The organism is Streptomyces sp. NPDC045968, assembly GCF_056430475.1.
The window spans coordinates 308463-364230 of sequence record NZ_JBWKLF010000007.1; the positions used below are offsets into that span (position 1 = coordinate 308463).

The following is a 55768-nucleotide window of genomic DNA, read 5'->3' on the forward strand; positions in this document are numbered from 1 at the left end:
GCGCTCCCCGGCCACCCGCTCGCGGACGACATGGAGCCGATGGCCCGGCTGCCGAAGAAGCTCCCGCTGCCCGGCATCGCCAACCCCCAGGCGGTCGCGCACCGGCTGCTGATCGACGGCGGTACGCCGGGTCCGCGGATGGCGGCCGACACGGCCAGGCACCTGGCCACCCACTACGGCTCGCTGTCCTTCGACATCGCGCGGCTCGCCAACGAGAACCCGGCCCTCGCCGAGCGCATCCACCCCGATGCCCCGGAGATCTGGGCGCAGGTCGTCTACGCCCGGGACCACGAGTGGGCCGAGACGGCGGACGACGTGCTGCGCCGCCGTACGACGCTGACGATCCGCGGGCTGGCGACGGACGGCATCCGGACCCAGGTGGAGGGTCTGCTCGCCGAGAGGGACTGACGCACGGCGTGCGCGGGGGCGGCTTCCGGACGGAAGCCGCCCCCGTCCGTATGTCCGCATCCGTCGGCCTTTCCCTGTGGTCAGCGGCACAACCTGCGGCGGGAGGCTGCTCGACGGGGTGCGCGGACCCTCATAATGGGCGGAGACATCGGATGTCTGATTCCAGTCCGAAATCCAGGAGGACCGTCATGGCTGTCACCGACGAGGCGATCGAGAAGATCAAGGAGATGATCGTCTCCGGTGCCCTGAGGCCCGGCGACCGGCTCCCCAAGGAGAGCGAGCTCGCCGCGGAGCTCGGACTGTCCCGCAACTCGCTCCGCGAGGCGGTACGCGCCCTGTCGCTGATCCGCATCCTCGACGTACGGCAGGGCGACGGCACGTACGTCACCAGCCTGGACCCCCAACTGCTCCTGGAAGCGATGAGTTTCGTGGTGGACTTCCACCGCGACGACACCGTGCTGGAGTTCCTCGCCGTGCGCCGCATCCTGGAGCCGGCCGCCACCGCGATGGCCGCCGCGCGGATCAGCGAGGCCCAGCTGGATCTGCTCGGGGCGCAGCTGGACGCCCTGGGCGGCGAGCCGTCGGTGGAGCAACTGGTCGCCGCCGACCTGGAGTTCCACCGGGGGATCGTGCAGTCGTCCGGCAATTCGGTGCTCTGCTCCCTGCTCGACGGACTCTCCGGGCCGACGACGAGGGCGAGGGTGTGGCGCGGCCTGACCCAGGAGGACGCCGTCAGCCGCACCCTCCACGAGCACCGGGCGATCCTCTCCGCGCTGCGGGACAGGGACGCGGAGGCGGCGCGGGCCTGGGCGACCGTCCATGTGGCGAGCGTGGAGCAGTGGCTGCGCTCGACCCTGTGACCTGCGTACGGGCCGGGGCGCGACGTGTCGCCCCCGGCCCGTCACGGTGCCCGCTCAGTCCTGCTTCTCCCCGCTCGCGAAGCGCGAGATGACCAGGGCGACGATGATGATCGCGCCGTTGAGGAACTGGTTCCACAGGGCCGGGACACCGCCGAGGGTCATCACGTTGACCACCAGCTGGAGCGTCAGTACGCCGGTGAGCGCCCCGAACAGCGTGCCGCGCCCGCCCTTGAGGCTGATGCCGCCGATGACGGCGGCGGCGAACACCTGGAAGATCCAGCCGTTGCCCTGGGTAGCCGCGACCGACCCGTAGTGGCCCGTGTAGAGGATGCCCGCGAAGGCGGCCAGCAGCCCGCCGACGGCCAGCACGATCCAGGTGATCCGGTCGACCCGGATACCGGCCGCCCGTGCCGCCTCCGGGTTGCCGCCGATGGCGTACAGCGAGCGTCCGTGCCGCAGCCACGCCAGCGCCGCGCCGCCGGCCGCGAACAGCGCCAGGCAGATCCAAACGGCGGCCGGAGCGCCGAGCCACTCGCTCTTGCCGAGGTAGCGGAAGGACTCCGGGACGTCCGTGATCGACTTGCCCTCGGTGATGCCGATGTGGAGTCCGCGCAGCATGGTGAGCATGCCGAGGGTCGCGATGAAGCCGTTGACCCGCAGCTTCAGGATCAGGAAGCCGTTGATCACGCCGACGAGCAGTCCGACCAGCAGACAGAGCGGGATCGCGGACCAGGCCGGGAAGAGTTCGAGACCCGCGAACCGGCCGCCGTCCGCGGGCAGGACCAGCCACATGGCGACCACCGGCGCGATGCCGATCGTCGACTCCAGGGACAGGTCCATCCGGCCGCAGATGAGGATCAGCGCCTGGCCGAGTACGAGCAGGCTGAGTTCGGAGGACTGCTGGACGACGCTGATCAGGTTGTTGGAGGTGAGGAAGACCGGCGAGACGATGAAGCCGATCACCATCAGGACCAGGATCACCGGCACCAGCGAGAAGTCGCTCCACCGGATCAGCTGGAGCCTGCTGCGCGGGTTCCCTTCCTTCGCCCCGCTCAGGATGTCGTCGGCCGTGGCCGGCCGTATGGTCCCGGTCATTCCTTCTCCCCCACACCTTCCATGGCGGCGACGAGTTCCCCGTCGTTCCACCCGCTGGCGAATGTCGCGACGACCCGCCCGTGGAACAGGGCGAGCACCCGGTCGCAGATCCGCAGATCGTCCAGCTCGTCCGAGATGATCACTGCGGCGTTTCCTTCGTCGGCGACCCGCCTGACCACTCCGAGCAGCGAGTCCTTGGACTTGACGTCCACGCCTGCGGTGGGCCGGACCGCGACCAGCGCGCTGGGATTGCGCGCCAGCGCGCGGGCGACGACCACCTTCTGCTGGTTGCCGCCGGAGAGTCCGGAGACGGGCTGCTCGGGCCCCTGGGTCTTGATGTCCAGCGAGGCGATCATCGACTGGGCGAAGCGGCGGGTGCGGGAGGGCAGCACGGTCCCCCACGGTCCCAGCTGGTCGGTGACCGTGAGGGTGGCGTTCTCGGCGACGCTCCGGTCCAGCACCAGGCCCTGGTCGTGCCGGTCCTCGGGGATGTACCCGATGCCGGCGTCCAGGGCGTGCGGGACGCTTCCGGGCCGAACGGCCTTTCCGTGTACGGAGACGGTGCCGCCGCTCGCCCTGCGCATCCCCGCCAGCGTCTCGCCGAGCGCGGTGTTGCCACTGGCGGCCGATCCCGCGAGGCCGAGGACCTCACCGGGCCGCACCTGGAGGTCCAGTGGCTCGAAGTGGCCCTCCAGGTGGAGTTGTTCGGTACGCAGGACCGGTACGGCCGACTCGTCCCGTACCCGCTCCCCCGCTCCGGCGGCGTGCCAGGCGGCCACGCCGCCGCCCTGCTCACCGGTCATCGCCGCCACCAGTTCCGCCTTGCCGATGCCCTCGACCGGCGCGGTCAGGACATGGCGGGCGTCGCGGTAGACGGTGACGGCCGTGCAGAGTTCGTACACCTCCTGCAGATGGTGGGAGATGAACAGGAACGCCACTCCCTGGCTCTGCAGTTCGCGCAGTCTGCCGAAGAGCCGGCCGATGCCGCGGGCGTCGAGCTGGGCGGTCGGCTCGTCGAGGATGATCAGCCGGGCGCCGAAGGAGAGGGCCCGGGCGATCTCGACGAACTGCCGCTGTTCGACGGCCAGGTCCCTGGCCCGTGTGGCGGGGTCGACCTGTACCCCGTACTCGGCGAGCAGTTGCCCGGCGCGCCTGCGGAGCTTGCTCCAGCTGATCCAGCGGGCGTCCTCGTCGAAGCGGTTGAGGAAGAGGTTCTCGGCGACGGTCAGATCCGGCACGACCATGGACTTCTGGTAGACGCAGGCGACCTTGGACTGCCAGGCCATGGTGTCCCCGAAGGCGGGCGCGGGCTCTCCGCCGAACCGGACCGTGCCCGCGTCCGCCTTGTGGAGTCCGGTGAGGACGCTGACGAGGGTGGACTTGCCCGCCCCGTTGCGGCCGACGAGCGCGAGCGACTCACCGGGCCGCACGGCGAGTTCCACGCCGTCGAGCGCCACGGTGGGGCCGAAGCGTTTGACGTTGCCTGCCGCCTGTACGGCCGGTGGAGGTGCGTGTTCCATGGCTAGCTCTTCTTCTCCAGCTGGTTGGCCCAGAGCGCCGGGTCGTCGACGTTCTCCTTGGTCACCAGGGGCGCCGGCAGCTGGTCCTCGAGGCCGCCGGGGATCTTGATGATCGTGGAGTCGTGGTCGGTCGGACCTTCCTCGAAGGTCTTTCCGGCCAGGGCCGCCCCGGCGTAGAACAGCGCGTACTTGGCGTAGAGATCCGCGGGCTGGGAGATGGTGGCGTCGATCTTCCCGGACCTGATCGCGTCGAACTCCTCCGGGATGCCGTCGTTGGAGATGATCGTGATGTGCCCGGGAGCGCCGACCGGCTTCAGGAGCTTCTTCTGCTCCAGCAGCGCGAGGGTTGGCTGGAGGAACACACCGCCGGCCTGCATGTAGATGCCGTTGATGTCGGGGTGCGCGGCCAGCGTCGACTGGAGTTTGGCGGAGGCCACATCGCCCTTCCAGTCGGTGGCCAGCTCGAAGACCTCGATGCCGGGGAAGTCCTTGTCCATGCACGACTTGAACGCCTCGGAGCGGTCGCGGCCGTTGATCGAGGACAGGTCGCCCTGGAATTCGACGACCTTGCCCTTGCCCTTCAGCCGCTCACCGAGGTACGTGCAGGCGTTGGTCCCGTACGCCTTGTTGTCGGCCCGGACGACCATGTAGATGTCGCCCTTGTCGGGGCGGGTGTCGACGCTGATGGCCGGGATCTTCTTCTCGTTCAGCGTGTTCAGCGACTCGGCTATCGCGCCGGTGTCCTGCGGAGCCATCACGACGGCCTTGGCGCCCTGGTCGGTGAACGTCTGGACGTTGGCGACGAGCTTGCCGATGTCGTTCTGCGAGTTGGTCAGCGGCAGGGCGTCGATCTCCCCCGCCTTGACGCCCTTCTCGACGTACTGCTGGTAGGAGTTCCAGAAGTCGCTGTCGCTGCGCGGCAGATCGATGCCGACCTTTCCACCGCCGTTCCCGCTGTCGGCGGACTCGCGGTTGCAGCCCGCCAGGGCGGTCACGGCCAGCAGTACGGCGCAGGCCGCCGCACTCGTCGTACGCACTCTCATAAGGGGTCCCGTCCTTCGTGGAGTACCGGCTCGTCGTGCTGCCGGCCCGGCATGGTGTGTGCTGCGGCTCAGCTGGGGATGGTGAGGATTCAGTCGGTCGCGGGGCGCAGTCTCAGGCCCTGCATGCCGCCGTCGACGGCGAGTGCGGTGCCGGTGACGGAGGCGGCGGACGGCCCGGCGAGGTAGACGACCGCCGCCGCCACCTCGTCCGCCGACACCAGCCGTCCCAGGGGCTGGCGGGCGTTGAGTGCGGCGCGTTCGGCGGCCGGGTCGTCGGCCCGGTCGAGGAGTCTGCCGACCCACGGGGTGTCCGCGGTGCCGGGGTTGACACAGTTGACCCGGATGCCTTCGCGGACGTGGTCGGCGGCCATGGCGAGGGTCAGGGAGAGGACCGCCCCCTTGCTCGCGCTGTAGAGCGCGCGCTGCGGCAGGCCCGCCGTGGCGGCTATGGAGCAGGTGTGGGTGATCGAGACGGCACCGGCTCGGGCCGCGGCGGCGCGGCGCAGGTGCGGCAGTGCGTGCCGGGCGGTGCGGACCATGCCGAGGACGTTGATGTCCAGGACCCTCGTCCACTCCTCGTCCGTGTTGTCCTCGACCGTACCGATGGAGCCGATGCCCGCGTTGGAGACGAGGGTGTGCAGGCCGCCCATCTCGTCGGCGGCCCGGTCGACCGCTTCCCGTACGGCCGCGTCGTCGGTGACGTCGGCCTTGAGCGCGAGTACGCCGGCGGGCGCCCCCGCGGTCTCCCGGTCGAGCACGGCGACCTTCGCGCCGCGCTCCAGGAGCAGGGTGGCCACGGCGGCCCCGATCCCGGAAGCGCCGCCCGTCACGAGGGCGGACATGCCGTCGAATTCCAGTGCACCGGTCATCGGGCGTTCTCCTCGGGAGTGCGGCGGGCCTGCCAGACGGGGCCCTCGGGATAGCGGTGCCCGGCGATCGACGCGGGAAGCATCCGGGCGGAGAACCCCGGCGTGCGCGGCGCCATGTACCGGCCGTTCTCGATCACGGTGGGGTCGGCGAAGTGCTCGTGGAGATGGTCGACGTACTCGATCACCCGGTCCTCCCAGGTCCCGGAGACCGCCACGTAGTCGAACATCGAGAGGTGCTGCACCAGTTCGCAGAGCCCGACACCTCCGGCGTGCGGGCAGACCGGGACGCCGTACTTCGCGGCGAGCAGCAGGATCGCCAGGTTCTCGTTGACGCCCGCGACCCGTGCGGCGTCGATCTGCACGAAGTCGACGGCGCCGGCCTGGAGCAGCTGTTTGAACACGACACGGTTGGCCACGTGTTCGCCGGTGGCGACCTTGACAGGCTGCCCGGCGCGCACGGCCGCGTGGCCGAGTACGTCGTCGGGGCTGGTGGGTTCCTCGATCCAGTGCGGGTCGTACGGGGCGAGGGCCTTCATCCACTCCACCGCGTCGGCCACGTCCCAGCGCTGGTTGGCGTCGACCGCGATCCGGATGTCGGGGCCGACTGCCTCCCGGGCGAGCGACATCCTGCGGACGTCGTCGCCGAGATCGGCGCCGACCTTCAGCTTGATCTGGGCGAAGCCGTCGGCCACGGCCTCCTTGGAGAGCCGTATCAGCTTGTCGTCCTCATACCCCAGCCAGCCGGGGGAGGTCGTGTACGCGGGATAGCCCTGGGCGAGCAGGATCTCCGTGCGCTCGGCGCGGCCCGGTTCCGCGGCCCGCAGGATCGTGAGTGCCTCCTCGGGCGTGAGCGCGTCGCTGAGGTAGCGGAAGTCGACGAGGGAGACGAGCTCCTCCGGTGTCATTCCGGCGAGGAACTGCCAGACGGGACGGCCCGCACCGGTCGCCGCGAGGTCCCAGGCGGCGTTGACGACCGCGCCGACCGCCATGTGCATCACGCCCTTCTCGGGCCCGAGCCAGCGCAGTTGGGAGTCGTGCGTGAGCTCCCGGTACAGCGCCCCGAGGTCGGCCGCGGTACGCGGGGCCGGGCGGCCGACCACGTACGGGCGCAGCGCCTCGATGGCGGCGGCCATGATCTCGTTGCCGCGCCCGATGGTGAAGCAGAAGCCGTGGCCCTCGGTACGGGCGCCGGGGTGGCCGGTGCGCAGGACGACGTAGGCGGCGGAGTAGTCGGGGTCGGGGTTCATGGCGTCCGAGCCGTCCAGCTGTTCCGAGGTGGGAAACCGGATGTCGTGAACCTCGAAATCCGTGACGGTCTGACTCATGTGCGCCCCCAGGGGAATAACATCGGACCTCTTGCGTGTCATCCGATGTATAGCGCCGCGCTTGGCCCGAAGTCCAGCGTTCGAACGGAATTCGGTCAGCACAGCTCGGATGAATCGCGGAGCTGATGCCCTGTTGTGACCAGTGATGCACCCCGACGGCCAAGGTTCACCCGCCCGTGCCCGGGTACTGCGGTGGGACAGCCCGGAAGCCGTAAGGTTGGTGCGTACACAAGGGAACTTCGGAAGGGGGTCTGGGTGATCGAGCTCGAGGGGGTACCCGAGCTGGTCGACCCGGTCATGGTGGCCGCGTTCGAGGGCTGGAACGACGCCGGTGACGCCGCCTCCACAGCTGTCGGACATCTGGACCGGGAATGGAAGGGCGAGGTGTTCGCGGCGCTCGACGCCGAGGACTACTACGACTTCCAGGTCAACCGGCCCACGGTGTGGCTGGACGGCGGGGTGCGCAAGATCACCTGGCCCACCACCCGTCTCTCCGTGGTCCGCGTCGGCGGGGACAAGCCGCGTGATCTGGTCCTCGTCCGGGGCATCGAACCGTCGATGCGCTGGCGTTCGTTCTGCAACGAGATCCTGGGATTCGCCCATGAGCTGGGCGTCGAGATGGTCGTCATCCTCGGGGCGCTGCTCGGCGACACCCCGCACACCCGGCCGGTGCCGGTCAGCGGTGTGACGTCCGATCCGGATCTGGCCAGGACGATGGATCTGGAGGAGACGCGGTACGAGGGCCCGACGGGCATCGTCGGCATCCTCCAGGAAGCCTGCACACACGCGGGAGTGCCCGCGGTGAGCCTGTGGGCGGCGGTGCCGCACTATGTGTCGCAGCCGCCCAACCCGAAGGCGACGCTGGCCTTGCTGAATCGCCTGGAGGACCTGCTGGGCCTGCGGATTCCGCTGGGCGAACTGCCCGAGGACGCCCGCGCCTGGCAGGTCGGCGTCGACCAGCTGGCCGCCGAGGACAGCGAGGTCGCCGAGTACGTGCAGACGCTGGAGGAGGCCCGCGACACCGCGGAACTGCCCGAGGCGACCGGCGAGGCCATCGCCCGGGAGTTCGAGCGCTATCTGCGGCGCCGTGACGGCGGTCCCGGCCAGGGGCCCGGCGGGCACGCGACCGAGAGCGGTGACGTCTCCTATCTGCGGGACACGTCGAGCGGCCGCACCAGACCGCCCAGGCCGCCGCGTCCGGAGACCGGGCCCGAGAGCGGCCCCGGGGCCGTACGCCCGCCGTCGGCGGCCGGCGGGGAAACCGGGAAGGCGTCCGGGGACTCCTCGGAGGACCCGGACACGGGCCCGTCCGCGGACGACGGGCACACCTCGGAGGACTGAGCAGTGAGGCGCGAGGGGCGCCGGACGGGATACAGACCCGTCCGGCGCCCCTCGTGCCGTCCGGCGTCCGGTCAGGCGCAGCTGAACCTCGCCGCCGCCCAGTCGCCGTGATCGCCGGTCTTGGAACCATTGGTGTCCGTGACCTTCAGACGCACATGCCGTGCTCCGTCCAGGCTCACGTCGACGGGTACCGTCGCCGAGGCTCCGGTCACCTTCGGGGAGGTCCACAGCACCTTGCCGTCGGCCTCCACGGAGAACGCCACCTCGCCGTAGCCGTTGATCTCGTCGTCGATGCCCGCGTCCGCGGTGAACGCGGTGCACCGGCCGCCGAGATAGACCTCGATGTCGGAGTCGGCGTGGGTGCCGATCCCCTTCTCGTACGTCTTCCCGGCCAGCGTCAGCGTGCGCCCGTCGCTCGCCCCGGACTCGCCGTTGGAGCGGTCGCGTTCGGCGGGCCCGTAGCCGTTGGCCGACTTCAGCCAGACGAGGTCGCTCGCCCAGGCCGCACCGCTCGGGGGCGGTGGCATGACGCCGACGGCGAGGCGCTGCGCCGTCGTACGGGACTCGCCCGCCGATCCGTAGCGGGCGAGCGCGGTGAGCCGGGCCTCACCCGCCGTGGCGTCCCGCGCCGGGGTGACCGCCACCTCGACCCGCCGGGTGGTGCCCGCCGGTATCCGTGCCACGGTGGCCGCCGGGGTGACCTGCCAGCCCTCCGGGACGTCCAGGGTGACCGAGGTGTCCGTCAGGTCCGCGGAGCCCGCCGTGACGTCGACGGAGACGGTGCCGGCGACTCCCGCGCCCACCTCCTGGGCGAGCGGCGCGGAGACGACGGCCGTCGCGCCGGGCCGCTTGCCTCCGACGGCGCTGGCGTTCTCCAGCGTGACCGTGAACTCCCGTGCGGTGCTCAGGGACTCGGTCTTGATCTTCACCACGCCGCCGCGGTCGTCCTGGTCGTACCACCAGCCCCGCGTCGCGGCCTCGAAGGCGGCCGCCGACCGCAGCCGCGGCAGCTGGCCCGCCAGCTTGACCGCGCTGGGCGCGGACCCGGTGTGCACGGTGAACTCGTAGGGGCGGCTGGTCTGTTTGCCCGCGAAGCTTCCCCTGCTCTCACCGATGCGTACGGTGACGTCGCCCGCGCCGCTCCTCGGCGCGTCGACGACGGCCTGCTGCGTGGCGTACCTGCCCTCGCGGTGCTGCCGGGTCACACCGTCGTCCTCGTACAGCGTGAACGACGACCTGCCCTGCGGATAGACGTCCCAGGCCAGGGGTGAGTCCGCCGTGCGGTCCTTGTACGAGCGGATGCCGGGCCACATCGGCACGGCCGCACCGGCCTTCACGAAGAGCGGGAGGGTGTCGAGCGGGGCACTGTAGTGGTCGACGGTGGTCGGCCCCTGGTACGTCCGGCCGCTCCAGTAGTCGGTCCAGGTGCCCTTCGGCAGATAGATGGAACCGCGCTCGGTGGCGTCCTGGTAGACGGGGGCGACCAGGAAGTGCTCACCGGACATGAACTCGTACTTCGCCGCGTCCGACGCCGCCTTCGGATCGTCCGGGTACTCCAGGACGAGCGGGCGGACCATGCCGACCCCGGTCTTCGTCGCCTCGTGCGCGTACGAGTACTGGTAGGGCAGCAGCGACTCCTTCAGCTTGAGGTAGTCGCGGTTGATCGAGGTGTACGGCTCGCCGTACCGGAAGGGCTGCTTGTCGTTCGCCGCCCAGCCGTCCATGGTCATCGTCGTGCCCAGGAACATCTTCCACTGGAGGTCCCGGGTGTACGTCTTGGCGCTGCCGCCGAAGATCCCGTCGACGTCACCCGTGGTGTACGCGAGCCCGGACATCGTGGCGCCCGCGTAGGTCGGGATCTGCCAGCGGATGTACTCCCAGCTGCCCGACTGGTCGCCGGACCACTGGACTCCGCAGCGCTGGGCGCCCGACCAGCTCTCCGGCGCCCAGGTGAAGCCGCGGGCGTCGCTGTTCTCCTCGATGCCCTTGTACGCGTCCTTGCAGCCGTCCAGGGCGAACTTGTAGCCCTCGCCGACCCAGGCGACATCGAGCTTGGCGACCCGCTGGCCCGCCTTCACCTGGTCGGCGAGCTTGTCGATGCCGTCCTCGGTCCACAGGCCGAGCTGCATGCCGCGGTCCTGGAGGCCCTCGGCGGTCTCCGCGAGGTCCTCGTAACCGCAGCCGTAGCCGTCGTTGACGAGCATCCAGCCGTTCGGCATGTCGTTCTCGACGTATCCGTCGGCGACCTTCAGGGCGTCCAGGGTGTGGCGCTCACCGCGGTTGGCGTTGTGGAGGTAGCAGTCGGCGTCGCCGATCTCCATGCCGTACACGGGCGGCAGGAAGGGCTTGCCGGTGAGCTTCGTGTACTGCCCGATGACGTTCTTGGCGTCACCCGCGAAGTAGTAGGCGTCGAAGCGCTGTTCGCGCGCGCTCGTCGTCACCGGGTCGGTGAAGGCGTAGGTGTTGGGGGCGTAGGTGTTGCGGTAGACGCCGTATCCGGCCGAGGAGAGGTAGAACGGGACCGAGTTGGGGTGGCCGCCGTCGTTCCAGTTGTAGTCGACGCCGACCTCGACGGTCTTGCCGCGGTGCGAGGTGTTGCCGCGGCCGTTCTGCATCCCGGCGCCGTAGAACTGCTCGTCGGCGCCCCGGGAGAGGGTCTGGGTGGTCTTCTCCCCGTCCCAGCTCAGCCCCTTGGTCTCGGACCAGACCTGGCTGCCGTCGGCCCGGTACAGCGCGAACCGCAGGGGCGACTTGTACGCCCGCAGGGTGACGCCGCCGATAGCGGTGAGCTCGTAGCGGTCGCCGCGGTCGGTCCAGCTGGTCCGAGGCGGGGTGCCCTGGGGCAGCACGATGTCGTCGCCGGTGGGGTCGGCGAAGCGGCCGTCCGGGGCCAGTTCGATACGGAAGGTCCCGGCGGAGACGAAGCTGACCCGGGCCTCGGCCTTGCCGGCCTTGAGGTGGTAGACGGGCCCGTCGGCGGAGAACCCGGTGACGTCACCGACGGTCGTGCCGACCGGTGCGGACGGCTCGGCCTGGGCGCTGCCCGGACCCGCGAGGACCGCGAGCAGCCCGAGCAGACCGGCGACTGCCGCCACTCTGATGCGCGTTGATGATTGCATAGAGCGCTTTTAGCGCAACTTCGAGCAATTGACCACGGACAAAAGGGAACCGGCCCCGAACTTCGTGAAGAAGTCCGAGGCCGGTCCTTGGATACGGATCGCGCGGTGGTCACACCGCCCGGCTGCTACAGGGCGACGCCGAGCAGCGCGTCGACGGTGCGCGAGACGAGGCCGGGTGCGCCCTCGTCCGTGCCGCCGCCGGAGCTCTGGAGAGCGGCCCAGCGGTCCACGGCGGCGAGTGCGGCCGGGGTGTCCAGGTCGTCGGCGAGGGCCTCGCGGACCTCGTCGACCAGGGCGTCGGCGGACGGCCCGTCGGGGCGGGAGACGGCGGCACGCCACCGGCCCAGTCGCTCGACGGCGTCGGCCAGCACCTGGTCGGTCCACTCCCAGTCGGCCCGGTAGTGGTGCGAGAGCAGGGACAGCCGGATCGCGGCCGGGTCCACGCCGTCGCGGCGCAGCGCCGAGACGAAGACCAGGTTGCCCTTGGACTTCGACATCTTCTCGCCGTTCAGGCCGACCATGCCGGCGTGCACGTACGCCTGGGCGAACGGGTGCTCGCCGGTCAGCGCCTGGGCGTGCGAGGCGCCCATCTCGTGGTGCGGGAAGACGAGGTCGGAGCCGCCTCCCTGGACGTCGAAGCCCATGCCGAGGTGGTCCAGGGCGATGGCGACGCACTCGATGTGCCAGCCGGGGCGGCCGGCTCCGAGCGTGCCACCGTCCCAGCTGGGCTCGCCCTCGCGGGCGGCCATCCACAGCATCGGGTCGAGAGGGTTCTTCTTGCCGGGGCGCTCGGGGTCGCCGCCGCGCTCGGCGGAGAGCAGGCGCATCGCTTCGGCGTCCAGGTGGGAGACCTCGCCGAAGTGCGGGTCGGCCTCGACGGAGAAGTACACGTCGCCTTCGAGTTCGTAGGCGGCGCCCGCGTCCCGGAGCCGTTCGACGAGCGGGACGATGCCGGGTATCGCCTCCACCGCTCCGATGTAGTGCTGCGGCGGGAGCATGCGAAGGGCGGTCATGTCCTCCCGGAAGAGGGCCGTCTCGCGTTCGGCGAGCTCGGTCCAGTCATGACCGTCGCGTACGGCCCGCTCCAGCAGCGGATCATCCACGTCGGTCACGTTCTGGACGTAGTGAACCTGCCGCTTGGTGTCGAGCCACACGCGCTGAACGAGGTCGAACGCGTTGTAGGTCGCCGCATGACCCATGTGGGTCGCGTCGTACGGCGTGATGCCGCAGACATAGATGCGGGCGACGGGACCGGGGTCAAGGGTGATCCGTCCGCCGGTCGCGGTGTCGTGGATCCGAAGGTCGCGGCCCTTGCCAGGCAGGGCGGGGACCTCAGAAGCGGGCCAGGCATGCATGTCATGAGCGTAACCGGACGATGCTTCCGGATACGAACCGGACCGGGAATCGTGGCCGGAGAGCCGGTCTTGACAGCGGGGCGCTGTTCCTCTGACCGCCCCCCCGGCTCCGGTCATCAAGGGCTCAGGCGGGCACAGTCAAGCGTGCGGAAAGGGACCCGCACGTCACACCGGTGGCCACGGAATGGGCGGCCACTGGCCGCTCGGCTGCGGGTGCAGCCCCGTGGCGAGCAGATTCCTCACACGCCCCCGCAGCGCGTCCAGCTCCGCCGCGGTGATCAGCTCGCCCAACCGGGTGGCGAGCCCCGCCCCCGGCGTCAGATCCTCGGCCAGCCGGCCCAGCACCTCGACGGCCTCGTCGGTCAGCGGTTCGCCCGCCCAGCCCCACAGCAGCGTGCGCAGCTTGTCGTCGGCGTTGAAGGTGACTCCGTGGTCGATGCCGTACAGCCGGCCGCCCGGGGCGGGCAGCAGATGGCCGCCCTTCCGGTCACCGTTGTTGATCACCGCGTCCAGCACCGCGAGGCGCCGCAGCCGGGGATCGTCCGCATGCACCAGCAGGGCCGTCTTCCCCTCACCGACCTCCGCGAAGCCCACGGCCTTCCAGCCGTCCCCCGGCTCCTCGTCCTCGACGAGCGCGAGCAGCGAACCCGTACCCCCGTCGGACGATCCGTCGGAGGAACCGTCACCGGAGCCGTCCTCGGCCGCCTCGATCCAGAGCTGGCACATACCCTGCCCGTACGGCCCGTCCCGCAGCACCGTGGGCGGTACGAGCCCCCACCCGGTCGCCTCGGAGATCTCGAACGCCGCCACCTCGCGCTGCGCGAGGGTCCCGTCGGGAAAGTCCCACAGCGGCTGTTCCCCGGCGACCGGCTTGTACACGCAGGTCCGCTCCTCGCCCTCGTACGCGACCGTGCAGTAGAGCACCGCGTTGGACGCGCCCCGGACCTGCCCGAGGACCGTGAGCTGTCCCTCGGCGAGCAGGGTCAGCAGCTCCGCCCCTGTCGGGCCGGCGGTCACGCTCCGCGACGGTATCCGTTCTGGCGCGGGCATACGTGTCCTTCCGGATCGAGCGGCAGGCTGCACAGGGGGCACGGCGGGCGGCCGGCGTTCACTACATCCAGGGCGCGCTTGGCGAACGCACGGGCCTGCGCGCCGCTGAGCCGGACGCGCAGCATCGGCGGGCCGTTCTCCTCGTCCTGGAGAAGCCTTTCCTCGGCCTCCACGAGGTCGTCCTCGGAGTCGGCGTCCAGCTCGACGAGCGCCTGTGCCTCGACGATCATCCGCTGCTCCTCGCCGTCCCAGGCGAGAGCCATCGTGCCGACCCTGAACTCCTCCTCGACGGGCGCGTCGAGCGGTGCGGTGTCGGTGACGTCCATGGGCGCCACGGCCGGCACCGGCGAATTGCCGCCGGTGCGTCTCACGACCTCGTCGAGCAGTTCGTCGATCCGTTCCGCCAGCGCGGCGACCTGCGTCTTCTCCAGGGCCACACTGGTGACGCGCCCCCTGGAGGATGCCTGAAGGAAAAACGTACGGCGGCCAGGCAGCCCGACCGTACCGGCCACGAAACGGTCCGGGGGGTCATAGAGGAACACCTGACGGGACACGTCCTGTCTCCCTTGAGAATTGACGGCGAATGGGGGCGGCCGGAGTCCGGAGGGATGCCCCCGGAACGGCCCCTACGGCGCGTCCACCCTACTGCGCGGAGCGATCACGGTGCCCCAGCGCCGCCCCCGACCGCCGCATCCGTCGCGTTACCGCCCGCGGCATCGGCCCCGATGGCTTGTTCGCGCGGGGCGAGGGAGGCGAAGTCCCCGGTGTCGCCCAGACGGAGAAGGAAGGGCCGCAGCCGGGTGTAGCGGATCGCGGTGACCGAACACGGATCGGCGTGGATCCGCTGGAAGAGGTCCAGATGCATGCCGAGCGCGTCGGCGACGAGGGCCTTGATGATGTCGCCGTGCGAGCACATCACGTACGTCGCGTCGTCGCCGTGCTCGGCCTCGACGCGGGCGTTCCAGTCGCGTACGGCGTCGACCGCCCTGGCCTGCATCGCCCGCATGGACTCGCCACCGGGGAACGCGGCGGCCGAGGGGTGCTGCTGGACGACGGACATCAGCGGCTCGTCGGACAGTTCCGCCAGCTTGCGCCCCGACCAGTCGCCGTAGTCGCACTCGCTGATCCGGTCCTCGGTGTGCGACGGAAGACCGGGGCGGGCGTCGAGCAGTGGCTGGAGCGTTTCGCGGCACCGCTCCAGGGGGCTGCTGACGGCGGCGACGAGCGTGAGCGCGGCCAGCCGCCCGGGCAGTGCGGCGGCCTGCTCGGCGCCGCGTTCGTCCAGGGAGACACCGGGGGTACGGCCGGCGAGCACTCCTGCGGTGTTGGCGGTGGAACGACCGTGGCGTACGAGGATCAGCGTGGGCATACGAGCCAGCGTAAAGGGCAGGGGTGAGGTGCGGAGCCGTCAGCGACAAGGAAGAATGCGCGCGTGATTGTCGACAGTGCCATCTACCGGGACGGGCGTCGTACCGAAGGCCCCGCCGATCTTTCCGACGCCCTCGACGAGGCGCGGGCAGCCGCCTCCGGGGACGCGTTCCTCTGGGTCGGTCTGCACGAGCCGACGGAGAAGGAGTTCTCCCGCGTCAGCAGCGAGTTCGGGCTGCACCCGCTGGCGGTGGAGGACGCGCTGCGCGCCCACCAGCGGCCCAAGCTGGAGGTGTACGACGATTCGCTGTTCGTCGTCATCAAGCCGGTCGTGTACGAGCCGGAGAGCGACAAGGTGAGTACCGACGAGCTGATGGTCTTCATCGGTGATTCGTTCGTCGTGACGGTCAGGCACGGCGAGAGCGCGCCGCTCGCGGCCGTACGCAGCCGGCTGGAGGCCGAGCCCGAGGTCCTCAAGCACGGCCCCACGGCGGTCCTGTACGCGGTCAGCGACGCGATCGTGGACCACTACATCGACGTGGGCGCCGAGCTCCAGGTCGACCTGGAGGAGCTGGAGACGGAGGTGTTCGCGCCGAGCGGCACCGGTGATTCGACGAACTCCGCCGCCCGCATCTACACGTTCAAGCGCCAGGTGCTCGAATTCCGCCGGGCCACCGGCCCGCTGACCTCCCCGATGACGCGTCTGGCGAGCGCGGGGGTGCCGTTCGTCCACGAGCACGCGCAGCCGTTCTTCCGGGACGTGAGCGACCACCTGACGCGCGTCAACGAGCAGGTGGAGGGGCTGGACCGGCTGCTGTCGGACATTCTCTCGGCCCATCTGGCACAGATGGGGGTGCGCCAGAACGACGACATGCGGAAGATCTCGGCGTGGGCCGCCATGGCCGCTGTTCCGACCATGGTGGCGGGCGTCTACGGCATGAACTTCGACCACATGCCGGAGCTGCACTGGCCGTGGACGTATCCGGCGGTGATCGTGCTGATGGGCTGCGCGGTGTTCGGACTGCACCGCCTGTTCAAGCGCCGCGGCTGGCTCTGACCGCGCTCCCGGGCCGCCTCAGGCGAACTCGGGCTCGACCGGGGCCGCGCCGCCCAGCGCGTCCCGTCGCGCGGGCTGTTCCAGGGTCACCATGCGGCGCCAGCCGATCAGCCGCTCGTACGCGTACAGGGCGTGGATGCCCACGGCCAGCATCGCCGACTTGGCCCGGGACCAGCTCAGGAGCGCGCCCATGTTCGCCATCACGGCGAGGCTGACGTCCCGGTAGACCCGGATCTCGGCGTGCGCGCACTCCCGCAGGGTGTGCTGGATCATACGGCCGTGCCCGGCGGCGGCGAAGCGAAGCAGTTCCTCGTGGCAGTACGCGAGGTGGTTGTCCTCGTCGTTCGAGATCATCCTCACCGCGCGGCCGAGCTCGGGGTGGCCCGCGAAGTGCTTGAGCAGCAGGCGCATCTGCTCGGAGGCGCGCTGCTCGGTGACCCTGCTGTGGGCCAGGTAGGTGATGACGTCCTGCTCCGACAGCGTTTCGTCGCGCTTGAGCTGTTCGTGGGCGAGCCCGATGCCCTGCCGCTCCAGGAGCATCGTGTAGTCGGTCTCGGGCGGCACGTCCACGGGACTCAGTCCGCGTTTCTTCAGGAGCGCGTTGAAGATGCGTCCGTGCTTGTCCTCGTCGGCGCCGTGCCGGACGATCTTGGGCGCCAGATCCCGCTGGCTCACGGGCACGAGCGCCGCGATACGGCCGTTCTCCCAGCCGCCCTGTGTCTCGCCGCTGGCAGCGATGGAGCAGAAGAGCCGGAACGATTCGTCGTCGTCGAGGATCTCCTGGAACAGACTTTTTGCCGAGAGCATCACTGTCACCTCCGTACCGGTATGCGCAGAGGCAAAGTCAAATGCGGTACGGGCGAGTAGGCAACACGAGAGCCGCCGCGCGGACGAGGGGCGTCCGGAGCGTAACCGCGGAGCCCCCGGCGCGTTGTTCCGGGTACGGCCGTGGCGGGGAAGACCCCCGAGCCCCCACCACGGCCGTAGTGCTGCGCCGGTGCCTCCAGGCAGCGGGTGGGTTCGCTACGCGAGGCCGGAGCGCTCCAGGGCGTCCGTACCGGCGCGCAGAGCCGCGATCCGCTCGTCGAGCGTGAATCCCGCCGGGGCGAGGGTCAGCGTGGTGACACCGGCGGCCGCGTACGCCTGCATGCGCTCGGCGATCCGCTCCACCGAGCCGAGCAGCGTGGTCTGGTCGATGAGCTGGTGCGGTACGGCGGCGGCCGCGCCGCTCTTGTCGCCGGCCAGGTACTTGTCCTGGATCTCGGCGGCTTCCTTCTCGTAGCCCATGCGCTGGGCGAGCTGGTTGTAGAAGTTCTGCTTGCGGCTGCCCATGCCGCCGACGTACAGCGCGGTGTACGGGCGGAACATGTCGGCCAGGCCGTTGACGTCGTCGCCGATGGCGAGCGGCAGCGTCGGGCAGACGTCGAAGCCCTCCATGGTCTTCCCGGCCTTCTCGCGACCCGCCCGCAGGTACTTCACGGCCGTGTCCTCGAGGTGGTCGGCGGACGGGAAGATCAGCAGCGCCCCGTCCGCGATCTCGCCGGTCTGCTCCAGGTTCTTCGGGCCGATGGCGGCGATGTAGAGCGGGATGTGCTCGCGCTTCGGGTGCACGGTGAGCTTGATGGGCTTGCCCGGGCCGTCGGGCAGCGGAAGCGTCCAGTGCTCCCCCTCGTACGAGAGGCGCTCGCGCGACATGGCCCTGCGGACGATCTCGATGTACTCACGGGTGCGGGCCAGCGGCTTGTCGAACTTGACGCCGTACCAGCCCTCGGAGACCTGCGGGCCCGAGACGCCGAGGCCGAGCCGGAAGCGGCCTCCGGACAGCGAGTCGAGGGTGGCCGCGGTCATCGCGGTCATCGCGGGCTGCCTGGCCGGGATCTGCATGATCGCGGAGCCGACGTCGATGGACTCGGTCTGGGCCGCGACCCAGGTGAGCACGGTGGGGGCGTCGGAGCCGTACGCCTCGGCCGCCCAGCAGACGTCGTAGCCGAGCCGGTCGGCCTCCTGGGCGACGGCGAGGTTGTCGCCGTCCATGCCCGCTCCCCAGTAACCGAGATTGATGCCGAGCCGCATAAACCGCTCCCATACTGATCAGTAACGTCCCTGTGGTCCGGACTCTAGCGCGCGGGCAGTCGATCCGGCAGGGCTCCGCCGCCGTCACGTTGTCCACAGGCTTCCACCCCATGGGGTGATGGCCAGTAATCTCAGCGCCCATGGAGCAGAGGCATCTCGGCCGTACCGGCCTTCGCGTGTCCCGGATCGGGCTCGGCACTCTCACATGGGGCCGGGACACCGACGAACACGACGCCGCCGACCAGCTCAAGGCCTTCTGGGACGAGGGCGGGACGCTGGTCGACACGGCCGATGTGTACGGCGGCGGAGAGGCCGAATATCTGCTCGGGCGATTCGTCGACAGCCTGGTGCCGCGGCGGGATCTCGTCATCGCCACGAAGGCGGGCAGCGTGCCCGATCCGTACCGCCGCTTCGACGGCTCGCGCGGCCATCTGCTCGCCGCGCTCGACGCCTCGCTCGACCGGCTCGGCACGGACTACGTCGATCTGTGGCAGATCCACGCCTTCGATCCGGTGACTCCCCTGGAGGAGACGCTCCAGGCGGTGGACCTCGCGGTGTCGTCGGGTCGCGTCCGGTACGCGGGGGTGTCGAACTTCTGCGGCTGGCAGCTCGCCAAGGCAGCCACCTGGCAGCTCGCGGCGCCCGGTGTGCGCAGCCGGCTGGCGAGTACGCAGATGGAGTACTCGCTGTTGCAGCGGGGCGTCGAAAGGGAGGTGCTGCCGGCCGCGCTCGACCTGGGGATAGGACTGCTGCCCTCCTCCCCGCTGGGGCGTGGCGTGCTGACGGGGAAGTACCAGCTGGGTACTCCCTCCGATTCGCGTGGCGCCTCGGAGCACCTGGCGCCCTTCGTCGAGCCGTATCTCGACGACCCGGCGAGCCGCATCGTGGACGCGGTGACCACGGCCGCGGAGGGCCTCTCCACCACGGCCCTCCACGTGGCGCTCGCCTGGGTGCGGGACCGCCCGGGAGTGGTGGCCCCGATCATCGGCGCGCGCAACGCGCAGCAGCTCACGGAGGCATTGTCAGTGGAGGCGCTTAGTCTTCCTGACGAGATCTGCCAGGCGCTCGACGACGTGTCGGCGCCCGTGCACCGCTATCCCGACCAGGACTGGAGCACGCTGTGACTGCGCTTCCCCGGGGGGAAACCCCAGGCCCCTCGGCCGAAGACACCGAGGACGGCGGCCTCGCCGCCGACGACGCCTCGGCCGCCGAGGTCTCCGCCGACGCATCCACGGATGTCTCGGGTGATGCCACCGGAGACGTCTCGGATGACGTCTCCGGTGATGTCTCCGGTGACGAGGACTCGTCCGCGCAGACGCCGCCCGCCGACGCGGACACGGACGGCGGGGGCACCGAGAGCCCCGCTGGGGACGCCACCGCCGAGGCGGCGCCCGTGCTCTCCGAGGCCGAGGCCGAGCTCGCCGCCCAGCGCGAACTGCTGGAGCGCATCGAGAAGCGCAAGGCCGAGAAGGAAGGCCCCATCCCGGCCGGTACGAAACTGAGCGGCACCGCGGCGGATCTCCTGGCCGCCGTACGGGCCGTGGAGAGCGGCGAGAAGACCGGCGCGGCGTTCTACGACTCCCCCGCGTCGCCCCCCGCTCCCCGGCGCGCCGTCCAGCCGGCCACACCAGCGCCCGAGCGGCCCCGGGTGGCCGGGCCGGCCCGCTCCGCACAGGGCGCGTCGCCCGAAGCCACGGCGGCTGCGCAGGCGGTGCTCGCCGAGGGCGGAGCGCCCGAGGCGCTGGCGGGTCCGGCAGCCGGGACCCTGGGTGAACAGGCCGCGGACGTCCTGCGCGCCGACCCCTGGCAGCTGCTGGCCGTGCCCGGAGTGCGCCCCGAGCAGGCCGACGGATTCGCCCGCGCCCTGCTGGGCGCCGCGTGCGGACCGGACGACGAGCGGCGCACCGCGGCGCTCGTCGGCTGGCTGCTGGAGCGGGCAGCGCTCCAGGGCCACACCGCGCTCGACGCGTCGGCGGTGCGCGCGGCTCTGGCCGAGCGTGCGGTGACCGACCCCGACGCGGCCGTGGAGCATGCCGTCGCCGAGGGCGTCGTTCTCGTCTTCCAGGAAGGCCTGGACCCCACCGCGTCCGGCGACCCGGACGAACTCACCGAGCAGGACGAACAGACCGCTGGGAGCGACGAGGACGCCGATGCCGAGCAGCAGCCGGTGCAGGTGCTGCTGGGGCTCGACCGCTACGCCCTGGCCGAGGAGAGCCTCGCCGATGGCCTGGCGCGGCTGCTGAACGCCTGCGAGAAGGGAGCCGACTGGTCGCAGGCCGCGTCGGCAGCCCCGTCCCCCTCGGCCGGTGAGCTCATCCGTACGGTCGCCGCCGGCGGCCTGGTCGCCCACTCGGGCGGCGAGGCGGCGCGGGCCGAACCCGCGGCGCTGATCGCGGCGGCGAACGGTCTGGGGCTCCGGGCCGTCGGCGCCGCGCACAGTGTGGACGGCCGACAGCGGCTCGCCGAGGCGGTGGGCGACCCCCTGACGGCGGTCACGCTCGCCGGGCTGCTCTCCGGCACCGAGGGCCCGGGCCGGGACGGGGAGGGTGCGCTGGCGCTCGACCTGCTGGTGGTGCTCGATGCCCCGCAGCTGGACGTCGAGACCGCCGCGATGCTGGTCGAGTGCCTCGCCGACGGCACCCGTCTGGTGCTGAGCGGTGACCCCGGAGTGCTGGGTTCCGCCGGTGCGGGGCGGGTGTTCGCGGATGTGCTGGCCTCCCGGGCCTGCCCGCAGGTGGTGTCCCGTACCCCCGATCCCGGTCCGATCGGCGAGCTGGTCTCCGGTATCGGCATCGGCGAGCTGAGCCAGGTCGAGGCGCCGGGCAGGGAAGTGGTGATCGTTCCCGTGCGCGACGCGGGCGAGGCGGTCCACCGCACCGTGCAGCTGGTCGCCGATTCCGTGCCCCGGGCCATCGGCGTGCCCTCGGCCGACACCCAGGTGATCACCGTGGGGCACGGCGGGTCGGCGGGCACCAGGGCCCTGAACACGGCCCTCAAGCAGCGGCTGAATCCGGGCCCCGGACGGTTCGGCGGCTTCGACCCCGGTGACCGCGTCGTCCATGTCCCGGCGCCCGGCCGAGCCGTGCCCGGATCAGTCGTCTCCGCCGACGCCGACGGCCTTCATCTGGACTGCGCGGGCACGCCCGTCGTCGTACCGCAGGACCGGGTCGAGTCGTCCGTACGCCACAGCTGGGCGCTCAGTGCCCATCAGGCGGCCGGTATGCGCTGGCCCGCCGTGGTCGTCGTCCTGCCCGGCGACGCCGCACAGGGGCTGAGCAGGCCGTGGGTGTACACCGCCTTCAGTCGCGGTGAGCGCCATCTGTCGGTCGTCCACGGTGTGGACCAGGCCCTCCCTCGCGCGGTTGCGGAGATCCCGGCCCAGGAGCGGACGACCCGGCTGCGCCCCCTCCTGGAGGCGCTGCCGACCCCGGACGCCGCGTCCTAGTGCCCTGACCGGAGAGGTTCACCGGGTCGTCCGGCCACCGCTTCGTCCTCGATGCCGGACGGGCTCGATAATCAAGCCCGTCCGGCCTTGGTCAGGAGCTGCCGGCCGTCAGATCCTCCAGGTCCTCTTCCAGGTCGTCCTCGTCGAAGACGGAACTGACGTCGAACCGGCAGACCACCAGCTGCGGATCGGCCTGGTCGAAGGGGGCGCCCAGCCACTCCCCCGGCTCCGGAAGCTCCTCGGCGGCGGCGACCCAGAGGGTGGAGTCGCCCTCCTCCAGACCGAACTCCTTGTGCCGCGAGGCGATCTCGTCCGCCTCGTACTCCCCGAAGATCACCCCGAGCGCGGCGTGGACGCTCGTACCGACCACCGCGGCGACCTCGCTGCCGCGCTCGTCCGGGTCGAGGTCGGCGAGCCGCTGCGCCTGGGCGAGCAGCCTCGGTGGCTCCACCACCGCGTAGTCCCGCCTGATCAGCACACTCAGCGCATGGGGCTCCTCCGGGCCGGCGTACGGCGGCAGCGAGTCGTCGGCACCGGGGATCTCGAAAGGGGTGACCTCGTCATGACGGTCGTAGAGCAGTTCGTCGTAGACCTCGGCCGCAGCGGCCAGTGAGTTGAACGCTTCGTAGACGGCGGGATCGTCGTCCCCGGTACGGCGTTCGACCGCGTCGAGGTGACGGTCGAGCGCGGCTTTGACCGCTTCGGCGGCGGCACGTACCTCGGCAGCGGTGGGCTGCGCAGCATCAGACATAGTGCAGACGCTATCCGTACACGGGCTCTGCCCGCACAATAGATGCGATGCCGGAATACGAATTTGTCGACGTGTACGTGCCGCGCGGGGTGTCCCGCAAGGAAGCGACCCGCCTGCTCACCGACCATGCCGAGTACGGGCACTGGGAGTTGGACCGACTGACGCTGCGCCTGGACGGCAGCCGCAGAGTGCGGTTGCGGCGGCGGATCATCCGCCAGCTACGGGCTACCTGGTGAAGCGGAGCGGGCCGCGCGGAGTCGCACGGCCCGCTCCCTCCCACGCTCGTACCCCTGTGTCGCCCTGCCGTTACGCGGCGCTGCGGGAGCGGCGGTAGAGCACTGAGCCCGCACCCGCCAGCAACAGGCCCGCGCTCGCCGGGATCAGCAGGTCGAGCCCGCCCCCTCCGGTCTGTGCGAGCTGCTCCGGGACGTGCTGGGGCTCCGGGGCGTTCGGCTCGGAGGGTCCGTTCACGGGCGGGTGGGCCGGCTTGCCCGGAGTGGTGGGCGTCTCCGGGTGCTCGGGCGGCGGGCTGACCTGCGCGTCGTTGCCGCAGTCGTTGCCGAAGACCGGGTTGAGCAGGCCGCCGATGGTGACGCTGTTGCCGCAGACGTTCACGGGAATGTCGATCGGGACCGCGATGTGGTTGCCGGAGCCGATACCCGGCGAGCCCTTCGCCTCCCCCTCCGCCGTGGCCGCGGGGGCGCGGTGCCGGCCGGTCCCCGGGGCGCTCGACGTCCCGTCGTGCCCGCTGGCGGTGGGGTCGCCCGCGGGGCGGCCGCCGGAGCTCTCGCCGCCGGGCGCGCTGTCGTACGGTCCGGCGTCCTGACCGGTGTCAGCCGATCCGTTGCCGCAGTCGTTTCCGGTGGCCGGGTTGAGCAGTCCGCCGACACTGACGGAGTTGCCGCACACATTGACCGGTACGTCGATCGGGACCTGAATGGAATTCCCGGACAGCACCCCCGGGGAATTCGTCGCGGAGCCGGCCGCTCCCGCGTCGGCGTGCGCGTAACCGCCACTCAGCGCGAGCACTCCGCCCGCCGCTGCCATGGTGATCAGGCCCTTACGTGTGACCTGTCGCATAGGTTCGTTTCCTGCCTTCTGCCTTCCGAAATACCCCCGGACGCGACCGTGCGAGGGCCGAATGCCCAGCAGCCCCGGAGTGCATGGCGCGCACTCCGGGGCCGACCGAGCTCAAACCCTTACGGGTTGACGATCAACGTCACGCGTTGACGCAGGTGTTGCCGAAGGCGGGGTTCAGCAGCCCGATCACGGAGACGGTGTTTCCACACACGTTCACCGGGACGTGGACGGGGACCTGAACGACGTTGCCCGAGAGCACGCCGGGGCTGCCGATGGCAGCGCCCTGGGCGCCGGCGTCGGCGGCGGCCATACCCGCACCCGCGAGCACGAGACCACCGGTAGCGGCCGCGATGGCGGCAACCTTCTTGATCATTATTCCTCCTAGTTGGCAATGCGGTCCCAGCCGCGGACCGCATCACTTGTAACGAGGAGTGAGTTGTGGGGCTACGAGCGTCTGCCTGCTTTCACTCTTTCTGGTTATGTACGCACACCCGGGCGAATACCCCGGTCATACCTTCAGGAGTTGTCGATGAAGCGGTCGAGCACGCGCACGCCGAACTTCAGCCCGTCGACCGGAACGCGCTCGTCCACACCGTGGAACATGCCCGCGAAGTCGAGCTCGGGCGGCAGCTTCAGCGGAGCGAACCCGAAGCCGCGGATTCCCAGGTCGTCGAAGGACTTCGCGTCCGTGCCCGCCGAGAGCATGTACGGCACGGCGCGCGCGATCGGGTCCTCGGCCACCAGCGCCGTCTGCATCGCGTCGACGAGGGCACCGTCGAAGGTGGTCTCCAGCGCCTTGTCGGCGTGCACGTCCTCGCGCTTCACCTTGGGGCCGAGAATCCGGTCCAGGTCGGCCAGGAACTCCTCCTCGTACCCCGGCAGGAACCGTCCGTCGACGTGGGCGGTCGCCTGGCCCGGAATCACGTTGACCTTGTAGCCCGCACCGAGCTGGGTCGGGTTGGCGGTGTTCTGGAGCGAGGCGCCGATGAGCTTGGAGATACCGCCCAGCTTGGCGAGCGTCTCGTCCATGTTCTCGGGGTCGAGCTCGGTGCCCAGGGCGTCCGAGAGCTCGTCCAGGAAGTGCCGCAGGGTCTTGGTCACCCGCACGGGGAACTTGTGCCTGCCGAGGCGTCCGACGGCCTCGGAGAGCTCCGTGATGGCGTTGTCCTTGTGGATCATCGAACCGTGGCCGGCGGAGCCGTCCACGGTCAGCTTCATCCAGTGCATGCCCTTCTGGGCCGTCTCCACGAGGTAGAGCCGCAGATTCTCGTTGACGGTGAAGGAGAACCCGCCGACCTCGCTGATGGCCTCGGTGACGCCTTCGAACAGCCCGGGGTGCTTGTCGACGAGATACCGGGCCCCGTAGGTGCCGCCCGCCTCCTCGTCCGCGAGGAAGGCCAGCACGATGTCGCGCGGCGGCTTGCGGCCGCTGCGCATACGGTCGCGGACGACCGCGAGGGTCATGGCGTCCATGTCCTTCATGTCGACCGCGCCGCGGCCCCACACACAGCCGTCCGCGATCTCGCCGGAGAACGGGTCGTGCGTCCAGTCGGCGGCGTTGGCCGGAACCACATCGGTGTGCCCGTGGATGAGCAGCGCGGGCCTGGACCGGTCCTCGCCCTCGATCCGGGCCACGGTGGAGGCGCGGCCCTTGTGGGATTCGAAGATCTGCGGTTCGAGCCCGACCTCGGCGAGCTTCTCCGCGACGTACTCGGCGGCGAGCCGCTCCCCCGGGCCCGAGTGGTCCCCGTAGTTGCTGGTGTCGATCCGGATCAGGTCACGGCAGAGGTCCACGACCTCGTCCTCGCCGGAGACGGTCCGCGCCGTGTTGGTCTCGCTCACGCTGCTTCCTTCCACTGTCGCTGTGGTGCTCCCCCTCATCCTCCCGCGCCCGTGCCGTGGGCCCAAGGGCGCCCGCCCCCTGTCATCCGCCCTTCACACCGTCCCCGGCGTGATCGAGCACCCCCGAATGTTTGCTATGGTTTTCCACGTCGGAACGGGCCGGGCCCGCGAGACAGACACCTTGTCCGGGTGGCGGAATGGCAGACGCGCTAGCTTGAGGTGCTAGTGCCCTTTATCGGGCGTGGGGGTTCAAGTCCCCCCTCGGACACCAGTAGGACGCATTGCCGGTTGGGCCTCCAGGCCCACCGGCAATTCGTCGTTCACGGGCCTGTGGTCCGTCAGCGGAGTGCGCGGCGGGGAACGAGCCGCTGGTCACGGAGCTCTCCCGCCACGAGTGCGGCGTACTCGGCGGCCCCGCGCGCGGACGTGTGGGTGTTGTCGCGCCGCTCGTCGTAGAGATAGAGGGCCTTGGAGCCCTCGGGGCCGAGTTCCTCCACCCGCGCCTTGGTCAGGGCGGTGAGGTCGACGAGCGGGGTGTGGTGCTCGGTGGCGAGCGCGCGCATCTCGGCGGGCAGGTCCACGCCCAGGCCGTTGACGATCAGCGCGGTGCCGTTGTCGAGGGTGCCGTCCGCGTTGAACCAGCGGCGGACGACCGGCGTGACGAGGACGGGCTTCCCGCCCCGCGCCCGTACTCCTTCGATCATCGCGGTGAGGTTGGCGCGGTAGGTCTCGCGGTCGGTCTGCTTGTCGTTGTGGGCGAGCTGGATCAGGACGAGGTCGCCGTGGTCGATCCGGGAGGCGAGTGCGGGGAAGAGCGCCGGGTTGTCGAGGAAGGACTGCGAACCCTCCCCCGAGTCGGCGTAGTTGGCGACGGACAGCCGGTCGGTGAGGTACTGGGGAAGCTGCTGGCCCCAGCCCGAGTAGGGGGCGCCGGGCTGGTCGCAGACGGTCGAGTCGCCCGCGAGGAGGATCTGGGGCGTACGGACCGGGGTGACGCGGAGTGCGGCCAGCTGCGGGGCCGTACCGCCGAAGGTGAGGTCGAGCCCGGGGGTTCCGGTGGCCCCGGTCGGCTCGCCCTCCGGGTCGCGCACATCCACGGTGAAGACGCGCCGCACGGTCCGGCCCGCGGGATTCGGGGTCTCGGCGAGCATGGTTCTGCGCGTCTCGGCGGTGACGCCCGTGGAACCGGGCTCCGAGCCGCCGCCGAGAAGCGCCGAGACGCGGTAGGTGCCCGGGGCGACGTCGAAGTGACAGACGAAGGGCGCGGTGGTGGTGCAGTGACCCAGACCTGTCGGGTCTCCTTCGGCCCGTGCGGGGGCCGCGGTGAGGGCGGTCAGGGCGGCGGCCGTGGTGCAGGTGGCCAACAGGGCGGCAGTGGCTCGGCGCATGGCGAACTCCTTGGATCGAACTCGGAGCGGACTCGGACCGAGCCCCGGTCGAGCTCCGGTCGAGCTCCGATTGAATGGATTCAGTCGATGGACCATACGACGAGTTGGCAAGCGCTATCTACGGGGCGGACGTCGCGCTCCCGTACGCACGGCAGCGCCGCCCCCGCCGGGACCGGTCGGCGGGGGCGCGCGGGTGGTTCGCCTTACTGGTAGCTGATGTCCGAGGCCGTGAAGCGGCAGTACGTGCCGTCGGGGCCCGTACCCGTCTTCGGCGGCTCGGCACCCGTGTTGTTGCCGGTGAACCGGTCACACGTGGCGATCTTCTTGCCGCTGTCGCCGTGGATACGGATGTTGCGCAGCGCGGCGGTGTCCCCGTAGTTGGTGTTGATGCCGACGATCGACTTGCCGGGGGCGGTGATGTCGACGTCGTTCACGATGATCGTCCGCTTGTACTGCGTCGAGCAGTTTCCGCAGGAGCGGACCAGCTTGCCGAAGTCGGACACCTGGAACTTGGTGACGACGAGCTTGCCGGCCCCGTTGAACTGGAAGACCTTGTCGGACGCCTTCCTGGCGCCGCCGCCGTACACCGTGTACACGGAACCGGCGGACTTGCCCTTGAAGGTGGCGGCGTCCTCGCCGACGTCCTCCCACCAGACGTTCTGCAGCGTGCAGCTGCCCGCGCAGTGGATGCCGTCCGCCGCCGGGGAGCCGAGGACGACGTTCTTCAGGACCGCGCCGTCCTTGAGCTGGAATAGGGGGTCCTGGCCCTCGTCCTGGCCGTCACCGCCCAGCTCTCCGCTGCCGTAGAAGCGCTTGAGGCCGCCGTCGTATGTGCCCGACACCTCGATCGTCGCGGGCACCGCCTGTCGGCCGTTGGGGGCCGGCCAGGCAGCGGCCGCGCCGGCCGGCGACAGCATGACGTTGGTGGCGATCGCGGCCCCGGTGAGTCCGACAGCGGCGGTCAGCGCGCCGATGGCACGGCGCCGCGTCAGGCGCCGCTTGCGGCCCTTGCGCAGTTCGGATCGTGGACTCAGTTGATTCATGTGTGCCATTCCTCGGGTGTGGGGGTGATCTCTCGTTCACTGGTCGCCGCCACTCGGCCCGAGGTTGCCGCGGAATTCAGAATTCCTGACAGGAGACCCCCCGTCCGGGACCGCCGCGTCGGCGGGGCGGCAACCTTCCGGCGGCCGGCGGCGACCAGGAGACGTATCGCTCCCCCACGACGAGGACGACGAGGTCCCCATGTCCAGATCCCCGTATGCCTCCCACCGGCGCCGCCGCCGGGGCCGCACGCTTGCCGGAGGGACGCTCGCCGTCGCGCTCACCGTGACCGCCGGTGTTCTGGCGGCCGGTCAGTCGGCCGGAGCGGCCGAGGAGATCCCCGCCCCCGCCAACAGGGCCACCTCGGCCCTGGCAGCCGCGCGGGTGGCCGAGAAGCTGGACCGCGGGCCGGTGGCCGTGCCCGCGAGCGGTGGTGTGCTGGTCACCTGGCGCATGCTCGGCAGCGACACGGAGAGCGTGTCCTTCAAGCTGTACCGGGGCTCGGCCCTGATCGAGGAGACGAAGAAGACGAACTTCCTCGACACGTCCGGGGGTCCGGATTCCTCGTACGAGGTCCGGGCCGTCGTGAACGGTGTCGAGCAGCCCGGCGAGAAAGCGGGCGTCTGGGCGTCGGGGCGGCTCGACATCCCCCTCGACAGACCTGCGGGCGGAACCACCCGGGACGGCGTCGCCTACACCTACACCGCCAACGACGCGTCCACCGCTGACCTGGACGGCGACGGCGCCTATGAACTGGTGCTGAAGTGGGTGCCGTCCAATGCCACCGATGTGGCCAACTCCGGTACCTGTACCGGGCCGACGGTCTACGACGCGTACGAGCTGAGCGGCAGGCGGCTGTGGCGCGTGAACCTGGGGACGAATGTGCGCAGCGGCTCGCACTACGACTCGTTCCAGGTGTACGACTACGACGGCGACGGCAGGGCCGAGATGGCCGTGCGCACCTCCGACGGCTCCAAGGACTCGGCGGGCACCGTCATCGGCGATGCGACGGCCTCGCACCTGGCCGCCAACTGCGCGGTGCTGAGCGGACCCGAGTACCTGTCCGTCTTCGACGGCCGGACCGGCAGGGTGATGGACTCCGTGCCCTTCGAACCCGCGCGCGGCGCCGTGTCCGACTGGGGCGACACCTGGGGCAATAGGGAGGGACGGCTGCTCTCCGCCACGGCGTACGTCAGCGGCTCCGCACCGAGCATGATCTTCAGCCGCGGCATCTACGAGCGCATCGCGATCGCGGCGTACGACTGGAACGGCACCGACCTCACCCGGCGCTGGAAGTTCGACACCAACAGCTCCACCAACTCCGGCAGAGGCTACGACCAGCAGGGCAACCACAATCTCGTGGTCGCCGACGTGGACGCGGACGGCAGGGACGAGATCGTCTACGGCGCCATGGCCGTCGACGACAACGGAACCGGACTGTGGACCACCGGGCTGGGACACGGTGACGCCCTGCACGTGGGTGACCTGGACCCGTCACGGCCCGGCCTCGAGTCCTTCAACGTGCACGAGCACACCGACTCCGCCTACGGCTACGAGATGCACGACGCGAGGACCGGCCAGATCCTCTGGGGAACCAGGACCGGCACCGACGTCGGGCGCGGCATCTGCGCCGACCTGACCCGCGGTCACGCCGGTGCCGAGTGCTGGTCGAGCGGCGGCGGGTTCCACGCGGCCGACGGCACGAAGATCAGCGAAGCGGTTCCGGCCTTCGGGGGCGGCGCCTCGTACAACTCCGCCATCTGGTGGGACGGCGACGCCCACCGTGAGCTCCTCGACCACCGCTGGTCGGGTACGGCGGGTGTCGGCTACGCGCAGGTGCTGAAGTACGACGGCTCCACCGACCTCACCCGTATCTGGTACGACCAGGACGCCAAGTCCAACAACTGGACCAAGGGCAGTCCCGCCCTCTCCGCCGACCTGCTCGGGGACTGGCGCGAGGAGATGCTCTGGCGCAACGCGGACTCCACCGCGCTGCGGCTGTACACCACCCCGCATCCCACCGAGTTCCGTCTGCCCACGCTCATGAGCGACCCGGTGTACCGGCTCGGGGTGGCCTGGCAGAACACCGGATACAACCAGCCGCCGCAGGTCAGCTACTACCTCGGCACGAAGTAGCGGTCCCCTCGTTGAGATGATGAGCCGTAGCCGCACGCCGCCCACGAGAGGAACAGATCAGTGACCGCCCCAGCCGGCCGGAGTCCGTACCGCGAGTGTTCCGGCGCCGGCCGGTGAGAGGGCGCGCGAAGCCGCCGGCGGCCCCTCTGCCGCAGCGGGACGGCATCGATCCGGTGCGGCTCAGGCTGCCGGACGACGCCGATGCCGGGCGGGGGACGGTCCGGGATCATCTGGTGGAGCGGTTCGGTGCCGCGATCGGGGCGGAGCGGGTGGACGCGATGTTCGCCGAGGGGCGGTTCGTCGGGGCCGATGGTGTCGCGGTGGGTCCCGACGAGCCGTACACGGCCGGCCGGTTCCTCTGGTTCCACCGGGACTTCGCGCCGGAGGAGCCGGTGCCGTTCCCCGTGGGGGTGGTCCACCGGGACGCGCACCTCGTCGTCGCCGACAAGCCGCACTTCCTCGCCACCACCCCGCGCGGGCGGCACATCACCGAGACGGCGGTCGCCCGGCTGCGCCGCGAGCTGGGCGTCGAGCAGTTGCAGCCCGCGCACCGGCTGGACCGGCTGACCGCGGGGCTCGTCCTGTTCGTCGTACGGCCCGAGGAGCGGGGCGCGTACCAGACGCTCTTCCGGGACCGGCTCGTGCGCAAGGAGTACGAGGCGGTGGCGCCGTACGATCCGCGGCTCGGCTTCCCCCGTACGGTGCGCAGCCGGATCGTGAAGGAGCGGGGAGTGATCGCCGCCCGGGAGGAGCCGGGAGAGGCGAACAGCGAGAGCCGGATCGAGCTGCTGGAACACCGGGAGGGGCTCGGGCGGTACCGGCTGCTGCCGGCGACGGGGCGGACCCATCAGCTGCGGGTCCATATGAACGCCCTGGGGCTGCCGCTCGTCCATGATCCGGTCTACCCGGTCGTGGAGGACGAGGGCGAAGCCGACGACTACGCCCGGCCTCTTCAACTGCTCGCCCGAGTGCTGGAGTTCACCGATCCGGTCACCGGCGAGCCGCGCCGCTTCGAGAGCGGACTGCGGCTCTCCGCGTGGCCGGACCGGTGAGCGCGCGCCTCAGTGGCCGCGGGTGATCCACTCCTGGAGGTGCGGGGCCTCAGCGCCGATGGTGGTGGTGTCGCCGTGTCCGGTACGGACGGTGGTCCGCGCCGGCAGGGCGAGCAGCCGGTCCCGGATCGACGCGACGATCGTGGGGAAGTCGGAGAACGACCGGCCGGTGGCACCGGGCCCGCCCTGGAAGAGCGTGTCTCCGGTGAAGACGGTGTCCAGCTCGGGGGCGTACAGGCAGACGGCTCCCGGCGCGTGACCGGGGGTGTGCAGGACCTGGAGGCGGAGGCCGGCGATCTCCACCTCCTGCCCGTCGGCGAGTTCGCCGTCGGGGGCGCGGTCCGGATGGGTCTGCTTCCACAGCGGCAGGTCGTCGGGGTGCAGCAGGATCGGTGCGCCGGTCGCGGCGGCGAGGGCCGGGGCGGCGTCGATGTGGTCGTTGTGGGCGTGGGTGCAGATGATCGCCCGCAGCGTGCGGCCGCCGAGGGCCGCCTCGATGGCCGCGGCGTCGTGGGCGGCGTCGATGACGACGGCCTCGGTGTCGTCGCCGACGATCCAGACGTTGTTGTCGACCTCCCACTCACCGCCGTCGAGGGCGAAGGTGCCGGAGGTGACCAGGTGGTCGATGCGCGCGGTCATCAGAAGACCACCACCGAGCGGAGGACGTCGCCGTCGTGCATGCGGGCGAACGCCTGCTCGATGTCGCCGAGGCCGATGGTCTCGGTGACGAACGCGCCGAGGTCGATCCGGCCTTGCTGGTGCAGGTCGATGAGCATCGGGAAGTCGCGCGAGGGCAGGCAGTCCCCGTACCAGGAGGACTTGAGCGAGCCGCCGCGCCCGAACACGTCGAGCAGCGGGAGTTCGAGCCGCATCTCGGGGGTGGGGACACCGACGAGGACGACCGTGCCGGCGAGGTCCCTGGCGTAGAACGCCTGCTTGTACGTCTCCGGGCGGCCGACCGCCTCGATGACGACGTCAGCGCCGTTGCCTCCGGTCAGCGCGCGGATCGCCTCGACCGGGTCGGTGGTGCGGGAGTTGACGGTGTGCGTGGCACCCATCGTCTTCGCCGTCTCCAGCTTCCGGTCGTCGATGTCGACCGCGATGATCTTCGCGGCGCCCGCGAGCCGCGCACCGGCGACGGCCGCGTCACCGACACCGCCGCAGCCGATCACGGCGACCGAGTCACCGCGGCCGACCTGGCCGGTGTTGATCGCGGCGCCGATGCCGGCCATGACACCGCAGCCGAGGAGCCCGGCGACGGCCGGGGAGACCTCCGGGTCGACCTTGGTGCACTGGCCGGCGGCGACGAGCGTCTTCTCGGCGAACGCGCCGATGCCGAGCGCGGGCGACAGCTCCGTGCCGTCCAGCAGCGTCATCCTCTGCGTGGCGTTGTGGGTGTCGAAGCAGTACCAGGGCCGGCCGCGCAGACAGGCCCGGCACTGGCCGCACACCGCCCGCCAGTTGAGGACGACGAAGTCGCCGGGCTCGACGTCCGTGACGCCCTCGCCGACGGACTCGACGATTCCGGCGGCCTCGTGACCGAGCAGGAACGGGAAGTCGTCGTTGATGCCGCCCTGCTTGTAGTGCAGGTCGGTGTGGCAGACACCGCATGCCTGGATCTTCACCACGGCCTCACCTGGACCGGGGTCCGGGATCACGATGGTCTCGACCCGTACCGGCTCGTTCTTCCCCGGTGCGATGACCCCTTGCACCTGCTGCGCCATACCGTGGTCTCCCTGTTTCCGACTGGTGTGAAGATCGGTCACGGACAACCGTACGCCCAGGGGAATGTCCCCCCGGCCCCCGCGGCGCGTGCCGTGCCGCGGGGGCCGTGCGTCGTGCTCAGTCCTCGGAGTCGTGGACCTTCCGGCCGCCCACGTAGGTCCGCAGGACGCGGGTGTCCCCGATCTCCTCGGCGGGGCCTGCGTACGGGTCGCGGTCCAGGACCACCAGGTCGGCGAGGGCGCCGGCGCGCAGGGAGCCGGTGTCGTCGAGGTGGTTCACATGGGCCGAGCCCGCCGTGTACGCGGCGATGGCGGCGGTCAGCGAGATGCGCTGCCCGGGGAGGAAGGCGGGGCCGTCGGAATCGGGAGTGATCCGGTTGACGGCGGTGTGGATGCCGTGCAGCGGATCGGCGCTGCTGACCGGCCAGTCGCTGCCCGCGGCGACGGTGGCGCCGGACCGCAGGAGCGCGCCGAACGGATACTGCAGGGCGGCCCGCTCGGCGCCGAGGAACGGGATGGTCAGCTCGTCCATCTGCGGTTCGTGGGCGGCCCACAGCGGCTGGATGTTGGCCGTGGCGCCGAGTTCGCGGAACCGTGGGATGTCGTCGGGGTGGACGACCTGGAGGTGGGCGAGGTGGGGGCGGGTGTCGGTGCGCCCGTTGGTGGTGCGGGCGGCCTGGATCGCGTCCAGGGCCTCGCGTACCGCGCGGTCGCCGAGGGCGTGGAAGTGGGCCTGGAAGCCGAGGGCGTCCAGTTCGGTGACGTACCGGCGCAGTTCCACCGGGTCGACGAAGCTGGTGCCGCTGTTCGTGGTGGCGCAGCCGCAGGCGTCGAGGTACGGGGTGAGGAGCGCGGCGGTGCCGGTCTCGGCGACGCCGTCCTGCATGATCTTCACGGACCCCGCCCGGAACGGGCCGGTGCTCAGCTCGGCGCGCCGGGCGACCAGTTCGGGTATCTGCTCGGCGCCCCGGTCGCGGTCCCACCAGAGGGCGCCGACGACCCGGGCGGTGAGCGATCCGTCGCGGGCGGCGGCGAGATAGGCGTCGGCGGGGTCGTCCATGGAGCCGTAGGAGCCGACGATGGCGTCCTGCCAGGCGGTGATGCCGTACGCGTGCAGAATCCGCTGGGCGCGCAGCAGGGCGGCGAGGCGGTCCGCGGGGGTGGACCTGGGGGTGAGACGGGCGACCAGATCCATGGCGCCCTCCTGGAGGAGGCCGGTGGGCTCGCCCCGCTCGTCGCGCTCGATGCGCCCGTCGGCGGGTTCGGGGGTGTCCCGGGTGAGGCCGGCGAGCTCCAGGGCCCGGGTGTTGACCCAGGCGCCGTGGTGGTCGCGGTTGACCAGGTACACCGGACGGTCGGGTACGACGGCGTCGAGCAGGTGGCGGGTGGGGGCGCCGCCGTCGAAGGCCTCCATGGACCAGCCGCCGCCGGTGATCCACTCCTGGTCGGCGTGGCCGGCGGCGTAGGCGCGCACGGCGGCGACGGTGTCGGTTGCCGTACGGGACTCCGTGAGGTCGCACTGGGCGAGTTCGAGACCGGCGACGACCGGGTGGATGTGGGCGTCCTGGAAGCCGGGGACGAGCAGCCGTCCGGCGAGGTCGACGACCTCGGTCTTCGGGCCGATGAGCTCACGGACCTCGTCGTGGCCGACGGCGGTGATGCGGTCGCCGGTGACGGCGAGGGTGGTGGCGCGGGTGCGGGCCGCGTCCATGGTGAGGACGGGGCCGCCGGTGAGGACGAGGTCGGCGGGTGTGTGGCGCATGGGTGGTTGCGTTCCGTTTCCGTGCGGAGGTGGTGGTGATGGCGTTGGTGGTCGCAGCAGGATGGCGGGCCGTCAGGCGGCTTCGACGACGCTCGGCGGGGTGGAGCGTCCGGTGACGAAGTAGGGGGACTTCCTTACCCACTTGGCCCAGGCCGCGGCGACGACGCCGGTCAGCAGCATGACAGCGGGACAGAAGAGCATGAACCAGCCGTTGTCCGGGCTGATCTCGAAGTGGTCGGCGGACGTGTAGAAGGTCCAGCACAGATATCCGCCGAGGCCGAGCAGGAAGAGCGCGCTGAGGACAGGGACGACCACGGCCCGCAGGGCCTCCGGCAGGCTCTCGCGCAGGGCGCCGCGGAAGCGGGCGGCGGCGGCCAGTGCGGTCAGCGCGTAGTAGAGGGAGACGACGACGCCTATCGCGTTGACGGAGGCCAGGATGAGGTCGCCGACCTTGGGGATGACCAGCGAGAGGACGGCCACGGCCGCGGCGACACAGCCGATCGCGACGGTGCCGGCCGCCGGAGTCCCGTAGCGGGGACTGACCTTCGTCCAGAGCGGGCCGAGCGTACGGTCGCGGCCCATCGCGAACATGCCGCGGACGGTGGGGATCACCCCGGACTGGAGGGACGCGACGGCGGAGAAGGTGAGGGCGATCAGCGGGAGTGCGGCGAGCGGCTGGTCGGCGAGCCGGTCACCGAAGTAGGTGAGGCCCTGGGCGCCGTGGCCGGTCAGCTCGTCGAGCGAGAGCACGCGCTGGAAGGCGAAGGAGCCCAGCAGGAAGAGGCCGAGCATGGTGAAGAGCGTGATGAGCCCGGCCCGGGAGGCGTCCTCGGGATCACGGACCTCCTCGTTGACGCTGAAGGAGGACTCGAAGCCCCAGTAGCAGAAGACGGACAGCAGGAGTCCCTGGGCGAGTTGCTGCCCGGAGGGGATGGTGAACGGGTTGAGCCAGTCCAGGCTGAAGGGGTGCGGGCCGACGACGAGTCCGTATCCGCAGAACCCGAGGAGTACGACGTACTCGAAGACCAGCAGGTACTTCTGGAGCCCGGCGGCGGAACGGGTTCCGGCGATCGCGGTGAGGGTGACGGCGGCGAGGACGACGATGCCGAGGACGGTCGCCTGTGCCGTGGAGTCGGGGTCGAGACGGAGGCCGGCGAGCTCGTGGAGGCCGCCCTCGGCCGCGAGCTGGAGCAGGGCGGAGCCGGTGACGGTGGTGGTGTAGGAGAGGAACACGACCGTGGCGACGATGCCGATCCAGCCGACGAGGAAGCCCAGCCATGGACTGAGGGAACGGCCGACCCAGACGTATCCGCTGCCCATGTTCGGCTCGACCCGGTTGAGCCGGGAGTAGGCGCTCGCGATGCCGAGGATCGGCAGGAACCCGAGCAGCATGATGATCGGCAGGTGCAGGCCGACGGCGCCCGCGGTGACACCGAGGCCGATGCCGATGCTGGTCGTGGCGGCCGTGGAGGAAGCGGCGATGGCCACACCGTCGACGACGCCGAGGCTCTTTCGGAGGGCCGGCGCGGGCTGTGCGGCCGGGGGGTCGCTGCCGTAGGGGGTTCGGGGGACGGTCACGGTCACTCCTTCGCCGAGGGGCGCCGTTCGGGCCCCGATGGCGGCACATCGAACTCCGCAACCCGTTCCCACGTCAACGCTGTTGTCATAAGGTGCGGGCCATGAGTGCGAGCGAGCGGGTGGTGCAGGAGGGGGCCAGGCGGCGCAGGCGCCCCACCAAGCAGGGCACCGTGCTGTCCGAGCGGCTGATCGTGGAGACGACGTTGCGGCTGATCGGCGAGCACGGGGCGGCGGCGCTGACCGTGCGCCGGCTCGGTGCCGCGCTGGGGTGTGATCCGAGTGCCGTCTACCGGTACTTCACGGACATGGACGAGCTGTTGCTCGCGGTGGCCGACGAGTTGATCGGCCGTACGTTGAACAGCTGGCGTCCTACCGGGGACTGGCGTGCCGATCTCCGGGCGCTGGGGCTGAAGATGCACGCGGACTACATGGCGCACCCGCAGGCGGCGATGCTGGCCTGCGCCCGGGTGACCGGGCGGACGCACGAGATGCGGTCGGTGGACGCCATTCTCGGGGTGCTGCGCGGGGCGGGATTCCCGGACGCGGAGGCGGTGCGGATCTACCACGTGTTCGTCGACCAGACGCTGTCGTTCGCCGCGCTGGACGCGTCGACGCTGGTGCTGCCGGTGCGGGCCCGCGAGCTGGAGGTACGGACGTGGCGTGAGACGTACGCGCGGGTGCCGTCGCGGACGCATCCGCATATCGCGGCGACGGCGGGGGTGCTGGTCGCGGAGATGGGCCGCAGTGGGTATCCGGCGGCGCTGGAGATGGTGCTGGCGGCGGCCGCGGGGCGGTTGGAGCGGGTGCGGGGCGGGGCTGTGTAGGGGCGGAGGCGTCCGGTTGCGGGGGTCGTTCTACGGGGCCAGTACGTCCAGTTCGTGGAGGGCGCCCAGGGCGATCTCCTTCGTCAGGCGTTCCGCCTCGTCCGCGTCGCCCTCGCGGACCGCTTCGGCCAGACGCACGTGCAGGGTGACGGCGGCCGGGTCCGGGTCCTCGAACATGACCTGGTGGTGGGTGCGGCCCGCCAGGACCTCGGCCACCACGTCCCCGAGCCGCGCGAACATCTCGTTGCCGGAGGCGTTGAGCACGATCCGGTGGAACGCGATGTCGTGCCGCAGATACCCCTCCAGCTGCTGGCCGCGCGAGGTGGCCACCATGCCGAGCGCGCACTCCGTGAGGTCCGCGCACTGCTCGGGCGTGGCGTGGCGGGCGGCCAGGCCGGCGGCGACCGGTTCGATCGCCGAGCGCAGCACCGTGAGGGAGCGCAGCTGGCGCGGGCGGTCGGAGCCCGCCAGCCGCCAGCGGATGACCTGCGGATCGTAGACGTTCCACGCCTCGGTGGGCCGTACGGTCACGCCGACCCGGCGCCGTGACTCGACGAGGTGCATGGATTCGAGGACACGGACCACTTCGCGTACGACGGTGCGGGAGACCTCGAAGCGCTGGGCCAGCTCGTCCGTGCGCAGCACGCTGCCGGGCGGGAAGTCCCCCGCGGCGATCTCCAGGCCCAGGGTGTCCAGCACGTGTGTATGCAGCCCCTGGCCCTGTGTGGTCATGGCCACAAGCCTACGGGGCACACTTCCGGAACAAAAAGTACGACGTTTATGTCACAGCCTCTTGAATAAGTCGTACGTAATAGGTTTCAGTAGCGCGACGGACCGATGTCGAAGAAGACAGCGAGGCACCAATGAGCACCCCCCACGTCGTCGTGGTGATGGGCGTAGCAGGGACCGGCAAGACCACGATCGGACCTCTGCTCGCCGCCGAACTCGGCGTTCCGTACGCCGAGGGCGACGACTTCCATCCCGCGGCGAACATCGCCAAGATGTCGGCCGGTACCCCGCTGGACGACTCGGACCGCTGGCCCTGGCTCGACGCGATCGGGCAGTGGGCGCACGGCCGGGCCGGTCTCGGCGGCGTCGTGAGCAGCTCCGCCCTCAAGCGCTCGTACCGCGACCGCCTGCGGGCCGGGGCTCCCGGTGTCGTCTTCCTCCACCTGACCGGCGACCGGGACCTCATCGAGCGCCGGATGGCGGACCGCAAGGGCCACTTCATGCCGACCGCGCTGCTCGATTCGCAGTTCGCCACCCTGCAGCCGCTGCAGGAGGACGAGGCGGGCGTCGCTGTCGACGTGTCCGGGACCCCCGAAGAAATATCCGCCCGAGCCGTCGCCGCGTTGCGCCGGCTCGATAGCTAAGGATCACCACCGTGACCAGTCTCAGCGTCGAGATGCTGGCAGCGGACGCCGTCGAACCGATCACTTCGGCAGGCAACGCGCAGTTGGGCATCGCAGTCCTGGCGGGCATCGCCGTCATCGTTCTGCTCATCACCAAGTTCAAGGTGCACGCCTTCCTGGCCCTGACCATCGGCTCGCTGGCGCTCGGCGCCTTCGCCGGGGCTCCGCTGGACAAGACGATCACCAGCTTCTCCACCGGCCTCGGCTCGACCGTGGCCAGTGTCGGTGTACTCATCGCGCTCGGCGCGATCCTCGGCAAGCTGCTCGCCGATTCCGGCGGCGCGGACGAGATCGTGGACACGATCCTCGCGAAGGCGAGCGGGCGTGCCATGCCCTGGGCGATGGTGCTGATCGCCTCGATCATCGGTCTGCCGCTGTTCTTCGAGGTCGGCATCGTGCTGATGATCCCGGTGGTGCTGCTGGTCGCCAAGCGCGGCAACTACTCCCTGATGCGGATCGGTATCCCGGCGCTCGCCGGACTGTCCGTGATGCACGGGCTGATCCCGCCGCACCCCGGCCCGCTGGTCGCCATCGACGCCCTGGACGCCAATCTGGGTGTCACGCTGGCGCTGGGTGTGCTCGTCGCGATTCCCACGGTCATCATCGCGGGCCCGCTCTTCTCCCGGTACGCGGCCCGCTGGGTCGACATCCAGGCGCCGGAGAAGATGATTCCGCAGCGCCCCTCCGAGGAACTGGACCGTCGTCCCGGCTTCGGCGCCACGCTGGCGACCGTGCTGCTGCCCGTCGTGCTGATGCTGGCCAAGGCCCTCGTCGACATCGTCGTGGACGACCCGGAGAACCACGTCCAGCGGGTCACCGACGTCATCGGCTCGCCGCTCATCGCGCTGCTCGCCGCCGTGATCCTCGGAATGTTCACGCTCGGCCGGGCCGCCGGATTCACCAAGGCGCGGCTCTCCACCACCGTCGAGAAGTCCCTCGCACCGATCGCCGGTGTGCTGCTGATCGTCGGTGCGGGCGGTGGCTTCAAGACCACCCTGATCGACGCCGGTGTCGGCCAGATGATCCTGGAGTTCTCCGAGAACTGGTCGATCCCGGCCCTGCTCCTCGGCTGGCTGATCGCCGTCGCGATCCGCCTCGCGACCGGCTCGGCCACGGTGGCCACCATCTCGGCGGCCGGTCTGGTCGCCCCGCTGGCAGCCAACATGTCGACCTCCCACGCGGCGCTGCTGGTCCTCGCCGTCGGTGCCGGTTCGCTCTTCTTCAGCCACGTCAACGACGCGGGGTTCTGGCTGGTGAAGGAGTACTTCGGCATGGACGTCGGCCAGACGGTGAAGACCTGGTCGGTGATGGAGACCATCATCTCCGTCGTCGGACTGGGCTTCATCCTGCTGCTGTCGCTCGTGTTGTAACCCTGGGTCGGCACGACCTAGTCCTCGGGTTCCCGCCACCGCGGGTGCTCCCGGCGGGCCCACTGGCGCTCGACCGACCCGGTACGCATGCCACGGCGTGCCTCCGGGTCGGCGAGCGCCATCGCCATGTGTCCGGCCAGCACGACGCCGACCGCCAGGGCCAGCCAGTCGTGCACGAAGGTCGCGCTCGTGCGCCACACCAGCGGGGCGAGACCGGTGAACCACATCAGCAGCCCGGTGCCGAGCATCACGAGCAGGGCGCCCGCGATCCACGCGGCGTAGAGCTTCTGGCCCGCGTTGAACTTCCCGGCGGGCCGGGAGGCGGCCCGGTGGTCGCGGCGCAGGACCGCGCGCAGCCACTGCCTGTCGTACGGCGCGAAGCGGTTGAGCCGGGAGAGGTCGGCGCGCAGCGCCCGCGAGGCGAGGCCGGCGAGCAGGGGTACGGGAATCAGCAGCCCGGACCATTCGTGGACGGTGACCACGAGGTGGCGGCGGCCGACGAGTTCGGCGAGCTGGGGCACGTACAGGGACGCGGCGCTCGCCACGCACAGGAGCGTCAGCCAGGCCGTGGTGCGGTGCACCCAGCGCTGCGCCGGGGTGAACCGCCGCAGCCGCGTGGAGGGTTCAGACGGTGGGGGCGTCGTCGCGGCCGTTGGACCGGCCGACCCAGGCGTCGACGTCATATCCGAGCTCCTCCCAGTATCCGGGGCGCACGGAATCGGTGACGGTGATCCCCGAGAGCCATTTCGCCGACTTGTAGAAGTACATGGGCGCCACGTACAGCCGGACCGGCCCGCCGTGGGAGTGGCCGAGCGGCCGGTCCCCCATCCGGAGCGCGACGAGTACGTCGTCGCGCCTCGCCTGCTCGATCGTGAGGCTTTCGCTGTAGGCGCCGTCGAAGCAGGTGAAGCGGATGGCCTTCGCCCCCGGCCGTACACCGGCCGCGTCCAGCAGCGCGGAGAGCCGTACGCCCTCGAAGGGGGTCTCGGGGACCCGCCAGCCGGTGACGCACTGGACGTCGCGGACCAGGCGGGTCTGCCGCAGCGCCCTGAGGGAGTCCAGGGTGTACGTGGCGGGGCGCTCGACGAGACCGTCGACGGTGAGGAGGTAGTCGGCGGCGCTCCTGCGCGGTACGGAGGAGGCCACCGAGTAGTAGCGGAAACCGCCACCGTTGGGAAGGAGACCGGTGAGTCCGGTGAGGTCCTTGTCGGCGACCGCGCCGAGGCCACTCTCCATGACGCGCTGGAGGACGGGCGCGGCGACCACCGCCGCCGCGCCCGCGCCGAGCACGGCCAGGACCAGGCGGCGTCCGACGGGCGGACCTTCGGCATCGGGAGGGCGACTGTTCACGCCCCCAATAGAACACCCGCGGTCCCCTGTCACCAGAGGCCGCGGGTGTCCGTCACTCTTCGGTAAGAACCCGAAGAACGCGAGGAACGGGCAGAACGGGCAGAACCGTGAGGACGCCTCAGCGCTCGGCGGCGTCGGCCTCGGCGGCCTTCTCCAGCTGGAACGCCTCGTTGCCGAGACCGATCCTCGCGTGCACCTGCGGCTTGGTGGAGCGCAGCACGGCGCCGTACACCAGGCCGACGACGAGCGCGGCGCCGATGACACCGGGCAGCAGCCAGCTGAGGACCGAGCCGGGGCCGGAGCCCACCAGCACGTCGAAGTCCCTGACGGTGAGGACGGCGATGGCCAGCAGGGCGAGACCGGACAGTCCCGAGGCCACCAGGCGGGGCGCCTGCGCCCGGCCGGCGCCGCGCCGCACGAAGAAGGCGATGACGGCGAAGGCCGCGGCGGCCATCAGCAGGATGACGCCGAGCGCGCCGACATTGCCCATCCAGGTGAACAGGTGCAGCACCGGCGCGGTGGGGTCGCCGACCGGATTGTCGTCGGTGAGGGCGAAGGCCAGCACGATGACGAGGGAGAGCCCGGACTGGAGCAGCGAGCCGGTGGCGGGGGCCCCGCTCGTCCTGTTCGTACGGCCGAAGGCGGCGGGCAGCAGGCCCTCGCGGCCCATCGCGAACGCGTAGCGGGCGACGACGTTGTGGAAGCTGAGGAGCGCGGCGAACATACCGGTGACGAACAGGACGTGGAGCACGTCCGTGAACGTGGCGCCGAGCCGCTCCTCGGTGAGGCCGAAGAGCATGCCCGGACCCTGCTTCAGCGAGGTGTCCGCGACGGAGCCGGGACCGGTGGCGACGGTCACCGCCCAGGAGCTGATGGCGAGGAACAGGGCGGCGTAGCCGACGGCGAGGAACATCACGCGCGACACGACGATCTGCGGGCGGCTGGTCTCCTCGGCGTAGACGGGGGCCTGTTCGAAGCCGACGAACGCCGCGATGCAGAAGCAGAGCGCGGTGCCGAGCCCCGCCCCGGTGAGGGTGTCGGGGTTGAACGCGTGCAGCGACAGGCCCTCGGGGCCGGGCCGGCTGACGGCGGCGATGTCGAAGATCACGACGAGGGCGCATTCGACGACCAGCAGCACGCCGAGCACCTTGGCGTTGAGGTCGATCTTGAGCCAGCCGAGGGCGCCGACGGCCACGACGGCGGCGAGGGCCGGTATCCACCACTGGATCTGGAGGTCGAGGTAGGTCGCGAAGAGCCCGGAGACCTCGAAGCCGAGGATGCCGTAGATACCGACCTGCATGGCGCTGTACGCGACCAGGGCGACGAGTGAGGCACCCGCGCCGGCCGTCGGGCCGAGACCGCGCGCGATGTACGCGTAGAAGGCACCGGCGTTGTGCACATGCCGGCTCATCTCCGCGTAGCCGACGCTGAACAGCATGAGGACGATGCCGAGGATGACGTAGAGAAGGGGCTGCCCGACGATGCCCATCACACCGAAGACCGTGGGCATCACACCGGCGACCACCATCAGCGGGGCGCTGGCGGCGAGGACCGACAGCAGCAGTCCCGGGGTGCCGAGCCGGTCGGCCCGCAGCGCGCGTTCCTCACCCTTGTAGGTGTTGATCGCGCCGGTATCGCCGGTCACTTTCGCGGCTCCGGCCCGTCTGGTATCTGAACTGCCCGTCGACATGGCGGGGTTGGTCCCTTCGTTGGGTGCGACGCGGGTCACGGGGCACCGAGCGCGAAGCGGCGCGCGGCGAGGTATTCGGCATACGGATCGCGGCCGGAGTACGACCAGGGGGCCGCGGTGACGTGCTCGCCGATGCGGTGGAAGAGGGCGGCGGCCTCGGCGGGCCGCCCTTCGCACACCTTGGCGTGCGCGAGGAAGTTGAGGTCGGCGCGGTGGCGGGGGTGGTCCTCTCGTTCCCATTCCAGCCACCAGTCGAAGGCGGCCTTCATGACCTGTCTGGCCCGCCGACCCGACCAGTGCCCGGAGGCGGCCGGATCGTCGGACTCGCTGCCGGCGGCGACGAGGACGCGGTAGCGCTCGGCGTGCGCGACCACGGGGAGCACGGCGAGCGGCGAGTCGGCGGGGGCCTGTTCGGCGGCCCAGGCGGCGAAGTCGTAGACCTCGTGCAGGGGGTCCTGACCGCTCTCGGGGTGGCTCTCAGCGAGCTGGGCCGTCATCAGGTGGTGCGCGTGGTGGTGCTCGGGGTGGCGGGCGCGGATCTCCTCGAAGTGCCGGGCGGCCTCCTCCCGTGCGCCGTCCACCCCCTGCGAGCCGCGTGCGCCGTCGAGCATCAGCAGGGCCAGCCAGGGCGTCGGGTCGGCGGGGGCGAGCCGGGCGGCGGTGAGGCAGACGTGGCGGGCCCGGTCGGCCGCGTTGGCGGACGCCTTGGGGTGCAGGGCGCGGGCGACCGCCGCGCACGCGAGGAGCGTGGCGGCGTCGGTGCTGTCGGGTTCGGCGAGGAGCCAGTCACCGGCCCAGCCGAGGGCGGACGGCGTCGCGGCGAGGGCGAGGACGCGGTGGCCCCTGCGGTCCCAGTCGGTGCCGGTCGCGCCGAGGAGGGCACGCGCCCTGGTCCACCGGCCCTGCTCGAACTGCCCGCGCACCTCGATGAGCTCGCTGTCGTCGAGGGCGGGGTCGAAGGGGTGGTCCGCGCGACCGCCCCTTCGGCGGGAGCGGCCCAGGGGCGGCGGAGGCGGGGACATCCGCGGGCTTCTTTCGACGCGATGTGCGAGCAAATGATCGCGCACAGCAAAGCGGTACGGAACGCTCCGAGTCAAGAGGCGGCCTTCCCCAACTCCTCTCACTTCCGCCACAGTTGGATGGAAGCGTCCCGGTGGGGCGAGATTCGTGCAGCTCACCGTGGGTGTCCGGGGTGCGAGGAGTGACGCGTGCCACACTGACGGCATGGCGAATCGTGAACCTCTCAAACCACTCCTCTTCGTCTTCCCGGGGCCGCTGCGCGACCAGTTGGTCGCCGCGGTGCTCGCCGGTGCGAAGGTGTCCACCTCCTGCCTGCTGGCCGAATACGAGGTGGAGAAGGAGGAGTTGCCCCCGGTGGGTGAGCGGTCCGCGCTGATCGACTCGGACGGGCGGGAGGTCGCCGTGGTCGAGGTGACGGACGTACGTGTGATGCGGCTCGGTGACGTCACGCTTCAGCACGCGATCGACGAGGGCGAGGGGTACACGACGGTTGCCGAGTGGCGGGCCTCGCACGAGCGGTTCTGGCACGGCGAGGAGATGCGGGAGGCTCTTGGTGACCCGGATTTCGTGGTCGACGACGACACGATGATCGTTGCTGAGCGGTTTCGGGTGGTGGAGGTGCTGGATGCGGTGGGGTGAGCGGGGGCGGGGCGGTGCGCCGCGGGTGGGGCCGCTGCGCGGGGCTTGTCCCCTACCCGCCCCCTCCCGAAACCGGGGCTCCGCCCCGGAACCCCGCTCCTCACACGCCGGAGGGGCTGGAAAGGCGGGTCCGGAGGGGCATGAGGGGCGGATCCGGAGGTGGTCCTAGCCGACCGCCTGCGCCGCCGCCCGGCCCGCCGCCCGGCCCGAGAAGATGCAGCCGCCCAGGAACGTGCCTTCCAGCGACCGGTAGCCGTGCACCCCTCCCCCGCCGAAGCCCGCCGCCTCGCCTGCCGCGTACACCCCGGGCAGCGGCGTTCCGTCCGCCGCGAGGACGCGTGAGGACAGGTCCGTCTCCAGGCCGCCCAGCGACTTGCGGGTGAGGATGTTGAGGCGCACCGCGATCAGCGGGCCCGCCTTCGGGTCGAGGATGCGGTGCGGCTTCGCCGTGCGGATGAGCTTGTCGCCGAGGTAGGCGCGGGCCCCGTGGATCGCCGTCACCTGGAGGTCCTTGGTGAAGGGGTTGGCGATCTCGCGGTCGCGTGCGGTGATCTCGCGGCGCAGTTCGTCCTCGTCGATGAGGCTGTCACCGGTCAGCGCGTTCATTCCGCGTACGAGGGCGCCGAGGTCCTTCTCCACCACGAAGTCCGCGCCCTTGTCCATGAACGCCTTGACGGGCGCCGGCACGTCGGCGCGCGCCCGGCCGATCACGTCGCGGACCGACTTGCCGGTGAGATCCGGATTCTGCTCGGAGCCGGAGAGCGCGAACTCCTTGCCGATGATCCGCTCGTCCAGGACGAACCAGGTGTAGCCGTATCCCGACTTCATGATGTGGTCGAGGGTGCCCAGCGTGTCGAAGCCGGGGAAGAGCGGCACCGGGAGCCGCTTGCCGCGGGCGTCCAGCCAGAGGGACGAGGGGCCGGGGAGGATCCGGATGCCGTGCTTGGCCCAGATCGGGTTCCAGTTCTCGATGCCCTCGGTGTAGTGCCACATCCGGTCGCGGTTGATGTGGTGCGCGCCCGCCTCCTCCGCGATCCCCAGCATCAGGCCGTCGACGTGGGCGGGGACGCCGGAGAGCATCTTCTCGGGCGGGGTGCCGAGCCGCTCGGGCCACTGGGACCGTACGAGGTCGTGGTTGCCGCCGATGCCGCCGGAAGTGACGATCACGGCCTGGGCCCTCAGTTCGAAGGTGCCGGTGGCTTCGCGGCTGCTCGCGGTGCCGCGTTCGGCGCCGCTCGGTTCGAGGATCTCGCCGGTGACCGTGTCGACCGCCCCGGCCGAACGGCCGAGCCCGGTGACCCGGTGGCGGAAGGCGAAGCGGACGAGGCCCTTGGCGACGCCTTCGCGCACCCGCCGCTCGAAGGGGGCGACGACACCCGGGCCCGTACCCCAGGTGATGTGGAAGCGGGGGACGGAGTTGCCGTGGCCCGTGGCGTCGTATCCGCCGCGTTCCGCCCAGCCCACGACGGGGAAGAACCGCATCCCCTGGGCGTGCAGCCAGGACCGCTTCTCACCGGCCGCGAAGTCGACGTACGCCTCCGCCCACTTCCGTGGCCAGTGGTCCTCCTCGCGGTCGAAGCCCGCCGTGCCGTACCAGTCCTGGAGGGCCAGCTCGTGGCTGTCCTTGATCCGCAACCGGCGCTGCTCGGGCGAGTCGACGAGGAACAGTCCGCCGAAGGACCAGTGCGCCTGACCGCCGATGGACTGCTCGGGTTCCTGGTCGAGCAGGATCACCGAACGTCCCGCGTCGACGAGCTCGGCGGTGGCCACCAGCCCCGCGAGCCCTGCCCCGATCACGATCACATCAGCGTCGTACGCCATGGGAATCCGTCCTTGTCACCAAGTTACTCGTGCGTCAGATCTTCGGTTCGGGCCGCTGCCACGTCAACCGTCCCGCACCTCCGGCCTGCGGCGGGACGCCGACGACCCGGGCACTCCGACCGCACGCGACCCGGCCCATGGGGGTGTTCGGGTAGTCGCCGTCGCCCTGCCGGCGGTGTGCTGTTGGATGGACGGCATGAGCGCTGCTGACGAGATCCTGGACATCGTCGACGAGAACGACGTGGTCGTCGGAGAGGCCCCGCGCGGCGAAGCGACCGCGCGCGGCCTGCGTCACCGCTGCGTCTTCATCGAGGCGCGGGATGCCGAGGGCCGGCTGTTCGTGCACCGCAGGACCGCCACCAAGCTGGTCTTCCCCTCGCACTACGACATGTTCGTCGGCGGGGTCGTGGGCGCGGGCGAGTCCTACGACGAGGCCGCCCTGCGCGAGGCCGAGGAGGAGCTGGGAGTCACCGGGCTCCCCCGCCCCGAACCGCTGTTCAAGTTCCTCTACGACGGCGGGCACCACACCTGGTGGTCGTACGTCTACCAGGTGCGGTGCGAGCTGCCGGTGCGCCCGCAGGCCGAGGAGGTCGCCTGGCACACCTTCCTGACCGACGCGGAGCTTGAGCAGCGGCTCGGCGACTGGACGTGGGTTCCGGACGGGCTGGAGACGTATCGGCGCCTCAGGGACTTCCGGGCGCGCTGAGCCCGCCCGGAGCGGCGGCCCCACGGCAGATAGGGTTCCCGGCGTGAACGAATTCGTACGGGGCCTGCGGCTGTGGTTCGCGCCGCAGCGGCTGCGCGAAGAGGGCGACACCCCCGACTACCGCTTCTCCCTCGCCAACGAGCGCACCTTCCTCGCCTGGCTCCGCACGGCTCTGGCGCTGATCGGCGGAGGTTTCGCCGTCGACCAGTTCCTCCCGGACCTCGCCTGGGGTGTGCGCACCTGTCTGGCGCTCGTTCTGCTCGCCTCCGGTGTGCTGTGCGCGCTGCGCGCGGTCAATCACTGGGTCAGGTGCGAGCGGGCCATGCGGCGGGGCGACGATCTGCCGGTCTCCCGCTTCCCGACCCTGCTGAGTCTCGCGGTCGCCGCCGTCGCCCTGGCGATGGTGGTGGTGGTCCTGTTCGGCTGGGAGTCCTGATGCCCGGCGCCGAGCGGGACCCCGGTCTTCAGCCGGAGCGGACCAGGCTGGCCTGGCGCCGCACCACCCTGTCCTGCACGGTGGTGGCCGTCCTGGCGGGCCGGCAGGCGCTGCACGGCGGGACGAGCCCGGCGGCGGTGACCGCCGTGGCCCTGAGCGTGCTGGCCTGGCTGGGGTTCCTGCGGGTGGCGCATCTGCGGGTGACGGCGATGGAGACGGCCAGGCCGCGGCCGATGTCGCCGCGCAGCGCGCTGACGTCGGCCGCGTGCACGGTCGCGCTGGCCGTCTTCGCCGCCGCCATGCTGTTCTGAGTCCTGACGTTTCGCGGCGGGGCCTCCCGGCCGCTCAGCTCTCCCATTCCACGGCGACGATGATCTTTCCGCGGGTGCGGCCCTCCTCGTTGAGCCGGTAGGCGTCCGCGGCCAGTTCCAGCGGGAAGACCCGGTCGACGTGGACCCGGACGATGCCCTGTTCGGCCAGTTCCGCCAGGTGCGCCAGATCCGTGGCGTCGGGCCGTACGAAGGCGTACTTGCCGCCGTAGGAGAGGACCTCGGGGTCCGCGACGGAGGCGAGGCGCCCGTCGGGCGCGAGCGTGTCGGCGGAGGCCCGCAGCGCGTCGCCGCCGACGGTGTCGAAGGCCGCGTCGATGCCCTCGGGGGCCAGGGCCCGCAGCCGGTCGGTGAGTCCTTCGCCGTACTCGACGGGTTCCGCGCCCAACTGCCGCACGTGGTCGTGGTTGTGGGGGCCCGCCGTACCGATGACCCGGCAGCCCGCGTGCCGGGCGAGCTGGACGGCCATCGAACCGACGCCGCCGGCCGCCGCGTGGACGAGCACCGTCTCGCCGCCGCGGATCTTCAGTACGCGGTTCAGTACCTGGTACGCGGTGAGGCCGGTCAGCGGCAGGCCCGCGGCCTCCTCGAAGCTCAGGCTCAGCGGCTTGCGGGCGAGGGTGCGCACGGGGGCTGCGACGTACTCGGCGAACGTACCGCGGGAGAGGAAGTCCTCCCGTACGTACCCGATGACCTCGTCGCCCACCGCGAACTCGTCCACGGCGACGCCGGGCTGGACCACCACTCCGGAGACGTCCCAGCCCGGGATCACCGGGAAGACGGCCTCAAGACCGGACTGGAGATAGCCTTCGCGGGCCTTCCAGTCGACGGGGTTGACGGACGCGGCCCGCACCTTCACCAGCACCGTGTCGGGGCCGACCTTCGGGTCGGGCCGCTCGCCGTACTCCATGACGTCGGCCGAGCCGTACCTGCTGTAGCTGATCGCCTTCATCTCATGACCATCGGCGCAGGTCAGGGTCGGCGCAACTCGGACCTCTCACCAGCGCGGGACGGACGGCGCCGTCCACCCCGGTTCGGCCTCGCGCATCGCCGCCGCGTCGTCCCGCTCCCGCATGGTGCCGTCGTCGTCGAGCCAGCGCCTGTGCAGTACGGCCAGGCGCTCGCGGTCCAGTGCGACGCCGAGGCCGGGGGCGTCGGAGACCGTCAGCCGGCCGCCTTCGAAGACGTGGCGGGTGGTGACCACGTCCTCGGTCTGCCACGGGTAGTGGCTGTCGCAGGCGTAGTCGAGGTTGGGCACGGTCGCCGCGACGTGGGTCATCGCGGCGAGGCTGATGCCCAGGTGGGTGTTGGAGTGCATGGACAGCCCGACGCCGAAGGTGCGGCAGATCGCGGCGAGCTCCCTGGTGCGGTGCAGCCCGCCCCAGTAGTGGTGGTCGGAGAGGACGACCTGGACCGCGTCACGGGCGAAGGCGTCGGGGAGTTCGGCGAGCGTCGTGACGCACATGTTGGTGGCCAGCGGGACGTCCGTCCCGGCGGAGACGGCGGCCATGGCGTCCGTCCCGCTCGCCGGGTCCTCCAGATATTCGAGGCCGCCCTTGAGCCGGTCCGCGACGTACAGCGAGGTCTCGACGGACCAGGCACCGTTGGGGTCCAGGCGCAGGGGCTGCCCGGGGAACGCCTCGGCGAGCGCCTCGATCGCGGCGATCTCCTGGTCCGGTTCGAAGACGCCGCCCTTCAGCTTGAAGGAGGAGAAGCCGTGCTCGCGGGCGAATCGCCGTGCCTGGGCGACGACTCCGGCCGGGTCCAGCGCCGCGCCCCAGTCGTCCCGCTCACCGGCTCCCGGGTGGGCCGCCCAGCGGTAGAAGAGATAGGCGCTGTATTCGACGGTGTCCCGGACCTTGCCGCCGAGCAGGGCGTGCACGGGCAGACCGAGGGTCTGGCCGAGCGCGTCCAGGCAGGCGACCTCGAAGCCGGAGACGACGGAGAGCCGCAGCTTGTCCACGGTCTGCACGCCGCGCAGCCCGCCCGCGTCGACCCGCTCGTCGGCGGACCGTGAGTCCCCGCACACCTCGTCGGCGAGAGCGAACAGGCCGTTCACATCGCTGACCGGACGGCCGGGCAGCGCTTCGGCGAGGGGCCGGGCGAGTTCGAGGTACTTGCCGTCTCCGTAGGTCTCCCCGATGCCGGTCACACCGCCGCGTGTGACCACTTCCACGATGAGGCGCGGGGTGTACGGCTGATGGACGCCCTGGGTGTTGAGAAGCGGCGGGTCGGCGATGAGGATCGGAGTGAGGCGGACTTCGTCGATCAACAGGGCTGTATCCATACGTGAACTCTATTCATAGATACAGCTGGACGCCAGGGTCCGTCCGGAGTTCGCGCCCACCGATTCCGGGAGTTCACTGGACGACATACCGACTGGTCGGCATCATGGTCACCGATTGTCCTACCGCCCCGGAGGTGCGCACCATGAGCCCAGTCCACCCGCCAGGTCTCGACCCCGACCTGCTGCGCGGCTACCTCGACCGCGAGCGGCCGGGGCTGGTGAGCGGACCGCTCGAAGCCCAGCTGATCGAGGGCGGGCGCTCGAACCTCACGTACATCGTCAGCGACGGCGCCCGCCGGTGGGTCGTCCGCAGGCCTCCGCTCGGCCATGTCCTGGCCACCGCGCACGACATGAAGCGCGAGCACCGGGTGATCAGCGCCCTGCACCCGACCGCCGTCCCGGTGCCGGAGCCGGTGCTGCTCTGTGAGGACGACTCGGTCATCGGATCGCCCTTCTACGTCATGGAGTACGTCGAGGGGACCCCGTTCCGTACCGCCGAGCAGCTCGCTCCGCTCGGCGCCGCACGCACCCGGGCCGCGATCCTCGGCCTCGTGGACACCCTGGTGGACCTCCACGCCGTGGACCCCGCGGCCGTCGGGCTCGGCGACTTCGGCCGCCCGGAAGGCTTCCTGGACCGCCAGCTGCGCCGCTGGGGCAAGCAACTGGACGCCTCCCGCAACCGCGAACTGGCCGGGATCGACGAGCTGCACTCCGCGCTCGGCCGCGCGCTGCCCGTCTCCCCCGCCCCGACCGTGGTGCACGGCGACTACCGCCTGGACAACGTCCTGATCGGCCCGGACGACGAGATCAGGGCGGTGCTGGACTGGGAGATGTCGACCCTCGGCGACCCGCTGACCGATCTGGGCCTGCTGGTGATGTACAGCTCCGACCTCGGTCTGCCCAGGTCCCCGGTGTCCACCACGTCCGGCGCGGCCGGCCATCCCACCCCCGCGGAGCTGATCGAGCGCTATGCCGCCCGCTCCGGCCGCGACACCTCCGCCCTCTCCTGGTACACGGCGTTCGCCTGGTTCAAGCTCGCCGTGATCCTGGAGGGCATCCACTACCGGTACACCCTGGGCCAGACTGTCGGCGCCGGCTTCGACCGCATCGGCGATCTCGTCCCCGTCTTCATCGAGCACGGCCTCACCACCCTCCAGGAAGGCTGAGTTACCCCATGGACTTCGCATTCGACGCCCGTACCGAAGAGCTGCGCACCACGCTGCTCACCTTCATGGACGAGCATGTGTACCCGGCCGAGCGGACCGCCGAGGAGCAGCGCGCGGAGCTCGCCTCCCCGTGGGACACCCCGGCGGTCGTCGAGGACCTGAAGGCCGAGGCGCGCAGGCAGGGCCTGTGGAACCTCTTCCTTCCCGACGCCGGATACGGTGCCGGGCTGACCAACCTCCAGTACGCCCCGCTGGCCGAGATCCTGGGCCGCAGCCCGCAGTTGGCGCCGACCGCGCTCAACTGCGCCGCGCCGGACACCGGGAACATGGAGGTGCTCTTCCAGTTCGGCACCGACGAGCAGAAGAAGCAGTGGCTGGAACCGCTGCTCGCCGGGGAGATCCGGTCCGCGTTCGCAATGACCGAGCCCGAGGTGGCCTCGTCGGACGCGACGAACATCGAGACCCGGATCACGCGGGACGGTGACGACTACGTCATCAACGGGCGCAAGTGGTACATCTCCGGTGCGATGAACCCGGACTGCAAGATCTTCATCGTGATGGGCAAGACGGACCCCGACGGCCCGGACATCCGGCGCCAGCAGTCGCAGATCCTCGTCCCTCGCGACACCCCGGGCCTCGAAGTGCGGCGCGCCATGCAGGTGTACGGCTACGAGGACCACTACCACGGCGGCCACGCCGAGGTCGTCTTCCACGACGTGCGGGTGCCCGCGACGAATCTGGTCGGCGAGGAGGGCGGCGGTTTCGCCATCGCCCAGGCACGGCTGGGCCCGGGCCGCATCCACCACTGCATGCGGCTGATCGGCATGGCGGAGCGGGCCATCGAGCTGATGTGCCGGCGGGCGGTGTCCCGTACGGCCTTCGGCAAGCCGCTCGCCCAGCAGGGCGTCGTCCAGAACTGGATCGCGGACGCCCGGGTCACGGTGGAGCAGCTGCGGCTGCTCGTACTGAAGACGGCCTGGCTGATGGACACCGTGGGCAACCGCGGCGCCCACACCGAGATCCAGTCCATCAAGATCGCCACTCCGCGCGCGGTGGTCGGCATCCTCGACCAGGCGGTGCAGTTGCACGGCGCGGGCGGGGTCAGCCAGGACTACCCGCTGGCCGAACTCTGGGCGGCCGCGCGGACGTTGCGCCTGGCGGACGGCCCGGACGAGGTGCACCAGCGGTCGCTGGCGCGCCGCGAGATCAAGAAGTACCTCTAGCCGGCTCGTGCATGGCCGGCGGTGAGACGTGGAGAGCTTCGGTACGGCCTTGTCCACACGTGTCGTACCGAGCCCACGTCGCAGGTCCGCTGACGCGGCAGCAGGCAGACGACGGCTCGGGCGGACCGGATCCCCGCGCCGTCGACGCCGATAGGGAACGGGCTCGTTGTCACCCTCTCGCGTGCGCCTGGGAGTATGAGCGCTCGGTCGCCGAACCCTTGACGACCTCCCATGCCCCACGCCCCCGGAGATCCCGCCATGCCACGCGTCCTCCTCGTCGAAGACGACCCCTCCGTGCGCGAGGGCGTCGAGCTCGGGCTGCGCCGGCGCGGGCACGAGGTCCTCGCCGTCGCGACCGGCGAGGCCGGTCTGGAGGCGCTGGGTGCCTTTCGCCCCGATCTCCTGCTGCTCGACCTGATGCTGCCCGCCATGAGCGGCGTCCAGGTGTGTTGCCGGGTACGCGAGACCAGCCAGTTACCGATCATCATGCTGACCGCGCGCGGCGACGACGTGGACATCGTCGTCGGCCTCGACGCGGGTGCGGACGACTACATCGTCAAGCCCGCCCGTACCGAGATCATCGAGGCCCGCGTACGTGCCGTGCTGCGCCGTATCGACGTCCCGGCCGACGCGCGGCCCGCCGTCGAGCACCACGGTGAACTCGGCATCGACCGCGCCGGTCACGCCGTCCTCAAGTCGGGCGCCCCGGTCCCCCTCGCGCCCTCCGAACTGAAGCTGCTCCTGCACCTGTCCGCGGTGCCGGAACAGGTCTTCAGCCGGCAGCGGCTCCTGGAAGAGGTCTGGGAGCACAGCTACCACAGTGACGTCCGGCTGGTGGACGCCTGTGTGCGCCGGCTGCGCACCAAGATCGAGGATCCGTCCCGCGATCCTCGCTACATACAGACCCTGCGGGGCTTCGGCTACCGCTTCGGTCCGCTGTGAGGATGCCGGGAGCGACCGTCGCGTTCGGGCTGCGCACGCGGCTGGTGATCGCGTTCCTGCTGGTGGCCGCGGTCAGCGCCGTCACGACCGCCGCGCTGACCTATCGGGAGGCACGCAGCGCGGTCCTCGCACGTGCGCAGGACACCGCGGTCGCCTCCTTCCGCGAGGAGGTCGAGCGGTTCGCCCCCAGTCTGCCCATGGACCCGGATTCGCTGCGGTGGTACCTGTACGACATCGCGGCGCGCGCCAAACCCCATCCGTGGATCGTCTTCGCCGAGTACGGCTCGTTGCGCGCCTCCTCGGGTGACCGGCCCGTCTCGGGTGTGCTGACCGCGGAGCTGCGCCGCACCGCGCTCACTTCGCCGCACGGCAGCTTCGAGCGGGTCGTCAAGGACGGGCGCGCGTATCTGACGATCGGGATGCCGGTGATGACCCGCGTCGTCGCCGGCGGCGGCGCGGTGCCCAGTGGCCTGGTTCTCTTCGCCGTGATGCCCATGACGAACGAGGAGGTGGACATCGACGCGCTGGTGACCGCTGCCCGCGACGGCGCGCTGCCAGGGCTGGCCGTGGCCCTGGTGCCCGCACTGCTCGCGGCGCGCAGCGTGCTGCGCCCCGTCCGTGAACTACGGCGTGCCGCACACTCCATGGGTGGCGGGAGGCTCGACACGCGTATCCCTGTCCATGGCCGCGACGAACTGGCCGACCTGGCGCGGACGTTCAACGAGTCGGCGGCCCGCCTCGAACGCTCCGTGCAGGAGTTGCGGGACGCCGGGGCGCGGGCCAGGCGCTTCGCCTCGGACGTTTCTCACGAGTTGCGCACCCCACTCGCCGGTATGCTCGCCGTCACGGACGTGGTGGACGAGGACGCCGAGACGCTCGACCCTGACACCGCGCGGGCGATGCGTCTGATCAGCGCCGAGACCGGCAGACTGGCCGTACTGGTGGAGGATCTGATGGAGATCTCCCGCTTCGACGCCCGCGCGGCGGAGCTCGTCGCCGACGAGGTGGACGCGGCGGAGGCCGTGCGCAGCACCCTGTCCGGCAGGCAGTGGCTCGGCCGGGTCCGCGCGGAGCTTCCTGACGGCTTCCGTATCCGCCTCGACCCGCGCCGCTTCGACGTCATCGTGGCCAACCTGGTCGGCAACGCCCTGCGCCACGGTGCCGAGCCGGTCACCGTGCGGCTGTCGGTACGCGGGGGTGTGCTGATCACCGAGGTGCACGACAGCGGCCCCGGGATCGCTCCGGATGTGCTGCCGCACGTCTTCGACCGTTTCTTCAAGGCGGACGCCGCACGTTCGCGCTCATCGGGCAGCGGGCTCGGGCTTGCGATCACCGAGGAGAACGTACAGCTGCACGGCGGCACGATCCGCGCGGAGAACGCGCCCGGGGGCGGCGCGCTGTTCACCGTGGAGCTGCCCTTCGACGGACCCGCGTCCGGGAGCAGCGCGCCGGACGGTCCGTCACCCGCGCAGGGTGGCATGGGGCCGGCGGACGGCCGGGACCGAACGAAGGCCACCGCGTGAGGAAGCCGGCGTTCCGTGCGCGTCGAGCGGTCCGGGTCGCCGCGCTGCTGGTGCTCGCCGGGGGCCCGCTCCTCCTGGGCTGCGGTATCCAGGAGACGGCCGTGATCGAGGCCGGCAGACCGGCTGTCGCCGATCTGCTTCCCCCGCGCGAGGGACGTGTGCTGTTGTTCTTCCTCTCCCCCGGCAACGAACTGCGGCCCGTGCCACGGACCGTCGACTCACCGTGGCGCAGCGGCGCCGCGGGTGAGGAGATGAGCGAGTCGCTCTCGCCGCTCGCGGCCGTCAACGCCCTGCTCGCCGGGCCGGACAAGGCCGAACGGCGGGCCGGATTCCGCAATGCTCCCTCGCTGCCCCCTGCGGCATCCGCCGCGGACCCGGTCGTGAAGGGTGGCCTCACCGTCGAGGTCACGCTGCGCCTGCGGGTGACACGGCTGACCGCCCCCGCCCGCGACCAGCTCGTCTGCACGGCCGCGTACGCGGCGCACGCGCAGGGCGCCGCGTCCGTGAGCCTGGTCGGGCAGGACGGACGCCTCGCCCCGGCCGACTGCCCCGTTCGCCCGGTCAAGGTGCCGGCACGCTGAGCCGTGGCGGCGGTTGTGCGAACGGCTGAGCACCGATCGAAGAGGATGTTCCCGGGCTGCGCGGCCGGGCTGTCGTCGGCCGCACCGACGTAGCGGCCCGCCGGAACCTCCGTTCCGGCGGGCCGCTCTCCTCGGCTCACCCCGGGCCGTGTCCCGCCCGTGGGTCA

At 71.0% G+C, this 55768-nt stretch carries 51 protein-coding genes and 1 tRNA gene (1 of these 52 running past the window's edge); 22 read left to right on the plus strand and 30 right to left on the minus strand.

Annotated features, from left to right (window positions below):
• Both AC07FA_RS21935 and AC07FA_RS21940 read left to right on the plus strand, forming a co-directional pair.
• Positions 1–408: the end of a glycerol-3-phosphate dehydrogenase/oxidase gene (locus tag AC07FA_RS21935; RefSeq protein ID WP_479077581.1), read on the plus strand. 1203 nt of this gene lie to the left of the window's left edge; 408 of the gene's 1611 nt are visible here — the last part of the coding sequence; its start codon lies off the left edge, out of view; the stop codon is at positions 406–408.
• A gap of 188 nt (positions 409–596) precedes the next feature.
• On the plus strand, positions 597–1268 hold the full coding sequence (locus AC07FA_RS21940) for a FadR/GntR family transcriptional regulator (RefSeq protein WP_479077582.1): 672 nt from the start codon (positions 597–599) through the stop codon (positions 1266–1268).
• 54 nt (positions 1269–1322) lie between these two features.
• Here AC07FA_RS21940 and AC07FA_RS21945 read toward each other — a convergent pair whose 3' ends face one another.
• The 5 genes from AC07FA_RS21945 to AC07FA_RS21965 all read right to left on the minus strand — a co-directional run bounded on the left by AC07FA_RS21945 (position 1323) and on the right by AC07FA_RS21965 (position 7120).
• Positions 1323–2363, minus strand: coding sequence for an ABC transporter permease (locus tag AC07FA_RS21945; RefSeq protein WP_479077584.1), 1041 nt, complete (start codon positions 2361–2363; stop codon positions 1323–1325).
• On the minus strand, positions 2360–3883 hold the full coding sequence (locus AC07FA_RS21950; protein WP_479077586.1) for a sugar ABC transporter ATP-binding protein: 1524 nt from the start codon (positions 3881–3883) through the stop codon (positions 2360–2362). The genes AC07FA_RS21945 and AC07FA_RS21950 overlap by 4 nt, the downstream gene beginning before the upstream one ends.
• 2 nt (positions 3884–3885) lie before the next feature.
• Positions 3886–4926: a sugar ABC transporter substrate-binding protein gene (locus tag AC07FA_RS21955; RefSeq protein WP_479077587.1), complete on the minus strand. Its 1041-nt coding sequence runs from the start codon at positions 4924–4926 to the stop codon at positions 3886–3888.
• Positions 4927–5015: 89 nt separating this feature from the next.
• The gene (locus AC07FA_RS21960; protein ID WP_479077589.1) at positions 5016–5795 is read right to left on the minus strand and encodes an SDR family NAD(P)-dependent oxidoreductase; all 780 of its coding nucleotides are present in this window, start codon (positions 5793–5795) and stop codon (positions 5016–5018) included.
• Positions 5792–7120 carry an L-fuconate dehydratase gene (locus AC07FA_RS21965; RefSeq protein WP_479077591.1) on the minus strand — a complete coding sequence of 443 codons (1329 nt, stop codon included), beginning with the start codon at positions 7118–7120 and terminating at the stop codon, positions 5792–5794. Before AC07FA_RS21965 ends, AC07FA_RS21960 begins: the two co-directional genes overlap by 4 nt.
• Positions 7121–7375: 255 nt before the next feature.
• Between AC07FA_RS21965 and AC07FA_RS21970 the strand changes: the two genes are divergently transcribed.
• Positions 7376–8461 (plus strand): PAC2 family protein, encoded by a 1086-nt coding sequence (locus AC07FA_RS21970; RefSeq protein WP_479077593.1) that lies wholly within the window; start codon positions 7376–7378, stop codon positions 8459–8461.
• Between the two features lie 71 nt (positions 8462–8532).
• On the opposite strand, the gene AC07FA_RS21975 is transcribed toward AC07FA_RS21970, so the two are convergent.
• The 5 genes from AC07FA_RS21975 to AC07FA_RS21995 form a co-directional block, all read right to left on the minus strand.
• Complete coding sequence (locus AC07FA_RS21975; protein ID WP_479077595.1) at positions 8533–11580, minus strand: NPCBM/NEW2 domain-containing protein; 3048 nt, start codon at positions 11578–11580, stop codon at positions 8533–8535.
• 125 nt (positions 11581–11705) lie between these two features.
• Positions 11706–12935 (minus strand): cysteine--1-D-myo-inosityl 2-amino-2-deoxy-alpha-D-glucopyranoside ligase, encoded by a 1230-nt coding sequence (mshC, locus tag AC07FA_RS21980; protein ID WP_479077596.1) that lies wholly within the window; start codon positions 12933–12935, stop codon positions 11706–11708.
• 165 nt (positions 12936–13100) lie between these two features.
• Positions 13101–13985: an SCO1664 family protein gene (locus tag AC07FA_RS21985; RefSeq protein ID WP_479077598.1), complete on the minus strand. Its 885-nt coding sequence runs from the start codon at positions 13983–13985 to the stop codon at positions 13101–13103.
• Positions 13949–14539: a DUF3090 domain-containing protein gene (locus tag AC07FA_RS21990; RefSeq protein ID WP_479077599.1), complete on the minus strand. Its 591-nt coding sequence runs from the start codon at positions 14537–14539 to the stop codon at positions 13949–13951. The genes AC07FA_RS21985 and AC07FA_RS21990 overlap by 37 nt, the downstream gene beginning before the upstream one ends.
• Before the next feature lie 104 nt (positions 14540–14643).
• The gene (locus AC07FA_RS21995) at positions 14644–15354 is read right to left on the minus strand and encodes a histidine phosphatase family protein (RefSeq protein WP_479077601.1); all 711 of its coding nucleotides are present in this window, start codon (positions 15352–15354) and stop codon (positions 14644–14646) included.
• A 63-nt stretch (positions 15355–15417) separates the two neighbouring features.
• Here AC07FA_RS21995 and corA point away from each other — a divergent pair, with 63 nt between their 5' ends.
• The gene (gene corA, locus AC07FA_RS22000; RefSeq protein ID WP_479077603.1) at positions 15418–16410 is read left to right on the plus strand and encodes a magnesium/cobalt transporter CorA; all 993 of its coding nucleotides are present in this window, start codon (positions 15418–15420) and stop codon (positions 16408–16410) included.
• Positions 16411–16428: 18 nt separating this feature from the next.
• Here the strand turns inward: corA and AC07FA_RS22005 are convergent, their stop codons facing one another.
• Positions 16429–17217, minus strand: coding sequence for a ferritin-like domain-containing protein (locus tag AC07FA_RS22005; protein ID WP_479077604.1), 789 nt, complete (start codon positions 17215–17217; stop codon positions 16429–16431).
• Between the two features lie 216 nt (positions 17218–17433).
• Positions 17434–18483 carry an LLM class F420-dependent oxidoreductase gene (locus tag AC07FA_RS22010; protein ID WP_479077605.1) on the minus strand — a complete coding sequence of 350 codons (1050 nt, stop codon included), beginning with the start codon at positions 18481–18483 and terminating at the stop codon, positions 17434–17436.
• Between the two features lie 140 nt (positions 18484–18623).
• On the opposite strand from AC07FA_RS22010, the gene AC07FA_RS22015 reads away from it, so the two are divergent.
• On the plus strand, positions 18624–19607 hold the full coding sequence (locus tag AC07FA_RS22015) for an aldo/keto reductase (RefSeq protein WP_479077607.1): 984 nt from the start codon (positions 18624–18626) through the stop codon (positions 19605–19607).
• Complete coding sequence (locus AC07FA_RS22020) at positions 19604–21928, plus strand: helix-hairpin-helix domain-containing protein (RefSeq protein ID WP_479077609.1); 2325 nt, start codon at positions 19604–19606, stop codon at positions 21926–21928. Before AC07FA_RS22015 ends, AC07FA_RS22020 begins: the two co-directional genes overlap by 4 nt.
• 91 nt (positions 21929–22019) lie before the next feature.
• Here the strand turns inward: AC07FA_RS22020 and AC07FA_RS22025 are convergent, their stop codons facing one another.
• On the minus strand, positions 22020–22679 hold the full coding sequence (locus tag AC07FA_RS22025) for a hypothetical protein (protein WP_479077610.1): 660 nt from the start codon (positions 22677–22679) through the stop codon (positions 22020–22022).
• 47 nt (positions 22680–22726) lie between these two features.
• Here AC07FA_RS22025 and AC07FA_RS22030 point away from each other — a divergent pair, with 47 nt between their 5' ends.
• Positions 22727–22915, plus strand: coding sequence for a DUF5703 family protein (locus AC07FA_RS22030; protein WP_185301746.1), 189 nt, complete (start codon positions 22727–22729; stop codon positions 22913–22915).
• Positions 22916–22985: 70 nt separating this feature from the next.
• Here the strand turns inward: AC07FA_RS22030 and AC07FA_RS22035 are convergent, their stop codons facing one another.
• The 3 genes from AC07FA_RS22035 to AC07FA_RS22045 form a co-directional block, all read right to left on the minus strand.
• Positions 22986–23759, minus strand: a complete 774-nt coding sequence (locus AC07FA_RS22035; protein WP_479077611.1) for a chaplin — start codon at positions 23757–23759, stop codon at positions 22986–22988.
• A 139-nt stretch (positions 23760–23898) separates the two neighbouring features.
• Complete coding sequence (chpH, locus tag AC07FA_RS22040; protein ID WP_479077612.1) at positions 23899–24132, minus strand: chaplin ChpH; 234 nt, start codon at positions 24130–24132, stop codon at positions 23899–23901.
• Positions 24133–24275: 143 nt separating this feature from the next.
• Positions 24276–25640 carry a M20/M25/M40 family metallo-hydrolase gene (locus AC07FA_RS22045; protein WP_479077613.1) on the minus strand — a complete coding sequence of 455 codons (1365 nt, stop codon included), beginning with the start codon at positions 25638–25640 and terminating at the stop codon, positions 24276–24278.
• 144 nt (positions 25641–25784) lie between these two features.
• On the opposite strand from AC07FA_RS22045, the gene AC07FA_RS22050 reads away from it, so the two are divergent.
• Positions 25785–25872, plus strand: a tRNA-Leu gene (locus AC07FA_RS22050).
• A gap of 67 nt (positions 25873–25939) precedes the next feature.
• Here AC07FA_RS22050 and AC07FA_RS22055 read toward each other — a convergent pair.
• Together AC07FA_RS22055 and AC07FA_RS22060 are read right to left on the minus strand one after the other, a co-directional pair.
• Positions 25940–26989 (minus strand): rhamnogalacturonan acetylesterase, encoded by a 1050-nt coding sequence (locus AC07FA_RS22055; protein ID WP_479077614.1) that lies wholly within the window; start codon positions 26987–26989, stop codon positions 25940–25942.
• Positions 26990–27192: 203 nt separating this feature from the next.
• Entirely contained in the window at positions 27193–28032 is an 840-nt protein-coding gene (locus AC07FA_RS22060; RefSeq protein WP_479077615.1) for a pectate lyase, read from the minus strand.
• Between the two features lie 199 nt (positions 28033–28231).
• Here AC07FA_RS22060 and AC07FA_RS22065 point away from each other — a divergent pair, with 199 nt between their 5' ends.
• Positions 28232–30166, plus strand: coding sequence for a rhamnogalacturonan lyase (locus AC07FA_RS22065; protein ID WP_479077616.1), 1935 nt, complete (start codon positions 28232–28234; stop codon positions 30164–30166).
• Positions 30167–30279: 113 nt separating this feature from the next.
• Positions 30280–31218 carry an RluA family pseudouridine synthase gene (locus tag AC07FA_RS22070; RefSeq protein WP_479077617.1) on the plus strand — a complete coding sequence of 313 codons (939 nt, stop codon included), beginning with the start codon at positions 30280–30282 and terminating at the stop codon, positions 31216–31218.
• 9 nt (positions 31219–31227) lie between these two features.
• On the opposite strand, the gene AC07FA_RS22075 is transcribed toward AC07FA_RS22070, so the two are convergent.
• From AC07FA_RS22075 to AC07FA_RS22090, 4 genes are all read right to left on the minus strand, one after another.
• The gene (locus AC07FA_RS22075) at positions 31228–31857 is read right to left on the minus strand and encodes an MBL fold metallo-hydrolase (RefSeq protein WP_479077619.1); all 630 of its coding nucleotides are present in this window, start codon (positions 31855–31857) and stop codon (positions 31228–31230) included.
• On the minus strand, positions 31857–32942 hold the full coding sequence (locus tag AC07FA_RS22080; protein ID WP_479077620.1) for an S-(hydroxymethyl)mycothiol dehydrogenase: 1086 nt from the start codon (positions 32940–32942) through the stop codon (positions 31857–31859). Before AC07FA_RS22080 ends, AC07FA_RS22075 begins: the two co-directional genes overlap by 1 nt.
• 118 nt (positions 32943–33060) lie before the next feature.
• Positions 33061–34704, minus strand: coding sequence for an amidohydrolase (locus AC07FA_RS22085; protein WP_479077621.1), 1644 nt, complete (start codon positions 34702–34704; stop codon positions 33061–33063).
• Positions 34705–34776: 72 nt separating this feature from the next.
• The gene (locus AC07FA_RS22090) at positions 34777–36282 is read right to left on the minus strand and encodes an APC family permease (RefSeq protein ID WP_479077622.1); all 1506 of its coding nucleotides are present in this window, start codon (positions 36280–36282) and stop codon (positions 34777–34779) included.
• A gap of 101 nt (positions 36283–36383) precedes the next feature.
• On the opposite strand from AC07FA_RS22090, the gene AC07FA_RS22095 reads away from it, so the two are divergent.
• Positions 36384–37106, plus strand: a complete 723-nt coding sequence (locus AC07FA_RS22095; RefSeq protein ID WP_479077623.1) for a TetR/AcrR family transcriptional regulator — start codon at positions 36384–36386, stop codon at positions 37104–37106.
• Positions 37107–37136: 30 nt separating this feature from the next.
• On the opposite strand, the gene AC07FA_RS22100 is transcribed toward AC07FA_RS22095, so the two are convergent.
• Positions 37137–37838, minus strand: coding sequence for a FadR/GntR family transcriptional regulator (locus tag AC07FA_RS22100; RefSeq protein WP_479077624.1), 702 nt, complete (start codon positions 37836–37838; stop codon positions 37137–37139).
• A gap of 131 nt (positions 37839–37969) precedes the next feature.
• Here AC07FA_RS22100 and AC07FA_RS22105 point away from each other — a divergent pair, with 131 nt between their 5' ends.
• Both AC07FA_RS22105 and AC07FA_RS22110 read left to right on the plus strand, forming a co-directional pair.
• A complete protein-coding gene (locus AC07FA_RS22105) occupies positions 37970–38479 on the plus strand; it encodes a gluconokinase (RefSeq protein ID WP_479077625.1) in 510 nt (169 codons plus the stop codon).
• An 11-nt stretch (positions 38480–38490) separates the two neighbouring features.
• Entirely contained in the window at positions 38491–39888 is a 1398-nt protein-coding gene (locus AC07FA_RS22110; RefSeq protein ID WP_479077627.1) for a GntP family permease, read from the plus strand.
• 17 nt (positions 39889–39905) lie between these two features.
• Here AC07FA_RS22110 and AC07FA_RS22115 read toward each other — a convergent pair whose 3' ends face one another.
• The 4 genes from AC07FA_RS22115 to AC07FA_RS22130 all read right to left on the minus strand — a co-directional run bounded on the left by AC07FA_RS22115 (position 39906) and on the right by AC07FA_RS22130 (position 43950).
• Positions 39906–40571 carry a cytochrome b/b6 domain-containing protein gene (locus AC07FA_RS22115; protein ID WP_479077628.1) on the minus strand — a complete coding sequence of 222 codons (666 nt, stop codon included), beginning with the start codon at positions 40569–40571 and terminating at the stop codon, positions 39906–39908.
• Entirely contained in the window at positions 40513–41238 is a 726-nt protein-coding gene (locus AC07FA_RS22120; RefSeq protein ID WP_479077629.1) for a molybdopterin-dependent oxidoreductase, read from the minus strand. Before AC07FA_RS22120 ends, AC07FA_RS22115 begins: the two co-directional genes overlap by 59 nt.
• A 118-nt stretch (positions 41239–41356) precedes the next feature.
• On the minus strand, positions 41357–42928 hold the full coding sequence (locus AC07FA_RS22125) for an APC family permease (protein WP_479077630.1): 1572 nt from the start codon (positions 42926–42928) through the stop codon (positions 41357–41359).
• Positions 42929–42963: 35 nt separating this feature from the next.
• Positions 42964–43950 carry a hypothetical protein gene (locus tag AC07FA_RS22130; protein WP_479077631.1) on the minus strand — a complete coding sequence of 329 codons (987 nt, stop codon included), beginning with the start codon at positions 43948–43950 and terminating at the stop codon, positions 42964–42966.
• A 202-nt stretch (positions 43951–44152) separates the two neighbouring features.
• Between AC07FA_RS22130 and AC07FA_RS22135 the strand changes: the two genes are divergently transcribed.
• Positions 44153–44587 carry an ASCH domain-containing protein gene (locus AC07FA_RS22135; protein ID WP_479077632.1) on the plus strand — a complete coding sequence of 145 codons (435 nt, stop codon included), beginning with the start codon at positions 44153–44155 and terminating at the stop codon, positions 44585–44587.
• A gap of 165 nt (positions 44588–44752) precedes the next feature.
• On the opposite strand, the gene AC07FA_RS22140 is transcribed toward AC07FA_RS22135, so the two are convergent.
• Positions 44753–46408, minus strand: a complete 1656-nt coding sequence (locus AC07FA_RS22140) for an FAD-binding dehydrogenase (RefSeq protein WP_479077634.1) — start codon at positions 46406–46408, stop codon at positions 44753–44755.
• A 196-nt stretch (positions 46409–46604) separates the two neighbouring features.
• Here AC07FA_RS22140 and AC07FA_RS22145 point away from each other — a divergent pair, with 196 nt between their 5' ends.
• The 3 genes from AC07FA_RS22145 to AC07FA_RS22155 are packed head-to-tail and all read left to right on the plus strand — an operon-like array spanning position 46605 to position 47861.
• Positions 46605–47114, plus strand: a complete 510-nt coding sequence (locus AC07FA_RS22145) for an NUDIX domain-containing protein (RefSeq protein ID WP_479077635.1) — start codon at positions 46605–46607, stop codon at positions 47112–47114.
• Positions 47115–47157: 43 nt separating this feature from the next.
• Entirely contained in the window at positions 47158–47550 is a 393-nt protein-coding gene (locus AC07FA_RS22150; RefSeq protein WP_479077636.1) for a YidH family protein, read from the plus strand.
• Positions 47550–47861 carry a DUF202 domain-containing protein gene (locus tag AC07FA_RS22155; RefSeq protein WP_479077638.1) on the plus strand — a complete coding sequence of 104 codons (312 nt, stop codon included), beginning with the start codon at positions 47550–47552 and terminating at the stop codon, positions 47859–47861. Before AC07FA_RS22150 ends, AC07FA_RS22155 begins: the two co-directional genes overlap by 1 nt.
• Before the next feature lie 34 nt (positions 47862–47895).
• Here AC07FA_RS22155 and AC07FA_RS22160 read toward each other — a convergent pair whose 3' ends face one another.
• Both AC07FA_RS22160 and AC07FA_RS22165 read right to left on the minus strand, forming a co-directional pair.
• Complete coding sequence (locus AC07FA_RS22160; RefSeq protein ID WP_479077639.1) at positions 47896–48831, minus strand: NADP-dependent oxidoreductase; 936 nt, start codon at positions 48829–48831, stop codon at positions 47896–47898.
• 45 nt (positions 48832–48876) lie between these two features.
• Positions 48877–50166, minus strand: coding sequence for an enolase C-terminal domain-like protein (locus tag AC07FA_RS22165; RefSeq protein ID WP_479077641.1), 1290 nt, complete (start codon positions 50164–50166; stop codon positions 48877–48879).
• Between the two features lie 143 nt (positions 50167–50309).
• Between AC07FA_RS22165 and AC07FA_RS22170 the strand changes: the two genes are divergently transcribed.
• The 5 genes from AC07FA_RS22170 to AC07FA_RS22190 all read left to right on the plus strand — a co-directional run bounded on the left by AC07FA_RS22170 (position 50310) and on the right by AC07FA_RS22190 (position 55601).
• A complete protein-coding gene (locus tag AC07FA_RS22170) occupies positions 50310–51332 on the plus strand; it encodes a phosphotransferase family protein (RefSeq protein WP_479077643.1) in 1023 nt (340 codons plus the stop codon).
• Positions 51333–51340: 8 nt separating this feature from the next.
• Positions 51341–52555: an acyl-CoA dehydrogenase family protein gene (locus tag AC07FA_RS22175; RefSeq protein ID WP_479077644.1), complete on the plus strand. Its 1215-nt coding sequence runs from the start codon at positions 51341–51343 to the stop codon at positions 52553–52555.
• 258 nt (positions 52556–52813) lie between these two features.
• Positions 52814–53497 (plus strand): response regulator, encoded by a 684-nt coding sequence (locus AC07FA_RS22180; protein ID WP_479077645.1) that lies wholly within the window; start codon positions 52814–52816, stop codon positions 53495–53497.
• A gap of 2 nt (positions 53498–53499) precedes the next feature.
• Entirely contained in the window at positions 53500–55020 is a 1521-nt protein-coding gene (locus AC07FA_RS22185) for an ATP-binding protein (protein WP_479077647.1), read from the plus strand.
• Positions 55017–55601 (plus strand): hypothetical protein, encoded by a 585-nt coding sequence (locus tag AC07FA_RS22190; RefSeq protein WP_479077648.1) that lies wholly within the window; start codon positions 55017–55019, stop codon positions 55599–55601. Before AC07FA_RS22185 ends, AC07FA_RS22190 begins: the two co-directional genes overlap by 4 nt.
• The last annotated feature ends 167 nt before the right edge of the window (positions 55602–55768 follow it).

Coding starts and splice junctions, on each gene's coding strand:
- AC07FA_RS22005 (WP_479077604.1), bottom strand. CDS start 17,217: ATGCTCTCGGCAAAAAGTCTGTTCCAGGAGATCCTCGACGACGACGAA.
- AC07FA_RS22035 (WP_479077611.1), bottom strand. CDS start 23,759: ATGCGACAGGTCACACGTAAGGGCCTGATCACCATGGCAGCGGCGGGC.
- AC07FA_RS22010 (WP_479077605.1), bottom strand. CDS start 18,483: ATGCGGCTCGGCATCAATCTCGGTTACTGGGGAGCGGGCATGGACGGC.
- AC07FA_RS22160 (WP_479077639.1), bottom strand. CDS start 48,831: ATGAAGGCGATCAGCTACAGCAGGTACGGCTCGGCCGACGTCATGGAG.
- AC07FA_RS22025 (WP_479077610.1), bottom strand. CDS start 22,679: ATGTCTGATGCTGCGCAGCCCACCGCTGCCGAGGTACGTGCCGCCGCC.
- AC07FA_RS21975 (WP_479077595.1), bottom strand. CDS start 11,580: ATGCAATCATCAACGCGCATCAGAGTGGCGGCAGTCGCCGGTCTGCTC.
- AC07FA_RS21950 (WP_479077586.1), bottom strand. CDS start 3,883: ATGGAACACGCACCTCCACCGGCCGTACAGGCGGCAGGCAACGTCAAA.
- AC07FA_RS22075 (WP_479077619.1), bottom strand. CDS start 31,857: ATGACCGCGCGCATCGACCACCTGGTCACCTCCGGCACCTTCGCCCTC.
- AC07FA_RS22015 (WP_479077607.1), top strand. CDS start 18,624: ATGGAGCAGAGGCATCTCGGCCGTACCGGCCTTCGCGTGTCCCGGATC.
- AC07FA_RS22030 (WP_185301746.1), top strand. CDS start 22,727: ATGCCGGAATACGAATTTGTCGACGTGTACGTGCCGCGCGGGGTGTCC.
- AC07FA_RS22085 (WP_479077621.1), bottom strand. CDS start 34,704: ATGCGCCACACACCCGCCGACCTCGTCCTCACCGGCGGCCCCGTCCTC.
- AC07FA_RS21965 (WP_479077591.1), bottom strand. CDS start 7,120: ATGAGTCAGACCGTCACGGATTTCGAGGTTCACGACATCCGGTTTCCC.
- AC07FA_RS22180 (WP_479077645.1), top strand. CDS start 52,814: ATGCCACGCGTCCTCCTCGTCGAAGACGACCCCTCCGTGCGCGAGGGC.
- AC07FA_RS22065 (WP_479077616.1), top strand. CDS start 28,232: ATGTCCAGATCCCCGTATGCCTCCCACCGGCGCCGCCGCCGGGGCCGC.
- AC07FA_RS21940 (WP_479077582.1), top strand. CDS start 597: ATGGCTGTCACCGACGAGGCGATCGAGAAGATCAAGGAGATGATCGTC.
- AC07FA_RS22095 (WP_479077623.1), top strand. CDS start 36,384: ATGAGTGCGAGCGAGCGGGTGGTGCAGGAGGGGGCCAGGCGGCGCAGG.
- AC07FA_RS22105 (WP_479077625.1), top strand. CDS start 37,970: ATGAGCACCCCCCACGTCGTCGTGGTGATGGGCGTAGCAGGGACCGGC.
- AC07FA_RS22055 (WP_479077614.1), bottom strand. CDS start 26,989: ATGCGCCGAGCCACTGCCGCCCTGTTGGCCACCTGCACCACGGCCGCC.
- AC07FA_RS21945 (WP_479077584.1), bottom strand. CDS start 2,363: ATGACCGGGACCATACGGCCGGCCACGGCCGACGACATCCTGAGCGGG.
- AC07FA_RS22060 (WP_479077615.1), bottom strand. CDS start 28,032: ATGAATCAACTGAGTCCACGATCCGAACTGCGCAAGGGCCGCAAGCGG.
- AC07FA_RS21955 (WP_479077587.1), bottom strand. CDS start 4,926: ATGAGAGTGCGTACGACGAGTGCGGCGGCCTGCGCCGTACTGCTGGCC.
- AC07FA_RS22125 (WP_479077630.1), bottom strand. CDS start 42,928: ATGTCGACGGGCAGTTCAGATACCAGACGGGCCGGAGCCGCGAAAGTG.
- AC07FA_RS22130 (WP_479077631.1), bottom strand. CDS start 43,950: ATGTCCCCGCCTCCGCCGCCCCTGGGCCGCTCCCGCCGAAGGGGCGGT.
- AC07FA_RS22175 (WP_479077644.1), top strand. CDS start 51,341: ATGGACTTCGCATTCGACGCCCGTACCGAAGAGCTGCGCACCACGCTG.
- AC07FA_RS21985 (WP_479077598.1), bottom strand. CDS start 13,985: ATGCCCGCGCCAGAACGGATACCGTCGCGGAGCGTGACCGCCGGCCCG.
- AC07FA_RS22185 (WP_479077647.1), top strand. CDS start 53,500: ATGCCGGGAGCGACCGTCGCGTTCGGGCTGCGCACGCGGCTGGTGATC.
- AC07FA_RS22135 (WP_479077632.1), top strand. CDS start 44,153: ATGGCGAATCGTGAACCTCTCAAACCACTCCTCTTCGTCTTCCCGGGG.
- mshC (WP_479077596.1), bottom strand. CDS start 12,935: ATGCATGCCTGGCCCGCTTCTGAGGTCCCCGCCCTGCCTGGCAAGGGC.
- AC07FA_RS22155 (WP_479077638.1), top strand. CDS start 47,550: ATGCCCGGCGCCGAGCGGGACCCCGGTCTTCAGCCGGAGCGGACCAGG.
- AC07FA_RS22145 (WP_479077635.1), top strand. CDS start 46,605: ATGAGCGCTGCTGACGAGATCCTGGACATCGTCGACGAGAACGACGTG.
- AC07FA_RS21995 (WP_479077601.1), bottom strand. CDS start 15,354: ATGCCCACGCTGATCCTCGTACGCCACGGTCGTTCCACCGCCAACACC.
- AC07FA_RS22080 (WP_479077620.1), bottom strand. CDS start 32,942: ATGGCGCAGCAGGTGCAAGGGGTCATCGCACCGGGGAAGAACGAGCCG.
- AC07FA_RS22045 (WP_479077613.1), bottom strand. CDS start 25,640: ATGAGGGGGAGCACCACAGCGACAGTGGAAGGAAGCAGCGTGAGCGAG.
- AC07FA_RS22100 (WP_479077624.1), bottom strand. CDS start 37,838: ATGACCACACAGGGCCAGGGGCTGCATACACACGTGCTGGACACCCTG.
- chpH (WP_479077612.1), bottom strand. CDS start 24,132: ATGATCAAGAAGGTTGCCGCCATCGCGGCCGCTACCGGTGGTCTCGTG.
- AC07FA_RS22140 (WP_479077634.1), bottom strand. CDS start 46,408: ATGGCGTACGACGCTGATGTGATCGTGATCGGGGCAGGGCTCGCGGGG.
- AC07FA_RS21960 (WP_479077589.1), bottom strand. CDS start 5,795: ATGACCGGTGCACTGGAATTCGACGGCATGTCCGCCCTCGTGACGGGC.
- AC07FA_RS22115 (WP_479077628.1), bottom strand. CDS start 40,571: ATGACGTCGACGCCTGGGTCGGCCGGTCCAACGGCCGCGACGACGCCC.
- AC07FA_RS22170 (WP_479077643.1), top strand. CDS start 50,310: ATGAGCCCAGTCCACCCGCCAGGTCTCGACCCCGACCTGCTGCGCGGC.
- AC07FA_RS22165 (WP_479077641.1), bottom strand. CDS start 50,166: ATGGATACAGCCCTGTTGATCGACGAAGTCCGCCTCACTCCGATCCTC.